General features: G+C 50.3%; 47 protein-coding genes (1 of these 47 running past the window's edge). 33 read left to right on the top strand and 14 right to left on the bottom strand.

The genetic code is table 11. The features are described 5' to 3' along the window. The 15 genes from rsmH to lpxC all read left to right on the top strand — a co-directional run. Window positions 1-853: the 3' portion of a 16S rRNA (cytosine(1402)-N(4))-methyltransferase RsmH gene (rsmH, locus tag CWI84_RS07235; protein WP_126841925.1), read on the top strand. It extends 98 nt beyond the left edge of the window; 853 of the gene's 951 nt are visible here — the last part of the coding sequence; its start codon lies beyond the left edge, outside the window; its stop codon occupies window positions 851-853. Continuing rightward, window positions 846-1,163, top strand: coding sequence for a cell division protein FtsL (ftsL, locus tag CWI84_RS07230; RefSeq protein ID WP_126841924.1), 318 nt, complete (start codon window positions 846-848; stop codon window positions 1,161-1,163). The genes rsmH and ftsL overlap by 8 nt, the downstream gene beginning before the upstream one ends. Continuing rightward, complete coding sequence (locus tag CWI84_RS07225; RefSeq protein WP_126841923.1) at window positions 1,154-2,890, top strand: peptidoglycan D,D-transpeptidase FtsI family protein; 1,737 nt, start codon at window positions 1,154-1,156, stop codon at window positions 2,888-2,890. Before ftsL ends, CWI84_RS07225 begins: the two co-directional genes overlap by 10 nt. A 2-nt stretch (window positions 2,891-2,892) precedes the next feature. Next, window positions 2,893-4,353 carry a UDP-N-acetylmuramoyl-L-alanyl-D-glutamate--2,6-diaminopimelate ligase gene (gene murE, locus CWI84_RS07220; protein ID WP_126841922.1) on the top strand — a complete coding sequence of 487 codons (1,461 nt, stop codon included), beginning with the start codon at window positions 2,893-2,895 and terminating at the stop codon, window positions 4,351-4,353. Further along, window positions 4,350-5,741: a UDP-N-acetylmuramoyl-tripeptide--D-alanyl-D-alanine ligase gene (locus CWI84_RS07215; RefSeq protein ID WP_126841921.1), complete on the top strand. Its 1,392-nt coding sequence runs from the start codon at window positions 4,350-4,352 to the stop codon at window positions 5,739-5,741. The genes murE and CWI84_RS07215 overlap by 4 nt, the downstream gene beginning before the upstream one ends. Beyond that, entirely contained in the window at window positions 5,735-6,817 is a 1,083-nt protein-coding gene (gene mraY / locus CWI84_RS07210) for a phospho-N-acetylmuramoyl-pentapeptide-transferase (protein ID WP_126841920.1), read from the top strand. The genes CWI84_RS07215 and mraY overlap by 7 nt, the downstream gene beginning before the upstream one ends. A 6-nt stretch (window positions 6,818-6,823) precedes the next feature. Then, complete coding sequence (gene murD, locus CWI84_RS07205; RefSeq protein WP_126841919.1) at window positions 6,824-8,176, top strand: UDP-N-acetylmuramoyl-L-alanine--D-glutamate ligase; 1,353 nt, start codon at window positions 6,824-6,826, stop codon at window positions 8,174-8,176. Next, window positions 8,163-9,389 (top strand): cell division protein FtsW, encoded by a 1,227-nt coding sequence (gene ftsW, locus CWI84_RS07200; protein ID WP_126841918.1) that lies wholly within the window; start codon window positions 8,163-8,165, stop codon window positions 9,387-9,389. Before murD ends, ftsW begins: the two co-directional genes overlap by 14 nt. Then, complete coding sequence (gene murG / locus CWI84_RS07195) at window positions 9,386-10,480, top strand: undecaprenyldiphospho-muramoylpentapeptide beta-N-acetylglucosaminyltransferase (RefSeq protein WP_126841917.1); 1,095 nt, start codon at window positions 9,386-9,388, stop codon at window positions 10,478-10,480. Before ftsW ends, murG begins: the two co-directional genes overlap by 4 nt. Continuing rightward, complete coding sequence (murC, locus tag CWI84_RS07190) at window positions 10,477-11,952, top strand: UDP-N-acetylmuramate--L-alanine ligase (protein ID WP_126841916.1); 1,476 nt, start codon at window positions 10,477-10,479, stop codon at window positions 11,950-11,952. Before murG ends, murC begins: the two co-directional genes overlap by 4 nt. After that, window positions 11,939-12,865 carry a D-alanine--D-alanine ligase gene (locus tag CWI84_RS07185; RefSeq protein WP_126841915.1) on the top strand — a complete coding sequence of 309 codons (927 nt, stop codon included), beginning with the start codon at window positions 11,939-11,941 and terminating at the stop codon, window positions 12,863-12,865. Before murC ends, CWI84_RS07185 begins: the two co-directional genes overlap by 14 nt. Window positions 12,866-12,871: 6 nt before the next feature. Further along, window positions 12,872-13,609: a cell division protein FtsQ/DivIB gene (locus CWI84_RS07180; protein ID WP_126841914.1), complete on the top strand. Its 738-nt coding sequence runs from the start codon at window positions 12,872-12,874 to the stop codon at window positions 13,607-13,609. 11 nt (window positions 13,610-13,620) lie between these two features. Then, a complete protein-coding gene (gene ftsA / locus CWI84_RS07175; RefSeq protein ID WP_126841913.1) occupies window positions 13,621-14,853 on the top strand; it encodes a cell division protein FtsA in 1,233 nt (410 codons plus the stop codon). A 48-nt stretch (window positions 14,854-14,901) separates the two neighbouring features. Next, window positions 14,902-16,095, top strand: a complete 1,194-nt coding sequence (gene ftsZ / locus CWI84_RS07170; RefSeq protein ID WP_126841912.1) for a cell division protein FtsZ — start codon at window positions 14,902-14,904, stop codon at window positions 16,093-16,095. A gap of 117 nt (window positions 16,096-16,212) precedes the next feature. Next, on the top strand, window positions 16,213-17,130 hold the full coding sequence (gene lpxC, locus CWI84_RS07165; protein WP_126841911.1) for a UDP-3-O-acyl-N-acetylglucosamine deacetylase: 918 nt from the start codon (window positions 16,213-16,215) through the stop codon (window positions 17,128-17,130). On the opposite strand, the gene CWI84_RS07160 is transcribed toward lpxC, so the two are convergent. Further along, entirely contained in the window at window positions 17,131-17,589 is a 459-nt protein-coding gene (locus CWI84_RS07160) for a DUF721 domain-containing protein (RefSeq protein WP_126841910.1), read from the bottom strand. A gap of 42 nt (window positions 17,590-17,631) precedes the next feature. Here CWI84_RS07160 and CWI84_RS07155 point away from each other — a divergent pair, with 42 nt between their 5' ends. The 3 genes from CWI84_RS07155 to mutT all read left to right on the top strand — a co-directional run bounded on the left by CWI84_RS07155 (window position 17,632) and on the right by mutT (window position 21,772). Next, complete coding sequence (locus CWI84_RS07155; RefSeq protein WP_126841909.1) at window positions 17,632-18,564, top strand: M23 family metallopeptidase; 933 nt, start codon at window positions 17,632-17,634, stop codon at window positions 18,562-18,564. 82 nt (window positions 18,565-18,646) lie between these two features. Continuing rightward, the gene (gene secA, locus CWI84_RS07150) at window positions 18,647-21,349 is read left to right on the top strand and encodes a preprotein translocase subunit SecA (protein WP_126841908.1); all 2,703 of its coding nucleotides are present in this window, start codon (window positions 18,647-18,649) and stop codon (window positions 21,347-21,349) included. A 15-nt stretch (window positions 21,350-21,364) separates the two neighbouring features. Continuing rightward, entirely contained in the window at window positions 21,365-21,772 is a 408-nt protein-coding gene (gene mutT, locus CWI84_RS07145) for an 8-oxo-dGTP diphosphatase MutT (protein ID WP_126841907.1), read from the top strand. Here mutT and yacG read toward each other — a convergent pair. The 8 genes from yacG to nadC all read right to left on the bottom strand — a co-directional run bounded on the left by yacG (window position 21,766) and on the right by nadC (window position 28,168). After that, window positions 21,766-21,951 carry a DNA gyrase inhibitor YacG gene (yacG, locus tag CWI84_RS07140; protein ID WP_126841906.1) on the bottom strand — a complete coding sequence of 62 codons (186 nt, stop codon included), beginning with the start codon at window positions 21,949-21,951 and terminating at the stop codon, window positions 21,766-21,768. The two genes, mutT and yacG, sit on opposite strands and share 7 nt — an antisense overlap. 16 nt (window positions 21,952-21,967) lie before the next feature. After that, window positions 21,968-22,744, bottom strand: a complete 777-nt coding sequence (locus CWI84_RS07135) for a cell division protein ZapD (protein ID WP_126841905.1) — start codon at window positions 22,742-22,744, stop codon at window positions 21,968-21,970. Continuing rightward, window positions 22,741-23,349 carry a dephospho-CoA kinase gene (gene coaE / locus CWI84_RS07130; RefSeq protein WP_126841904.1) on the bottom strand — a complete coding sequence of 203 codons (609 nt, stop codon included), beginning with the start codon at window positions 23,347-23,349 and terminating at the stop codon, window positions 22,741-22,743. Before coaE ends, CWI84_RS07135 begins: the two co-directional genes overlap by 4 nt. A gap of 1 nt (window position 23,350) precedes the next feature. Next, the gene (locus CWI84_RS07125) at window positions 23,351-24,211 is read right to left on the bottom strand and encodes a prepilin peptidase (protein WP_126841903.1); all 861 of its coding nucleotides are present in this window, start codon (window positions 24,209-24,211) and stop codon (window positions 23,351-23,353) included. Between the two features lie 10 nt (window positions 24,212-24,221). Then, window positions 24,222-25,400: a type II secretion system F family protein gene (locus tag CWI84_RS07120; RefSeq protein ID WP_126841902.1), complete on the bottom strand. Its 1,179-nt coding sequence runs from the start codon at window positions 25,398-25,400 to the stop codon at window positions 24,222-24,224. Further along, on the bottom strand, window positions 25,393-26,769 hold the full coding sequence (locus tag CWI84_RS07115) for a GspE/PulE family protein (protein ID WP_126841901.1): 1,377 nt from the start codon (window positions 26,767-26,769) through the stop codon (window positions 25,393-25,395). Before CWI84_RS07115 ends, CWI84_RS07120 begins: the two co-directional genes overlap by 8 nt. After that, complete coding sequence (locus CWI84_RS11845; RefSeq protein WP_126841900.1) at window positions 26,766-27,227, bottom strand: pilin; 462 nt, start codon at window positions 27,225-27,227, stop codon at window positions 26,766-26,768. Before CWI84_RS11845 ends, CWI84_RS07115 begins: the two co-directional genes overlap by 4 nt. 95 nt (window positions 27,228-27,322) lie before the next feature. Continuing rightward, window positions 27,323-28,168 (bottom strand): carboxylating nicotinate-nucleotide diphosphorylase, encoded by an 846-nt coding sequence (gene nadC / locus CWI84_RS07105; protein ID WP_126841899.1) that lies wholly within the window; start codon window positions 28,166-28,168, stop codon window positions 27,323-27,325. 65 nt (window positions 28,169-28,233) lie between these two features. On the opposite strand from nadC, the gene ampD reads away from it, so the two are divergent. The 11 genes from ampD (at window position 28,234) to CWI84_RS07050 (ending at window position 43,951) form a co-directional block, all read left to right on the top strand. Continuing rightward, a complete protein-coding gene (ampD, locus tag CWI84_RS07100) occupies window positions 28,234-28,782 on the top strand; it encodes a 1,6-anhydro-N-acetylmuramyl-L-alanine amidase AmpD (RefSeq protein ID WP_126841898.1) in 549 nt (182 codons plus the stop codon). Between the two features lie 13 nt (window positions 28,783-28,795). Next, entirely contained in the window at window positions 28,796-29,629 is an 834-nt protein-coding gene (gene ampE, locus CWI84_RS07095) for a regulatory signaling modulator protein AmpE (protein ID WP_126841897.1), read from the top strand. A gap of 120 nt (window positions 29,630-29,749) precedes the next feature. Beyond that, entirely contained in the window at window positions 29,750-30,496 is a 747-nt protein-coding gene (gene pdhR / locus CWI84_RS07090) for a pyruvate dehydrogenase complex transcriptional repressor PdhR (RefSeq protein WP_126841896.1), read from the top strand. Window positions 30,497-30,521: 25 nt separating this feature from the next. Further along, window positions 30,522-33,194 (top strand): pyruvate dehydrogenase (acetyl-transferring), homodimeric type, encoded by a 2,673-nt coding sequence (gene aceE, locus CWI84_RS07085; RefSeq protein ID WP_126841895.1) that lies wholly within the window; start codon window positions 30,522-30,524, stop codon window positions 33,192-33,194. Between the two features lie 12 nt (window positions 33,195-33,206). Continuing rightward, complete coding sequence (gene aceF, locus CWI84_RS07080; RefSeq protein ID WP_126841894.1) at window positions 33,207-34,955, top strand: dihydrolipoyllysine-residue acetyltransferase; 1,749 nt, start codon at window positions 33,207-33,209, stop codon at window positions 34,953-34,955. Window positions 34,956-35,070: 115 nt separating this feature from the next. Further along, a complete protein-coding gene (gene lpdA / locus CWI84_RS07075; protein ID WP_126841893.1) occupies window positions 35,071-36,498 on the top strand; it encodes a dihydrolipoyl dehydrogenase in 1,428 nt (475 codons plus the stop codon). A gap of 145 nt (window positions 36,499-36,643) precedes the next feature. After that, window positions 36,644-37,042, top strand: coding sequence for a hypothetical protein (locus CWI84_RS07070; protein ID WP_126841892.1), 399 nt, complete (start codon window positions 36,644-36,646; stop codon window positions 37,040-37,042). 91 nt (window positions 37,043-37,133) lie between these two features. Further along, complete coding sequence (locus tag CWI84_RS07065; protein WP_126841891.1) at window positions 37,134-39,206, top strand: M13 family metallopeptidase; 2,073 nt, start codon at window positions 37,134-37,136, stop codon at window positions 39,204-39,206. Window positions 39,207-39,216: 10 nt separating this feature from the next. Continuing rightward, window positions 39,217-39,570: a hypothetical protein gene (locus CWI84_RS07060; protein ID WP_198674492.1), complete on the top strand. Its 354-nt coding sequence runs from the start codon at window positions 39,217-39,219 to the stop codon at window positions 39,568-39,570. A 41-nt stretch (window positions 39,571-39,611) separates the two neighbouring features. Beyond that, the gene (locus CWI84_RS07055; protein WP_126841889.1) at window positions 39,612-40,841 is read left to right on the top strand and encodes an efflux RND transporter periplasmic adaptor subunit; all 1,230 of its coding nucleotides are present in this window, start codon (window positions 39,612-39,614) and stop codon (window positions 40,839-40,841) included. Next, the gene (locus CWI84_RS07050; protein ID WP_126841888.1) at window positions 40,841-43,951 is read left to right on the top strand and encodes an efflux RND transporter permease subunit; all 3,111 of its coding nucleotides are present in this window, start codon (window positions 40,841-40,843) and stop codon (window positions 43,949-43,951) included. The genes CWI84_RS07055 and CWI84_RS07050 overlap by 1 nt, the downstream gene beginning before the upstream one ends. 46 nt (window positions 43,952-43,997) lie before the next feature. Here CWI84_RS07050 and CWI84_RS07045 read toward each other — a convergent pair whose 3' ends face one another. After that, complete coding sequence (locus CWI84_RS07045) at window positions 43,998-47,054, bottom strand: efflux RND transporter permease subunit (protein ID WP_126841887.1); 3,057 nt, start codon at window positions 47,052-47,054, stop codon at window positions 43,998-44,000. Further along, window positions 47,054-48,142: an efflux RND transporter periplasmic adaptor subunit gene (locus tag CWI84_RS07040; protein WP_126841886.1), complete on the bottom strand. Its 1,089-nt coding sequence runs from the start codon at window positions 48,140-48,142 to the stop codon at window positions 47,054-47,056. The genes CWI84_RS07045 and CWI84_RS07040 overlap by 1 nt, the downstream gene beginning before the upstream one ends. 108 nt (window positions 48,143-48,250) lie before the next feature. Here CWI84_RS07040 and CWI84_RS07035 point away from each other — a divergent pair, with 108 nt between their 5' ends. After that, window positions 48,251-49,135, top strand: a complete 885-nt coding sequence (locus tag CWI84_RS07035) for a LysR family transcriptional regulator (protein ID WP_126841885.1) — start codon at window positions 48,251-48,253, stop codon at window positions 49,133-49,135. Between the two features lie 76 nt (window positions 49,136-49,211). Here CWI84_RS07035 and CWI84_RS07030 read toward each other — a convergent pair whose 3' ends face one another. After that, the gene (locus CWI84_RS07030; protein WP_126841884.1) at window positions 49,212-49,499 is read right to left on the bottom strand and encodes a hypothetical protein; all 288 of its coding nucleotides are present in this window, start codon (window positions 49,497-49,499) and stop codon (window positions 49,212-49,214) included. Between the two features lie 223 nt (window positions 49,500-49,722). On the opposite strand from CWI84_RS07030, the gene acnB reads away from it, so the two are divergent. After that, complete coding sequence (gene acnB, locus CWI84_RS07025) at window positions 49,723-52,311, top strand: bifunctional aconitate hydratase 2/2-methylisocitrate dehydratase (RefSeq protein WP_126842041.1); 2,589 nt, start codon at window positions 49,723-49,725, stop codon at window positions 52,309-52,311. Between the two features lie 819 nt (window positions 52,312-53,130). Here acnB and CWI84_RS07020 read toward each other — a convergent pair. Continuing rightward, entirely contained in the window at window positions 53,131-54,888 is a 1,758-nt protein-coding gene (locus tag CWI84_RS07020; protein WP_126841883.1) for a DUF885 domain-containing protein, read from the bottom strand. Window positions 54,889-54,970: 82 nt separating this feature from the next. Here CWI84_RS07020 and CWI84_RS07015 point away from each other — a divergent pair, with 82 nt between their 5' ends. Next, window positions 54,971-55,924, top strand: a complete 954-nt coding sequence (locus CWI84_RS07015; protein ID WP_126841882.1) for a Dyp-type peroxidase — start codon at window positions 54,971-54,973, stop codon at window positions 55,922-55,924. Here CWI84_RS07015 and argR read toward each other — a convergent pair. Then, on the bottom strand, window positions 55,921-56,397 hold the full coding sequence (argR, locus tag CWI84_RS07010; RefSeq protein ID WP_126841881.1) for a transcriptional regulator ArgR: 477 nt from the start codon (window positions 56,395-56,397) through the stop codon (window positions 55,921-55,923). The two genes, CWI84_RS07015 and argR, sit on opposite strands and share 4 nt — an antisense overlap. A 172-nt stretch (window positions 56,398-56,569) precedes the next feature. On the opposite strand from argR, the gene mdh reads away from it, so the two are divergent. Further along, complete coding sequence (mdh, locus tag CWI84_RS07005) at window positions 56,570-57,502, top strand: malate dehydrogenase (protein WP_126841880.1); 933 nt, start codon at window positions 56,570-56,572, stop codon at window positions 57,500-57,502. Window positions 57,503-57,671 lie beyond the last annotated feature (169 nt).

Genomic DNA, 57,671 nt, shown 5'->3' with positions numbered 1-57,671 from the left:
CTTTGGACGCGGCGGACACTCGCGTGCCATTCTTGCCAAACTCAATGAAAATGGACGGCTGATTGCGCTTGATCGTGATCCCCAAGCGATTGCAGCAGCCGAACTTTTACGTAGCGATCCGCGTTTCGAAATTTTCCACACCCCCTTTGCTGAACTTGGCTCGTTGATTGAGCAACAGCAATTAGAAAACGCCATCGACGGGGTCTTGTTCGACCTTGGTGTCTCCTCCCCACAATTGGATGACGCCGAGCGAGGCTTTAGCTTTATGCGCGATGGACCGCTCGATATGCGCATGGATACCAGTGCCGGCCCCACAGCCGCTGAATGGTTAGCCGAAGCGTCCGAGGACGATATCACTTGGGTATTAAAAACCTACGGTGAGGAACGTTTTGCGCGCAAAATTGCCCGTGCCATCGTGCATGATCGGCAGCAACAACCCTACACTCGCACCAAACCACTGGCCGACATGATCGCGCGGGTTGCGCCCAGTAAAGATCGGAAAAAGCACGCGGCCACACGCAGTTTCCAAGCGATTCGCATTCACATTAATGGTGAACTCGATCAAGTTGCGGCGGCATTAACGGCTTCACTTCAGGGCTTAAAGCATGATGCGCGATTGGCGGTGATAAGTTTCCACAGCTTAGAAGACCGCTTAGTGAAGCAATTTATTCGCGCCCAGAGTCAGGGTAAACCTATTCCTGCTGGATTGCCCATTACCGACGCAGAATGGAAAAAAGATATACAGCTCAATAGCATCGGTAAGGCCATTAAACCGTCTGCCAAAGAGCTGCAACAAAACCCGAGAGCTCGCAGCTCAGTGTTGCGAATAGCACGGAGGGTTAGACATGACTAAGCGTCGCACGCCGGCACTAATAAAGGTGGTTTATTACGACCTTAAACGGCAACTGCTGAACTTATTCTTGTTCTTGGCTGTGGTAACTACAGCCATGACGGTCATTTATATTGCTCACTTGAATCGTAACCTGACCAGTGAGCGTGACGAGTTGTTGTCGCACCGTGACCAACTTGATCGTGAATGGCGGCACCTGACCATTGAGCAAAATGTGCTAACTGAGCACAGCCGTGTGGAACGCTTGGCGCAAGAGCAACTAGACATGCGCAAACCGAAGCCTAGCGATGAAGTGGTGGTGCCATGGCCGTAAGAAAACGCAGACAAGGTGCGCAAAGAAAGCCGCAACCGGGGCTTCACATACGTTATTACGCGGCGTTGGTCATTCTTTTTACCGTATTTGCGGCACTGATTGGTCGTACTGCTTACTTGCAAGTATTCGACGCCAGTGCCTTGGTTCACCAAGGCGACATGCGCAGCTTGCGCTCTGAAGGCATGAATGTGCAGCGTGGTATGATCGTTGACCGTAACGGACGTGAACTCGCGGTGAGTGTACCAGTTGAGACCGTTTGGGCTGATCCGAAACGAATCAAAGAACAGCATGGCTTTGCCGATATGCGGCGTTGGCAAGCTCTGGCCGAGACATTCCGTATGAATAGCGAAGAATTACTCGCCAAAGTGGACGATCCAAGCCGTCGTTTTGTTTATCTTCAACGTAAGATTGCACCGAGCGAAGCAAACTATGTTCGCCAGTTGGACATTCCCGGTGTGTACCTGAAAACGGAATCACGCCGTTACTATCCGACGGGCGAGATTTCGGCTCATGTTGTCGGGTTGACCAATGTCGATGGTCAAGGTCAAGAGGGATTGGAATTACTCTATAACGATGTGCTAACCGGCACTCCAGGCGAGCGAGTTTACCGCAAGGACGCGCAAGGACGGGTTGTTGAAGAGGTGAGTCAACGTGCAGCGCAACAACCTAAACAGTTAACATTAAGTATTGATCAGCGCCTACAAGCAGTTGCTTATACCGAGCTGAAAAAGGCCGTGCGCTACAACCAAGCAACTTCGGGTTCAGTGGTCATTCTTGATGTGAAAACTGGCGAAGTTTTGGCGATGGTCAATAGCCCGTCCTACAACCCTAATAATCGCGCGGACTTACAGCCTTATAAAATGCGTAATCGAGCGATTACTGATGCTTATGAACCGGGTTCAACGATGAAACCCCTAGTGGTATTAACTGCGCTAGAGCAGGGCATTGTCAAAGTGAACGATACGGTAGACACCAACCCCGGTTGGTACCGTCTTGGTGGGCGCCGAATCAGTGACGCCCGGAATTATGGAAAGCTAACGATTTCGCAAATATTGGAACATTCGAGCAATGTCGGGGTCAGTAAGCTGGCGCTTCGGTTAGGTGCAGACAATGTCCTCCAAACCTTTTTTGATGTCGGTTTTGGTAGCGGTACTGGTGTCTCCTTACTAGGAGAAAGTTACGGTATTTTTGGCGGCCGCCGCAGTTGGTCTGATGCCGAACTCGCAACGCTTTCCTTTGGCTATGGCTTGTCAGTGACAACGCTGCAACTAGCCAAAGCTTACAGCATTATTGCCAGTGGTGGCATTAAGCGTCCGCTAACGATATTTCGCCAAGAGTCGCCGATGCCTGGCGAGCGAATTTTCTCAGAGAGCAATACTCGGGCTGTATTGAAGATGTTAGAAAACGTTGTACAAAAAGGCACGGCCAGCGAAGCCAAAGTACCAGGATATCGAATCGCGGGTAAAACCGGTACTTCACGTAAGTCAAAAGCGACCGGTGGTTACGGCGATGAATACGTGGCGTTATTCGCTGGTATCGCTCCCGTCAGCAATCCTCGTATTGTGACCGTGGTAACAATTAATGAACCCGGTGGTGATAACTATTACGGCGGCACGGCCGCAGCGCCGGTATTTGCCAATATTGTTTCAGAGTCGATGCGGATCCTTAATATCGCACCGGATAATTTAGATGATTCGCAGTTACGAATTGCGGGTACGGGGGGTTAGCTATGGCTAGTTTGAGCGAGTTACTTCCAAATTACCCGTTAATGCTGCCCGAGCAGACAATTACGGGGATTAAATTGGACAGCCGCCAAGTCGCTGGCGGCGATTTATTTGTTGCCGTATCCGGGTATCAAACCGATGGTCGCCATTTTATTGCACAGGCGATCAGTGCTGGCGCTGCAGCTATCTTAGCGGAAGCCGATGCTGTCGAGATTGAGTGGCAACAAGGCTGTCCGGTTGTCCATGTGCCGCAGTTGCGCCAACGGCTAAGCCAAGTTGCTGCGCGCTTTTACCAACAGCCGAGTGCAGGCATGCAGGTTATAGGCGTAACAGGAACCAACGGTAAGACCTCGGTTACTCACATCGCGGCCCAATTGAGCCAAATTATCGGCCACACCGCCGCGGTGGTAGGAACCACGGGTAGCGGACTGATCGGTCGCTTATTGCCAGAGCAGCACACCACGCCTGATGCGGTTACCGTACAGCAGCGTCTCGCCACGCTGAAGGCGGAGGGTGCCGAGCGAGTAGCAATGGAAGTCTCTTCTCATGCCTTGGTGCAGTGGCGCGTTGAAGCGTTGCAGTTTAGCTCCGTGGTGGCAACCAACATTTCCCGGGATCACCTTGATTACCATGGCACACTCGAGAATTACGCCAAAGCTAAAAAGCGGCTATTCGAAGACTTGCCGCATCAGCATAAAGTGTTGAATGCCGATGATCAACGGCTGGCAAATTGGCTTTTAGAGTGGCCAGAAAGCTGGAGTTTTGGGTTGTCTGGGCAACCACGCGAGCGCCACCTGTGGGCGACAGATATTGCCTACCATGATGGTCGCACAGAATTTACGCTGTGCTGTGGTGAACAACGCTTGACCGTTGTTTCGCCGTTACTGGGTGAGTTCAACATTTACAACTTATTGGCGGCAATGACCGCTTTGCATGCGCAAGGAGAGACGTTACAAGCGTTAGCTGCGAGCGCGAAGCAATTGTCACCGGTACCGGGGCGAATGGAAGCATTCCATGCCAGTGGTAAACCACTAGTGGTGGTGGACTACGCCCATACACCCGATGCGCTGCAGCAGGTATTGCAGGCAACTCGGCGCCACTGCCGTGGTCAGTTATGGTGTGTCTTTGGCTGCGGTGGCGACCGTGACCGTGGGAAGCGCCCTCAAATGGGACAAGTTGCAGCACAACTTGCGGATCAGATCGTCGTCACCGATGACAATCCGCGTACTGAGCCACCGGAACAAATCATCAAGGATATTTTGGCGGGAATCCCGCAGCAACAGCATGTCCGAGTGCAGTTGGGTCGCAAGGTAGCAGTGCTCGACGCAATTGCCAACGCTAGTGCCGACGATATTGTGGTGTTGGCTGGCAAAGGCCATGAAAATTACCAAGTTATTGGTCATCAACGCATCGATTATGACGAACGAGCGGTGGTGGCAGATATAATGCGGGGGGCGTGCGCATGATTTCAGTCACACTAGCGTGGATAGCGGAAGCAGTGGGCGGCCAATTGGTCAACCAATCAGTCACCGTTGACAAAGTATCAACCGACACCCGAGGCGACCTTGAAGGAGCACTCTTTATCGCCTTACGCGGGCAGCACTTTGATGCCCACCGATTTGTCAATCAAGCCGTTGAACGGGGCGCGAAAGCGTTGTTGGTAGAACAACAGCAACCGCTTTCTATACCACAAGTTGTGGTTGCTGATACTCGCCATGCCCTAGGTCTGCTGGGGGCTGCGGTAAAACGCGAAGTGCAACCGAAAACCGTGGCGATTACGGGGAGTAACGGTAAAACCACTGTAAAAGAAATGATTGCTACCATTATGCGCCAGAAATACTCCGTATTGGCGACCAAGGGTAACTTAAACAACGATATCGGTGTGCCATTAACCTTATTAGCATTGCAACCAGAGCACCAAATTGCAGTGATTGAAATGGGCGCTAATCATCCCGGTGAGATCGCTTATACCACGCAATTGGCGCAACCGGATGTGGCTATTTTGAATAACGTTAGCGCCGCACACATTGAAGGCTTTGGTAGCGTTTACGGAGTGGCGCGTGCAAAAACAGAAATTTTCAAAGGCTTACCTGAGCAAGGGATTGGTATCGTCAGCGCAGATTCCGAGTATCTGCCATGTTGGAAGAATGCATTAGCGAAACATCAGTTGCTCACCACCAGTGACCAGCAAGTCGCGGATGTCTATGGCTCGGAGATTGAACTCGGTGACGATGGCATGGTGCGCTTTACGCTCCACGCTAATCAGCAACATCAGGCTGTGGCGTTGCCGTTGCCCGGACGCCATAACGTGCGTAATGCTCTGAGCGCGGCAGCGGCGTGTTTAGCCTTAGGTTGTGATCTTGAAACCATTGCTACTGGGTTAGCAAGTATGAAGGCGGTACAGGGACGCTTGAATATCATCCAATTAATGCCTGGTGTGCGGTTAATTGATGATACCTACAACGCCAGCGTGGCATCGACCAAAGCCGCACTCGATTTGCTCGCTAATTATTCTGGCTACCGCATTTTGGTGTTGGGCGATATGGGCGAACTAGGTCCTGATGCGCGTGCGTACCACGAAGAAATTGGTGCTCATGGCATAGCCGTCGGCATCGATAATCTTTACACCCTAGGTGTTCTCAGCCAAAGCGCCTCGGAAGTGTTCAATGGTCATGGCGGCAAGCACTTCAGTACGTTATCGCAATTGATTGATGCGCTCAGTGAGCGTATCGCAGAGAAGCCAGAACAAGGTATTACGATATTGGTGAAAGGTTCGCGTGCCTCGCACATGGAACGTGTCGTCACCGTGTTGCAAGAACATTATCAAGAGAGTGAGGGGCAGCACGCATGTTAGTCTGGTTAGCTGACTATTTAACTCAATTCGAGTCGGCATTTAACGTCTTCTCCTATCTGACCTTGCGTGCCATCCTAAGTATTTTGACGGCGCTTTTGGTCGCACTGTTGTTGGGTCCGCGGTTGATTAAATCGTTACAGCGTCTGCAAATTGGCCAAACTGTGCGTGACGATGGTCCGCAATCGCACTTAAGTAAAAGTGGTACGCCGACAATGGGCGGGGTACTGATTTTGCTCGCAGTTCTGGGGTCGACGTTGCTTTGGGCCGATTTATCGAATCGTTACGTTTGGGTGGTGCTGAGTGTGATTACCGGATTCGGTATCATTGGTTTTGTCGATGACTACCGTAAAGTCGTGCGCAAAGACCCAAAAGGGCTAATCGCCAAATGGAAGTATATTTGGCAGTCTATTATTGCTAGCGCGGCAGCCATTTATTTGTTCTTGTCGAGCACGCATCCTGCGGAAACCTCACTATTGGTGCCATTCTTTAAAGACGTAATGCCGCAACTGGGTTTGCTTTATTTGTTGCTGACCTACTTTGTCATTGTTGGTACCAGCAACGCGGTGAATTTAACCGATGGTCTTGATGGTTTAGCGATCATGCCAACAGTGATGGTTGCTGCGGCATTGGGTATCTTCGCTTATGTCACCGGCAACGTAAATTTCTCCGAGTATTTGCAAATTCCGTACTTGCCATTAACCGCCGAGTTATTAGTGGTGTGTGCGGCACTGGTCGGTGCTGGCTTGGGATTCCTTTGGTTCAATACTTATCCGGCTTTGGTATTTATGGGAGACGTCGGCTCGTTATCGTTAGGCGCGGCGCTCGGCACCATTGCGGTCTTGGTGCGGCAAGAATTGGTACTGTTCATCATGGGCGGCGTGTTCGTAATGGAAACGTTGTCGGTGATGTTGCAAGTTGGCTCATATAAGTTGCGGGGTAAGCGCATTTTCCGAATGGCGCCGATCCATCACCATTACGAATTAAAAGGTTGGCCAGAACCCCGAGTTATCGTGCGGTTTTGGATTGTGTCGTTGATGCTGGTATTGGTGGGCTTAGCCACCTTGAAACTGCGGTAGGAAGCGATGAAAGCGGCAGAATTATTTGGCAAACAAGTGTTGGTACTGGGGCTCGGTAAAACCGGGCTTTCGGTGCTACGCTATTTGCACCGCAACAATGTTACCCCGCAAATTATTGACTCACGAGAACATCCGCCTGGACTCGCAGACGCCCAGGAATTATTCCCGCAGGCGCAAATAGATTGTCGCGAAGCGACCGTTGAGGATACATTAGCCGCCGACGTCATTATCCTTAGTCCAGGTATTGACCGCCGCACAACGGCGGTCGCACTGGCTATTGATGCAGGAGTACCGGTGCTTGGCGATATCGAATTGTTTGCCGCTGCAGTGACTTGTCCTGTGGTTGCGGTGACTGGCTCGAACGGTAAATCTACAGTCACGCGGCTAGTCGAACACATGGGCAAGAACAGCGGCAAACGGATTGTCGCTGCGGGAAATATTGGCGAACCTGCGCTAGATGTATTGGCTTTTGAACCACCAGCAGACGGGATTATTTTAGAACTTTCCAGTTTTCAATTGGAGTCTACTAGCCACCTGAAGCTCGCCTGTGCCGCGCTGTTGAATATTAGCGCAGACCATCTTGACCGGTATCAAGATGAACGAGAGTACGCCAGCGCTAAGCACCGTATTTTTGCCAATGCTAAACAATGGGTACTTAACCGCGAAGAGCAGCAAAGTTGGCCACAGCTACCAGTCAATGAGAAACGCGTTATTACCTTTGGTAAAGATGCTCACCCTCGGCATTATGGAGTTGCGGGATCGGGTAGCGAAAAGGCCATTACGCTGGCAGAACAGCCCCTGATCGATGTAAGAAAACTGCTGTTGCAGGGTGAACACAACTTACTCAACATTCAAGCCGCATTTGCGCTTGCCAACGGCCTCGGTATCGACAGTAAACACGCAGCGCGGCAGGCGTTAAGCTTTGTCGGATTGCCGCACCGCTGCCAACTTGTCGGCGAATACAAGGGAATACGTTTTATTAACGACTCTAAAGCCACCAATATTGGCGCAGCGGAAGCAGCGATTCGTGGTTTGCGACCGCTCACAGAAGGGCGTTTGATCGTTATCGCTGGGGGCGATGCCAAGGGAGCAGACTTCCGTTTAATGCAGTCAGCCCTTGAGTATGTTGATGTGTTGATCACCTTAGGCAAAGACGGCGAACGCTTGGCGGAACAGCACCATCACGCCACCTATGTGGAAAGTCTTGCGGTTGCAGTACAACAGGCAGCGGATATGGCCCATCAAGGTGATGTGGTGCTACTAGCGCCAGCCTGCGCAAGCTACGACATGTTCAACGGCTTTGAAGACCGTGGTGAGCAATTTAAAAAGTTGGTCGAGGCATATTATGGCAAAAACTGATACGCGCCAACTCGACTTGTCTATTGGTTCGCCAGTTAATCTCTGGCAGCGCCTCAGGGGCTGGTTCCGCAGCAGCGACGATGTGGTGCTGTACGACCGTGTGTTGCTATGGATAACTTTAGCGCTATTGGCGTTCGGCTTTATCATGGTGAGTTCAGCATCGTTACCGACGGCCGAACGGTTAACCGGAAATCCGTTCTATTTTATGACTCGCCACGGCCTGTACATCATTGTTGCAGTGATTGGTATGGCGATCGTATCGCAGGTGCCCCTGCGTTTTGTCGAGGAGCATAGCGGAAAACTACTGTTGGCGGGCTTGCTGCTGCTAGCCATGGTGTTGGTCATCGGCCACTCAGTGAATGGCTCAAAACGCTGGATCAAATTAGGCCCTCTGACCTTGCAGGCAGCAGAATTGGCGAAACTCTTCTTCTATGTTTACATGGCCAGTTACTTGGCTCGCCGCCAAGAAGAGGTGCGCGAAAACTTAAAAGGCTTTATTAAACCGTTGGTGCTGCTGTTTGTTGCTGCGGTGTTGCTATTGTTAGAGCCCGATTTAGGCACCGTCGTGGTGATGTCAGCTACAACCATTGCCATGCTGTTTCTCGCCGGCGCTAAATTATGGCAGTTCTTTGGCGTCGCCATGACCTGTATTCTTGCTATTATCTTGTTGATTGTGGTTGAACCGTATCGGATGCAGCGCCTGTTATCCTTTATGGAGCCGCAAAAAGATCCCTTCGGTGCTGGCTATCAATTAATGCAGTCGCTCATTGCCTTTGGTCAAGGTCAATTTGACGGTCTCGGCTTGGGCAATAGCATCCAAAAATTACAATATCTGCCGGAAGCACATACCGACTTCATCATGGCCGTGGTTGCTGAAGAATTAGGCTTTGTGGGTGTGGTAGCGGTCATCGCGCTGGTGTTGTTGTTAGTGTACCGGTTAATGCGTTTAGGCCGTGCCTGCATAATGAACGAACATTATTACGGCGGTTACCTTGCCTACGGTATTGGCGTATGGTTCGCAATCCAAGCGTTTGTAAATATTGGGGTCGCCTCGGGTTCGTTACCGACTAAAGGTTTGACGCTGCCGTTAGTCAGTTATGGCGGCACCAGTTTGATGGTCTCTTGCGCTGCCGTTGCGCTGGCACTGCGGATTGACTACGAATTACGCTTATCGCAACTAAAAGTCACTCCGCGCAGTGGAGGTGGCCGATGAATCGCGTGATGATTGTCGCAGCTGGAACCGGCGGCCATGTTTTCCCAGCTTTGGCAGTAGCTGAGCAATTGCTGGAACAAAACTGGCAGGTGGAATGGCTGGGTACCCATGAGCAACGCTTAGAGAGCAAAGTGGTACCTGCTGCTGGCATCAAACTGCATCAAATCACCATGTCTGGATTGCGCGGTCGCGGTGTAAAAGGCTTGTTAGCCATGCCGTTACGGCTGCTGCGCGCTGTCAGCGCCTGTCGCAAACTGTTCAAGCAATACCGTCCTTCTGTTGTCGCGACGTTTGGTGGCTACGTATGCGCACCTGCGGGAATTGCGGCAAAAATGCTGGGAATTCCTCTAGTGACTCATGAACAGAATGCAGTCCCTGGCACCACCACCCGATTATTGGCGAAATTCACTCCGCATGTGATGCTTGGCTTACCAGTGAATTTACCGCGGTGGGACAGGTTTGAAGTGTGCGGAAATCCGCTCCGTAAAGCTTTTGTAAAGGCAGCGAATAGCGTGACTAATACGCGGTCTGAACAATCAGCTAAGCCGTTAACCATTGCGGTTGTCGGGGGTAGCTTAGGGGCGCATAAATTGAATCAAGTGGTACCATTGGCATTACAACAATTGGCTCAGCCGCTAACGGTCGTGCACCAATGTGGCGAGCGCGACCAGCCAATGGTGCAACAGGCGTATCAAAACTGTGCACAGATAAAGGCCGACGTTGTACCTTTTATTGAAGACATGCTGGCGCTTTACCAACAAGCAGATTTGGTGATTAGCCGAGCTGGCGCGTTAACCGTGGCTGAAATTGCGGCTACCGGCGTTGCGTCGATTTTAGTGCCATTACCGCACGCGATCGATGACCACCAGAGAGCCAATGCGGAAGTGCTAGTCAATGCCGGTGCAGCAAAACTTATGCTGCAAGATCAGTTAACTGTCGAATCGTTAGCAGAGACTATCGATGCCCTATTGCAACCCTCCGGACAACTGTGGAAAATGGCGGCCGCCGCAAAGCAGGCCAGCTACCCCCACGCGACGCAAAGAGTCGCCACAAAGTGTCAGGAAATTCAACGCGAGTTCGGAGCATCATGAGTCACTATCAGCATCAACCTTTCACCATCGTCAATGTTCCCGAAATGCGTCGGGTACAACGTATTCATTTTGTCGGCATTGGCGGTGCTGGAATGGGTGGTATTGCTGAAGTTCTCTTGAACCAAGGTTACCAAGTGTCGGGTTCGGATATTGCTGAAAACGCCAACACCCAGCGTCTACGTGAACTCGGTGCGTGTATTAAAATTGGCCATCGAGCGGAACAGGTTGAAGGTGTCAGCGTGGTGGTGGTATCAAGTGCGATAAACCCAGAAAACGTAGAACTACAAGCGGCTAAAGCTCACCGTATTCCGATTGTTCGGCGTGCTGAAATGTTGGCTGAACTGATGCGCTTCCGCCATGGTATTGCTGTCGCAGGTACGCACGGTAAAACCACCACGACATCATTGGTGGCCAGCATTTTTGCGCAGGCAGAACGCGATCCAACGTTTGTTATTGGTGGCTTGTTAAATAGTGCTGGCAGCAATGCACGCTTAGGTAATAGTAAATATCTGATTGCAGAGGCAGACGAGAGCGATGCGTCGTTTCTGCATTTACAGCCGATGGTCGCGATTATTACGAACATTGAAGCTGACCACATGGATACCTACGAGGGCGATTTCCAACGCCTGCAAGATACCTATGTTGAATTCTTGCACAACTTGCCATTCTACGGCTTGGCAGTGATGTGTGTGGATGACGAGATCGTCCGTAATTTGATTCCTCGCATTGGTCGCCAAGCAGTGACTTATGGCTTTTCTGAGAGTGCCGACGTGCGTGCCGTTGAATTTAGCCAAAAAGCCGGTCAGAGCCACTTTACAGTATTACGCGATGGCCGTCCGCCGTTGCCTGTCGCGCTCAATATGCCGGGCCGCCATAATGTCTTGAACGCCTTAGCCGCAGTTGCTGTGGCAACCGACGAGGGCATTGAAGACCAGGCTATTGTACAAGCGCTTAACGAATTCCAAGGAATTGGCCGCCGCTTCCAACACTATGGCACTTTTGCTGCCGAGAATGGTGACGTGATGTTAGTCGATGACTATGGTCATCATCCGTCTGAGGTTGCGGCAACCATTAAAGCCGCCCGACAGGGCTGGCCAGATCGGCGTTTGGTGATGGTGTTTCAACCGCACCGTTATTCGCGTACGCGAGACTTGTATGAAGATTTTGCCGCCGTGTTGTCTGATGTCGACGTGCTGCTAATGCTGGATGTTTACAGTGCTGGAGAAGCACCGATAAGCGGCGCTGATGGGCGCTCGCTGTGTCGCACCATTCGTCTGCGTGGACAAATCGATCCCATTTTTGTCGCTACCCCTGATGAGTTACCAGCGGTGTTGGCCGATGTGATGCAAGGCAATGACTTGGTATTGACCCAAGGCGCAGGAAACGTGGGCGCGCTTGCGAAAGAATTGGCTGCGGCGGAATTGGATCCGGCGCGCTTATTGGCGCGGGGAGGTCAGCATGAAAGCCGCTGATTTCGGAAAAGTTGCGGTGCTAATGGGTGGCCGCTCAGCAGAACGGGAAATCTCGTTGAAGTCTGGCATGGCAGTGTTGAAGGCGTTGGTCAACGAAGGCGTTGATGCTCATGCCTTTGACCCCGCTGCACAGCCCATTACGGATCTGCTCGCACAGAATTTTGACAGAGTATTTATCGCGTTACACGGCCGGGGTGGCGAAGATGGCAGTATCCAGGGTGCACTGGACGCATTGGAATTGCCCTACACCGGAAGTGGCGTACTGGGTTGTGCCTTAGCCATGGATAAAGTGCGCACCAAGCAGATTTGGCAGGCAGCGGGGCTTCCTACGGCGCGCTCGATAGCGGTGGACAGCAGTCATATTGCTGAGCTTGATTGTGAGCAAGTACTCACTGAACTCGGTGGGCGAGTGATAGTGAAACCCGCGCAGGAAGGCTCATCGATTGGTATGGCTATCGCGGCGAACGCGGAAGAGCTGCGAAAGGCACTGCAGCAAGCAGCACATTATGACCAACGGTTATTAGTGGAGACCTGGTTGCAAGGACCTGAATACACCGTCGCGTTGTTGGACAATCGGGCGTTACCGGTTATCCGCTTGCAGACCTCACATGCGTTTTATGATTATGACGCTAAATATCAGGCCAATGATACTCAATACCACTGTCCTGCCGGATTAAGCGAAAGCGATGAGTTGGCCGTTCGTAGCCTCGCAAAGGCAGCCTTTTTAAGTGTTGCTGGCAGCGGCTGGGGACGTGTCGACTTAATGGCAGATAGCGAAGGCCGTTGGCAATTACTGGAAGTGAATACGGTACCGGGGATGACAGAAAAAAGCCTAGTCCCTATGGCAGCAAAAGCTGCAGGAATATCGTTCGGCGATTTAACGCTGAGAATTTTAGAACAGACAATGGAGTAGGCGCGGATGCGCGCGCAGTTACAGCATTGGCGAGAGTGGCGTTGGGGCTTTTGGCTCAGCTTTGCGTTCTTTGTCGCCATTATTCTAACTGCGTTGATTGGCGGTTGGCAGTTGTATCAGGCGTTATTAGACGAACGCCAGGCGCCACTTGACCAACTGAGCGTGCAAGGTGAGCTGCGCTATGTGCAACCAGAACAGGTTAGAGCAGCGCTGAATCGTGGTACAATTGGCAGCTTTTTTTCTGCCGACGTGAACGCGTTAAGACAGCGAGTAGAGCAACTGCCATGGGTGGCGACCGCATCGCTGCGGAAAGTATGGCCGGACCGCTTGAGTGTGTATGTGGTTGAACAACAGCCGGTCGCGCATTGGAACCACGACCGCTTGCTGAATGAGCAAGGACAAGTGTTCAAGGCGGCGGTGACCAAGGATCATGCGTTGCCATCGTTGTATGGGCCAGAAGATGCGGTAGCGGAAACCTTGCAACGTTATCGAGAGTTGCAGTCGTTGCTCAGTATTAATGGCTTTGCCATTGATGCGCTGCGGTTAAGTCCACGCTTTGCGGTGAACATAGTGCTCACCAATGGCATCGAATTAAGGCTGGGGCGAGAGGCTGCCGGCGAACGGGTAAAACGCTTTATTGATGTGTACGAAACAATAAAAAAGCAAAGTGACAAAGCCATCGATTATGTCGATTGCCGTTACGACACGGGCGTAGCGGTGAGCTGGCGAGATAAAGAGGAATAAAATTGAGCGCAATGTCTAAAACCACAGAACGCAACATGGTCGTCGGCCTTGATATCGGTACCAGTAAGGTCACGGCGTTGGTTGGCGAAGTGCTACCCGATGACGAGATCAGTGTTATTGGTGTTGGCGTTACCACCTCGCGCGGCATGGATAAGGGCGGCGTAAATGACTTGAACCTGGTGGTGCAAGCGGTACAACGTGCGGTCGACGAAGCTGAGTTAATGGCGGATTGTCGAGTGGCCTCAGTTTATTTGAATATCTCTGGTCGCCATATCGCCTGCCAAAACGAGAATGGCATGGTACCGATTAACGAGGCGGAAGTGACGCAAGACGACGTGGATAGTGTCATCCATGCCGCGAAATCGGTTCCGATTGCGCAAGAGCGCAGAATTTTACACGTATTGCCGCAGGAGTTCGTGATTGACTCGCAAGAGAGTATCAAGAGCCCGATTGGCATGTCAGGCGTGCGCATGGAAGCGAAAGTCCACATCATTACCTGTGCGAATGATATGGCGAAGAATATTGTAAAAGCCGTCGAGCGCTGCGGTTTAACCGTGGATAAGCTGATTTTCTCAGCGTTGGCTTCGAGCATCGCAGTGCTGACCGAAGACGAAAAAGATTTGGGTGTTGCTTTGGTCGATATGGGTGGTGGCACCATCGATATTTGCATTTACTCGGGTGGTGTGTTGCGCCACACCGCAGTGATTCCGGCGGCTGGCAACCAAGTGACCAGTGATATTGCGAAGATTTTCCGCACCCCAATTAATCATGCGGAACAGATTAAAACACAGCATGCATGCGCATTACGGCAAATGGTTAGCATGGAAGACAACATCGAAGTGCCGTCCGTTGGCGGTCGCCCTTCGCGGGTGATGTCACGCCATATATTGGCGGAAGTGGTCGAGCCGCGGTACCAAGAATTGTTTGAATTAGTGCGCGAAGAGATTAAGCAAAGTGGTTTAGATGAACAAATTGCAGCTGGTGTCGTGTTAACCGGTGGCTGCGCCAAAATGGAAGGCGCTGTTGAGTTTGCTGAAGAGATTTTTCAGATGCCAGTACGGGTAGGACAACCGATTGGTGTCAAAGGATTGAAAGATTATGTCGAGGACCCGGTTTATGCGACCGCAGTTGGCTTGTTACGGTATGGTCAGCAAGACACCGCACAGCAACAAAACGGTCGAGGGTCGACTGACGTTATCAGCCTCTGGCAACGCTTGCAGAGCTGGTTTAAAGGCGAATTTTAGTGCTGAGACAGCACCAAAGTAATAAAAAAGCAGGTAGGAGAGAACAACATGTTTGAACTAATGGATAATTACGAAAGCGAGGCGGTGATTAAAGTCATCGGAGTCGGTGGTGGCGGTGGTAACGCCGTCCAGCACATGGTTAAAGAGTCGATTGAGGGTGTGCAATTTATTGCGGCGAACACCGACGCGCAAGCACTGCGCAATCACTCGGCAGATGTCACTATCCAATTGGGTCACGATGTGACCAAAGGTTTGGGGGCAGGCGCTAACCCTGAAGTCGGCCGTCAGTCGGCGGAAGAAGACCGCGAAAATATCAAGAAGCACCTGCAAGGTGCGGACATGGTATTCATTGCTGCCGGCATGGGCGGCGGTACTGGTACAGGTGCTGCACCAGTGGTCGCCGAAGTCGCTAAAGAACTCGGCATTCTGACCGTTGCGGTCGTCACTAAACCGTTCCCCTTTGAAGGTAAAAAGCGGATGGCGGTCGCGGAAGATGGGATCAACGCGTTGGGTCAAAACGTCGATTCACTGATCACCATTCCAAACGAAAAACTATTGAAGGTAATGGGCAAAGGCACTAGCTTGCTGGATGCCTTCAGTGCCGCCAACAACGTGCTGTTAGGCGCGGTCCAAGGCATCGCCGAATTGATCACGCGCCCAGGCTTAATCAACGTCGACTTTGCCGACGTGCGCGCGGTAATGAAAGAAATGGGTACCGCAATGATGGGTACGGGTGTGGCTAGCGGTGAGGACCGTGCACAAGAAGCGGCAGAAATGGCTATCAATAGCCCGCTACTGGAAGACATCGACTTGTCCGGCGCGCGTGGCGTGCTAGTGAATGTTACTGCAGGTATGGACATGAGTATCGATGAGTTCGAAACCGTGGGTAATACCGTTAAGGCGTTTGCTTCTGATAACGCCACTGTAATTGTGGGAACTGTTATCGATACTGAGATGTCGAATGAATTACGCGTAACCGTTGTCGCAACAGGCATTGGCGCAGAACGTAAGCCCGACATTTCGTTGGTCAATAACAGCGCACCGAAGCGCGAATCAGCTCAGCAGTACAGCGCGAGCCTAGACCGCTCTGCAGCTGCACCGCGGTTAGACCAGCAGGAACAGGCGCAAACTGAGCGCAAGCCTGCAGAGCAAGCGCGTGCTAAGCCGGCGGCAAAAGAAAAAGAGTCGCCCGAGTTGGATTATTTAGATATTCCGGCATTTTTGCGCAAGCAAGTGGATTAACTGGCTGACTTAATAAGAAAATTTGCTTGCAAACTAGCAAATGTCGTATAATATTCCGCCGATTTTTGGGAACGGGTATTTCCGTTTGCCAACAGAAGAGTAGGTGAGCACTAAGTAATGATTAGACAACGTACACTGAAACAAGCGATAGCAACCACTGGGGTTGGCTTGCATAAGGGCAATAAGGTTAACCTGACCTTGCGTCCTGCGCCGGCTAATACTGGGGTTATCTTTCGCCGTACCGACCTTGAGCCAGCAGTGGATATACCTGCCCGGGCTGATTGGGTGCGCGATACGCAAATGTGTACCTGTTTAATCAACGACAACAATATTCGTGTGTCGACTGTTGAGCATTTACTAGCGGCCGTTGCTGGATTGGGAATTGATAACCTGATTGTGGAAGTTGATTCACATGAAATCCCGATCATGGACGGTAGTTCGCACCCGTTTGTTTACCTGCTACAAAGTGCGGGTATCGAACTACAGAATGCGGCGAAGAAATTCGTTCGCGTTAAGCGTCCAGTGCGTGTAGAAGAGGGTGACAAGTGGGCAGAGTTGTTGCCGCACAATGGTTTTAAAATCGATTTCGCCATCGATTTTAATCACCCCGCAATTGCTGACACCAACCAAGTGGTTAGTATGGATTTCAGCAGTAAGGGCTTTGTCAAAGATATTAGCCGCGCACGTACCTTCGGCTTTATGAAAGACATCGAGTATTTGCGTGCGAACAACTTGGCGTTAGGCGGCAGTTTCGATAACGCCGTGGTATTAGACGAGTTTCGGGTCATGAATACCGATGGACTGCGTTACGACGACGAGTTTGTTAAGCACAAAATCTTAGATGCGGTGGGCGACTTATATATGTGCGGGCATAGCCTATTGGGTCACTTACGCGCATTTAAATCAGGTCATGCATTGAATAACCAGTTATTACAAGCGGTATTCGCTGAGCAAGAAAACTGGGAATTTGTCACCTTTGAAAGTGAAGCTGACCGCTCTCCAATCGCCTATGCTGCGCCGGTATTAAGCCAGTAATCATTTTTTGTCGGCGCTGGCTGCTCTCTCCGCCAGCGCCAACAATTGTTCCCGCAACGCCCCAGTACTTCCCTCTGCCAATTTTCTCAGCCGTTTTGCAGTGTCACTTTCATCGTTTTTCTGTTGCTCTTGCCGGGCAAATGCTTCAGGATGAATTCTAATATCAACATGGCGAAGTGGCGCAATCGTCGCGTCTTTCGAAAAATGCGTTATAATGGCGCCTTGTTGAAACTTTAATCGGGTTGCCCAAGCGGCCGAAGAAACACTGACAATTAATGTGTCGCCCTTAATGCGTACAACCCGACAATGATTTGCAAGTTCGTTATCGAGGCAATCCACTAGCTGCTTTTGCCAGCGTTTAAATTGCTCGGCGAAGCTTTGGTATTGGCGTAACTGGCTACTGTTTTCGGTAAGTCCAGTAGCGACTAACGCACTTGTAGTTTTGGGACGATCGGCCATGGGTAAGTTTAGGTCGCTTAGAAGACAGTATAGAGAATTAGCATGAGTTTATCAGTCTTGTACAGAGGCTCCAAAATTCGTTTCAAAATATCGCTCAGTCGGCGACGCTTACTGTCATATGCCGGAATCGTTGCGGTAGGGCTCATGGTCTATTGGCAACCTTGGGCATACAAGGGGCTCGATAGCGACTATGCGCAGCAGCGCATCAGCAAGGAGCAGCAGCAACTGGTGTTGCAGCAACAAGCATTGAAGTCATTACGTGCCGAAACAGAAAAGAAGCTTGGCGCAATGACACTCTATTTGGGGGAATTGCGTGCCCAAATGCGTCGTCTTGACGCGCTTGGCCAGCGTTTGGCGTCGGTGGCTGAACTCGACAACGGCGAGTTTGACTTCAGCCAACCCGTTCCTGCTGGGGGGCCAGAACTGGCCGTTGCAGACTTACCGAAAGCCACTGGTGGCGAAGTGCTCAGCCAAATCGACCAAATGTTGGCAAGAATTTCTGACAAACAAAATCAGCTATCACTACTTGAGTCTGTGATGATGAATCACAATATCAATAGTGAAAGCTTCATTGCTGGGCGTCCCATCGACTCGGGTTGGTTGTCATCGCAGTTTGGCGTGCGTAAGGATCCCTTTACCGGGGTTCCAGCAATGCATGAAGGTTTAGACTTCGCCAGTTACGACGAAGACGTTAAAATTAAAGCCACCGGTGCGGGTGTAGTCACTTGGGCTGGTGAACGATATGGCTACGGCAATCTGGTAGAAATTGACCATGGCGGCGGTTTAAGAACCCGTTATGGTCACAATAAGAAAGTTTTAGTAAAAGTGGGTGACGTGGTTACCCGCGGCCAGCAAATTGCGGAAATGGGCAGTACCGGACGGTCTACTGGACCCCATGTGCACTACGAAGTGCTTCGCAACGGTCGTCAAATAGACCCTTATAAATTTGTCTATCGCAAAATAGACGACAAATAATTATCCGCAGTAGTGGCTGCAGCGGTACCTCCAGGTACCGTTTTTGTTTTATCACATTGACACGATAGGAAAGATCAGGCGCATGATTGGCAGTTTGTTTCGTAAAGTATTTGGTAGCCGCAACGATCGGATTCTGAAATCGCTACAAAAAAAAGTAGAACAAATCAACGCGTTAGAAAAAGACTTCGAAGCGCTGAGCGATGAACAGTTACGTGAAAAGACCGCAGAGTTTCGCAAGCGGTTGTTGCAGGACGAGAGCATTGAACAGCTTCAGGTAGAGGCTTACGCGACGGTACGTGAGGCTTCTAAACGCGTGTTTGGGATGCGCCATTTCGACGTTCAATTGGTCGGTGGTATGGTGCTTCACGACAATAAAATTGCTGAGATGCGTACCGGTGAAGGTAAAACCCTTACCGCAACCTTACCCGCTTATCTCAATGCATTAGCCGGCAAAGGCGTGCACGTGATTACCGTAAACGACTATTTGGCCAAACGTGATGCTGAATGGAATCGACCGTTGTTTGAGTTCCTTGGCATGACAGTCGCGTTTAACATTCCGGGGATGTCGCCGGAGGATAAAAAAGCCGCCTATCAAGCAGATATTACTTACGGTACTAACAACGAATTCGGCTTCGATTATTTGCGCGATAACATGGCGTTTTCACCAGAAGACCGAGTTCAGCGCGAATTGCATTATGCGTTAATCGATGAAGTCGATTCAATCTTAATCGACGAAGCGCGGACCCCACTGATTATCTCAGGTCCAGCGGAAGACAGTTCAGAGCTCTATCGGCAAATGAATGAGTTAGTGCCATCATTGGTTCGTCAAGAAAAGGAAGATACCGAAGAAGAACGCGGTGATGGCGACTTCACCATTGATGAAAAAGCCAAACAGTTGCATTTAACCGAAAATGGTCAGGAGCATGTAGAAGAGCTGCTCAAAGAAAAGGGCATGTTAGCCGCCGATGATTCGCTCTATTCAGCCGCCAACATTACTCTGTTGCACCACGTGAACGCGGCATTACGCGCACATCACCTGTTCCAAAAAGACGTCGATTATATTGTTAAAGACGACCAAATCATCATTGTTGATGAGCATACGGGTCGTACCATGGAAGGGCGCCGTTGGTCAGAAGGTTTACACCAAGCAATGGAAGCGAAAGAAGGCGTTACCATTCAAAATGAAAACCAGACTCTGGCGTCAATCACGTTCCAGAACTATTTCCGTTTATACAATAAACTGGCCGGTATGACCGGTACAGCAGATACTGAAGCGTTCGAATTCCAATCAATTTACGGCTTAGAAACCGTGGTTATTCCGACCAACCGTCCGATGGTGCGTGATGACCGAGCTGATCTGATTTATCTAACCACACGGGAGAAATACGAAGCCATTGCTGAGGACATTGAAGAATGCCGTAAGCAAGGGCGACCTGTGTTGGTGGGTACGGTCTCGATCGAAAACTCGGAGCTGCTTTCGCAACTGCTAAAGCAAAAGAAGATCAAGCACAGCGTACTTAACGCAAAATTCCACGCACAAGAAGCGGATATTATCGCGCAAGCGGGTCGCCCTGGTGCCGTCACCATTGCAACCAACATGGCTGGTCGCGGTACCGATATCGTCTTGGGTGGTAACTGGCAAGTTGAAGTCGAAAAACTGGAAGATCCGAGCCAAGCACAGATTGATAAAATCAAAGCCGATTGGCAAAAAGTACATGACGAAGTGATTGAAGCAGGCGGCTTGCATATCGTCGGTACCGAGCGTCATGAATCACGCCGTATTGATAACCAGTTGCGTGGTCGTGCGGGACGTCAAGGGGACCCAGGTTCATCGCGCTTCTACTTATCGTTAGAAGATCCACTGATGCGTATTTTTGCCTCAGAGCGGATGGCGTCGATGATGAAACGCCTAGGTATGAAAGAAGGCGAAGCGATTGAGCACCCGTGGGTTACACGCGCCATCGAAAACGCACAACGTAAAGTTGAGGGACGCAACTTCGATATCCGTAAGCAGTTGTTAGAGTACGATGACGTGGCAAACGACCAGCGCACAGTCGTGTACGAACAGCGCAACGAGCTGTTGGACGAAGGCGACATTTCTGAAACCATCGACGTGATCCGGGAAGATGTGGTCAATGCGGTAATTGATGAATACGTGCCACCACAATCGTTGGCAGAGTTGTGGGATTTACCCGCGTTAGAAGAGCGCTTAGTCAGCGACTTCCACATTCAGTTGCCGCTGCAAAAATGGTTGGACGAAGAAGACCATTTCCATGAGGAAGTATTGCGAGAGCGCGTTTTAGCGGCGTTGGTAGAAGCTTATAAAGAGAAAGAGCAGATGGTCGGCGACCAAGTAATGCGTCGATTCGAAAAATCTATCATGCTACAGAGCTTAGACCAACACTGGAAAGAACACCTAGCGGCAATGGATCACCTGCGCCAAGGTATTCATTTGCGTGGCTATGCACAGAAGAACCCAAAACAAGAATACAAACGTGAAGCGTTCGAGTTGTTCACCGAAATGCTGGAAAACTTGAAGCTAGACGTGGTGACGATTCTGAGTAAAGTAAAAGTTCGCGCGGAAGAAGACGTAGATGCGGTCGACCAGCAACGTCGTCAAGCCGATAGCGGGCCACGCGAATTCCGCCATGAGCAAAGCTCTGCCACAGCAGAACAAAACGATGATGCTGCACCGCAGCCGCGGCGAGTACAAAAAGTCGGGCGTAACGACCCTTGCCCTTGTGGCTCAGGCAAGAAGTTCAAGCATTGTCACGGCCAGCTATAGGCTGTCGAGATAATCATGTCTAAGACGATTCATGTTGCCGTGGGGGTTATCGAAGACGCCCACGGTCGTATTTTTATCAGTCGTCGTCATCAGCAACAACATCAAGGTGGCAAATGGGAGTTTCCCGGCGGTAAAGTAGAGCCAGGAGAGTCTGTGCATCAAGCCCTGTGCCGAGAATTGCAAGAAGAATGCAACATCACCGTGCAAGATTGCGCGCCATTGACCGTGATTGAACATCAGTATGACGATAAACGGGTACGTTTAGACGTTTGGTGGGTACAGCGCTTCACGGGCGAAGCAAAGCAGCTTGAAGGGCAAGAGTGGCGTTGGGTAGAAAAACACCAACTCGATGCCTTTCAGTTTCCCGATGCCAACAGAGCGATCATTGAACGTATTTTAATGACCGCGCAAAACTATCAATAACCTTCATCGTTCTCGGCGTCCGGCAAAATGACCTGTTCGCCGGGAATGGCTTTCTCTTCGTTGGCCCATTCACCGAGATCGATCATCCGGCAACGTTCGCTACAGAATGGTCGAAAAGATGATTCGGCTTGCCATTTAACAGGCTTGCCGCATTCTGGGCATTTAACGGTTAAACTCATGGATGATGTCCTTACACTATTTGTCTTGGCAAGTGGCAACGCGGCACTCAACCGTATGTGGGTAGGATGAGCTATTGGCGTTGCTGTCAGCATTGATAAAGCGAATGGTATAGCGTTGTTTGTGGCCACTCACTACCGGATAAGCCGAAACGGTGGCAGGCACCTCTATACGCAGCAAGATCAACCCCTCGCCGCTACCTTGAATGAGACCATTAACAGCGGTTAAGGGCGCCAACTCAGCATTTTCCCGCAAGAATTTCAACGCCATCATAACCGCTTGTTGTAATGGCTCAAAGGCTTGTGCCCATTGCTGCCGTTGCTTTACTTTCACTGTATGCGGCTGCGCACACCAATAGTTCAACTGCGGCAGATCAAAGTAGGCAGTGATTCCCGGCATGCTAAAACGTTGGCGTAGGCTTGCCAGGAATTTGTCAGATTTCAGCGCGAGCGTGGCTTTGACACTGTCTTGTAACGCTTGTAATAGCTGCTGTATATCTTTAACCGTGGCCGCCAAAGCAACTTTATCGACACCAGGATGTGACTGCCATTGCTCAGCAGCCGCTAGGCGTCGCTCTAAGTCTTTGATTAAGTCGTTACGGCAGTCGCTGCGCTCGACCAACTCAAGCAAATTAAACAGCACGGTAAAATAGTGAAAACTATCGCCGCCTTGAACATCACAACATTGCTTTAAGCGCGCACTGAGCTGTTCTAAACGCAGGTAGTTACGCACTTTTTCCTGCAACGGAAATTCATACAGAATTGGCTGTTCAAATAGTGATGCTTGGCTGCTCATTGCGATGTTTTCGTGGTTGCTAGCTCGAATAATTGCCGGTGAAGGCTTTCAACATGCCGTTTTAAGTCGGCAACAGTGCCTGAATTATCAATAATATAAGTTGCTGCTGCCTGTTTTTCCTGGCGCGACCATTGCGATGCCATTATCGCACGAACTTGCTCGGAACTCACCCCGTCACGCTTTTGCGTGCGGCTAATTTGCAGTGCTTCTGGCACGTCGATTAATACCGTTGCTTGGCATAGCGCATCCAATCCATTTTCGAATAGTAGTGGCGCGACAAGCACTACATAAGGACTTTTGGCTGCTTGTAATTGCTGAATGATCTGTGCCCGAATTAACGGGTGCAATAGGTTATTTAGCCACGCTTTCGCATCATGGTTGGCAAATATTTTTTCCCGTAACGCGGCGCGATCTAGGCTGCCGTTAGCGCGAATAATCGAGGCGCCGAAATGCGCGGAAATTTTTGCTAACGCCTCCGACCCAGGTTGAACCACTTGGCGCGCGACGACATCGGCATCAACAATATCAATGCCACATTCCGCAAATGCGGCACTGGCCGCAGATTTGCCACTGCCAATGCCACCTGTTAAACCAATAATCACCATCTTAACTCAATAACCATTGCCAATAGGCCGTTAGCATAGGTTGACCGTAAAAGTAGCTGATAATTCCCGCTACAATTAAGAAAGGTCCAAAAGGAATGGGTTGCGAACGTCCGTTCTTAATCAGTAGTAGGCCGCCAAACAATGCCCCGACCACTGAGCTAAGAATAATGGTCACGGGCAAAAGCGTAATACCGGTCATCGCGGTGATCAGCGCCAGCAATTTGAAATCGCCAAAGCCTAAGCCGTCTTTGCCTGTTAGCGCTTTAAATAACCAATACACCGACCATAACGACAAATAGCCAGCAACGGCACCAATGATGGCTTGTTCGGGAGCGATCGGGCCACCAATTGCCGACCACCACAGTACTAACCACAATAGCCCTAGGGTTAATACGTCGGGAAGCAGTTGGTGCTCGGCATCGATCATGAATAACAGCAGCAAGCCAAAGCCAACAATGGCGAAGCATATGCTGTCGAGGTTAACCCCTTGATACCAAGCAAGCGCACCGAACAATGCAGCGCTCAGCGCTTCGATAATGGCGTAACGGGCGGCAATCGGCGCTTTACAGTGGCGACAGCGACTACCGAGCAATAACTGGCTGACTAGTGGAATATTATCGTACCAACTGAGCGTTGTTTGGCAGTTGGGACAGTGAGAACGAGGAACGGCAATATTAAATGCTTGTTGCTCGGGTTCTGCTAATGGCTGTTCCAGTAGCAGCTTACAATCGCGCCGCCATTGTCGTTGTAGCTGTTGCGGCAAACGCACAATAACAACGTTGCCAAAACTGCCAATTACAGCACCAATAATGGTCGCCAAAATGGTACCGATGATGGATCCCTGAATTAACCACTCAGCCATTTTCCCTGCCTCAATAAAACGCCATTCCAAGTTGTAATAACGGAATGTACATTGCCAATAAAAAGCCGCCAATCAACGCACCAACAACCAGTAACAGCATGGGTTCAGCGAGCTTTTGTAAGGTTGCTAATTGCTGTTGTTGCCGCTGTAGGTAATCGTCAGCCAGCTGCTGCATTGCTCGGTCGATAGTTCCAGAATGCTCGGCCAACTGCAATAGTTGGCAATCCCAATGGCTACCCAGTTGACTCTCGCTAAAAGCCTCAGCCCAAGAGCTGCCCTCACTGAGGTGTTGGTGAGCGCGATCCATCATAGCACGCTCGGCTTTTTCCTGACTAATAGCGCCGACCATCGCTACAGCCTTCAAGGCAGGTATTCCAGTTTTTAGCAGCACCGCCAACAGGTAATAACGCCAATAGCGCTGGTCATTTACCAACCAGCGTCGCAGTAGTGGCTTTACTAGCCACCACAAGCTCTGACTGTGATAGTGCCACACCAGCCGTAATATTCCTGCAATCGCCGATAAAGCGGCCACTATTGTACCGTTATGGGAAACAAAGTACTCGGAGAGTCGAAAAATCCATCTCGTCAGGCCAGGTAAAGCGGCTGGATCGTGGTTGCCATTTAAGCTAAACAGTTGCTGGAATTGCGGTGTAATCCACTGCAACATAATGGCGAATACCAAGGCACTGACGGCGAGTAGAATTTTCGGGTAGAGTAATGCTTGGCGTCGCTGTAGGGTTCTTTTATCTGCGGCTTCTGCAAGCTCCACTAAGCGCTGTAACATCAGGGTTAGCTGCCCACTTTGCTCAGCAACAGCGAGTAGTTGTTGGCTAAAACTGGAAACAATGTCGGTATAAAAGCGTAGTGCTGAGGCTAGGCTCTCGCCTTGCTCTAGTTGCCGTTGTAAATCCATTAATAGCCAACTTGGCCGTTGCGCGCAGCGATGTGTAAGAAGTTGGAGCGCTTGCGCTATTCGCACGCCGCCAGCAAGCAGTTGCTGCAGGCCTGCCAATACCGCCGTCCATTGTTTCTGGCTACAGAGTTCACCATGGCGCCAGCGTCGATAGCGAGTTAATTTAGCGTTAGCGAGGTTGGCGCTAACTAACTTCTGCCGTGCTTTAAACGCTGTTGCCGCATGAACGATGCCGGATTGCTGTTGATATTGGTAACACCAACGCTGCTCAGTCATCAATACCTCGCCAGCGCTGCAAGTCGTCTACGGAAATTTCGCCGTTGCGAGCAGCCATTAATAGGCTGTTGGATAACGGCGCGAGCCCCCATGGAGCGAGCCATTGCTGAATGTCGGCATCGCTACTCAACTTGCTGGCCGCCCCGTGCGCTGAATGCGTCGGTACCACTTCAAAGAATGCCTTGCGCTGACGGTAGCCGTAACGACAGCGCGAACAACCAATAGCTTGCCAAAAGCCATCCTCACGTTGTTGCCGGCAGTGTTGGCAAAGCACGCGCACCAGCCGCTGACTGATAATTAACTGCAGGCTTGCGGCTAGGTCGGCTTCGGCAATACCGAGTTGTTGCAACCGTTGGAGAGTATCGATAGCGCTCTGCGTGTGCACAGATGCCAGTACCAAATGACCGGTTTGCGCCGCTTGTACAGCAATACACGCGGTTTCAGCGTCACGGATTTCGCCAACCAGAATAACATCCGGATCTTGCCGTAATAATGCCCGTAAAATGGTCGCGAAACGTAACCCAATGGCGTCATTGACCGTGACTTGCTGAACGCCAGCAAGTGCCATTTCTACTGGGTCCTCGACGCTACAAATGTTTAGCTGCTCGTGGCTAAGAGATTGCAACGCAGCATACAGTGACGTGGTTTTGCCACTGCCAGTAGGGCCGGTTACCAAAATTAACCCTTGGGCGCGCTGTAACTGCTTAACCCATAATTGATACTGCGGTTCAGTTAGGCCTAACGCGGCTAATTGCGGGAGTTCGCTGGCGTTGGCAAGCTTCCGGAGAACCAGTTTCTCTCCCCATAGGCTGGCTAAGCTGCTCACTCGAAACTGCCAACTCTGCTGGCCGACGGTGTGTTGTAAACGGCCATCTTGTGGGCGCCGCTGTTCACCGATGTCCAGTTCAGCGGCAACCTTAATACGGGTGATTAACTTGTGACCCTGTTGTAATGACAGTTGCGTCACGCGCTGCAACTTACCTTGTAGTCGCTGCCGAATATTGGTACCAAACTGCTGCGGTTCAATATGTATATCGGAAAGTTGTTGAAGCTCAGTTTGCTGCAGCAGTTGCAGTAGCGGGTCGTCAGCGGCTTCGCTTGCGCCGGGTGAGATCGCTTTTGGCTGGCTTAACATTTCCAAATATTGCTCTACGGCATGACTATCGCTACAGACCATCAGTAGCTGTTGGTAGCCGGCAAAGCGCAGTGTTTGGCGTAAACGTGGCAACATTTCAGCAGCAGCGGCAACCACGATGAGCTCGGGATAGTCTTGGAGCACCACACAGGGCGTTTGCTGCAAAAAATTATGGCTAAAGGGTTGTGGCGGAAGTGCTCTTGCATCCCATTTCTCGAGTAAGCAAGCACTCACTGAGAGCTACCGTCAAGGGGTCCTTGGCAGTTACTGACTACCGATTGTCCAGCACTATAATCAGAACAGTGTTTTTGCCATTGTAACCCTGCCGCGTTGAGCTGTGGTCGCCAGCGAATAGTGAGTGCTTGCTGGTCGCTGCCGAGTAGACTAAATTGCGCAGTAATGCTGGCATCGTTGGGATCGATCGTGAGTGTGGTTAAGGGCTCGGCAAACAACGTCGGAAGCGCTGGAACGTCATGCTGGCCCGGTTGACCGCACTGAGTGGCTTGCCCATACAATTGTAGACAAACGCCAATACCCAATTGCCAAGGTTTCACTAACTGTTCCGCATTCAAGGATCTGGCACGTGCGGTGTAGTGCTGATACGCGGGTACCGCGATGGCGCTCAAAATACCCATAATGGCCATGACGACCATCAACTCGAGTAAACTGAACGCTTGGCTTTTCCGGTACATGGTTCGGGCTCCTTAACCAATAAAGTGAGCCCGAAACTGTTGAACAGATTACTACCTGCGTAAAGTGGAAGCCACTGTAAGCGTTTAGCCCTTGGCTATTGAATCCGCAATGACAAATCTACTGCGGTAACGTGTTTGGTCAGTGCTCCAGAAGAGATAAAGTCAACGCCCGTTGCGGCAAGTTGGCTAAGCGCTTCGGCAGTGATATTACCGGAAACTTCTAATTTCGCGGTAGCGCCCTGAAGCCGGTTTTCCGCCACCGCCGTTTCGATATCAGCCAAGCTAAAGTTATCCAGCATGATAATATCGGCTTGCGCAGCGAGTGCTTGGCGAAATTCGTCTAACGACTCGACTTCCACTTCTACCACCACGCCCGGTTTATTGTTGCGGGCGGTGGCAACGGCTTCGGCGATACCGCCGCAGGCGTGGATGTGGTTTTCTTTGATCAAAAAGGCATCGTAAAGGCCGATGCGGTGATTGGTTCCGCCACCACAGCGAACCGCATACTTTTGTGCCAAACGCATACCAGGCAAGGTTTTACGGGTGTCGAGCAATTGCGTTTTAGTACCTTGCAAATAGCTCACATATTGTGCGGTTTGTGTCGCTGTACCAGACAGCGTTTGTAAAAAGTTTAGCGCCGTACGTTCGCCCGTGAGGATGATTCGGGCTGGGCCGCTTAGTTCGCACAGTACTTGGTTGGCGGAAACCTGCTCGCCATCTTGTACTAGCCAGTTAACCGTTACTTCGCCGCCCAATTGTCGAAATACTTCTTCAACCCATGCGCGACCGCAGATCACAGCGTTGTCTCGAGTGATAATGGTAGCCCGGCTATGGCGCTCTGCGGGAATCAGTTGCGCCGTCAGATCATGCTCTGCTACCAGACCGTCTAAGTCTTCTTCTAGCGCTATAGTGACAGCCTGAACGATGGCCTGTTGATTCATAGGGCTTTACCTTTAATGCTTCTGTACCGATACTAGGTGGCAAACTTTACCTGTTTGTCGCTGAAGTGAAAAGTTATTGTATCGAAAATCATTGTTTAACTGGCGTTGAGCAACGCCCGTCGCCACATTTTGATCAACGGCCCAATACCGATGACATTAGCTTGTTGGTGATTCATAGCATCAGTTTACCGGCCGGTGAGTTTGCCTTACCGCATATTGACGAGTTGTTTATGGGGCAGCTAGACACCGGTCCGGAGTCTGGGTTTGAAGCACTGGCGGGGTTGCGAGTGTCGGCACACCTAGTGATTCACCGTGATGGCCGGGTGGTGCAATATGTGCCCTTCAATCAACGCGCCTGGCATGCTGGCAAGTCGCGTTACTGCGGGCGCAAACGGTGTAATGATTATGCGATTGGAATTGAGTTGGAAGGGACCGACGACACACCATATACTGAACAGCAATACCAAAGCTTAATTGCGGTGAGTAAAGCGCTGCTGGCGCACTACCCGCAACTGACACGGCGCCGCATTGTTGGGCACCAGCATATTGCTCCAGGGCGGAAAACCGACCCCGGCCCGGCATTTAACTGGTCGCATTATTTAGCGGCATTATAAAGGAATAGACGCTATGCAATTATTGGTCATTTTATTCGCCCTTGCTATAGAGCGCCTGTATCGGGCAGGCCCGCGTTGGCATTGGCAGCACTACCAACGAATTTGGTTGCTGCGGGGTGAAGCGATGTGGCGTCGTCGACATGCCGAGCAATCGCCAGAGCCTTGGCAAGAAGCGCTGTGGATGCTGTTACCGGCGCTTGCCGTGTTAGTCATTATTGCACTGGCAAACCATGGATTGGTGGAGTTCGTGCTCAGTATCGTGCTGTTATTTATGGCGATAAACTGTCAACCGCAGCGCGCGCTGTACCGTCAGTACCTGCAAGCGGCAAATCGCGGCGAACAGGATTTATGCGACCAATACGCGCAACAGGCACAGCAACAGCTCGATGCAGTTCCTATTGAGGGAATGCGTAGCGTGTTGATTTGGCAGCATTATCAACATTATGCCGCCGTCGTGATCTTCTACTTGCTGTTCGGCATCGTCGGTGTAGTGTCATACGCGACCGTCAGAGAAACCGCGATTTTAGCCACACGCTATCCTAGCCAATTCCAACTCAATTGGAGCCGCGTGTTGTGGGTGTTAGATTGGGTGCCAGCGCGAGCAACGGCCGCTGGGCTCTTATTAGTCGGACACTTCAGCCAAGCGCTGGGTGTTTGGACGCGATTAATCACTCAGCCGCAACTCGGTGGACATGAGATATTGTTGCAAACTGCAGAAGCAGCGATGGACCCGCATGAAGATGATGATAATCACTCGGGGCGGCTAACCCATGCGATTGAATTGTTGAAGCGTAATTTACTGTTATTGGTGTGTCTGGTCGCTATCTTGACGCTGTTTGGCCACTAGTCGCAAGGTTTTCTTTACTGTCTGAACTGATCGTACCACCCAGAAAAAATTTGGGGGCGTTGGGTAAACTGATCTACAATAACCACTTCATTTGGTAAGACCAATTTACCGAGAGGGTGGATGGCCTACGAAAGGGTAAAGCAAACCAAGCTGTCAGATGTTATCGTCGAGCAACTCGAGGCGATGATTGTTGATGGCCGTTTGCAAGCTGGACAGCGGTTACCCTCAGAGCGCGATTTGGCGGCACAGTTTGATGTGTCGCGGCCATCTTTGCGTGAAGCCATCCAGAAATTGGAGGCGAAAGGGCTAGTTCAGCGTAAACAAGGTGGCGGAACCTACGTTACTGAGGGCTTCTCGCCAACGCTTTCTGACCCACTGTTCGAATTACTGGCGCAACATCCAGAATCGCAATTTGACTTGCTGGAGTTTCGCCATGCCCTTGAGGGTATCTCTTCGTTTTATGCGGCTTTACGCGGAACAGAAGCGGATATCGTTAGAATTCATGAAAGTGTAGAAAACATTATTGCCAGCCAGCAATACGACGCCAACAAGCAGGCGCAAGCGCTGGTCGACTTTTACATTCGCATCGCCGAAGCGTCACATAATGTGATCTTGTTGCACGTGGTGCGCGGTATGCAAGAGTTACTGGCAGAAAATATTTACCAAAATTTAGCGATGCTGGCGGGTCATGACGGCATCCTGACACAACTAAATGCCCATCGCCAACGTATAGTGAAAGCTATCGTCGACGGTGAACCGGAGCAGGCGCGCGAAGCCTGCCACCAACATTTAGCCTATATTGAACAGGCACTATTGCAATTGAGCCAAGAGCAATCTCGCATTCAACGCTCACTGCGACGTTCCTGAATTGAGCTGAAATAAAGGAATAGATATGAGTGATCAAGCAACGCACGATATCGATCAACAAGAAACGCAAGAGTGGCTAGATGCCCTCGAAGCGGTACTTGAGGCCGAAGGCCCAGACCGTGCCCATTATCTGTTAGAACAACTGATTGATACAGCGCGCCGCAACGGGGCTTATTTACCGTATAAGCCAACCACCGCCTATTTAAACACCATCCCAGCCAGTAAAGAACCGACCATGCCGGGCGACCAGAGCATGGAAGCACGGATTCGTTCAGCGATTCGCTGGAACGCATTAGTGATGGTGTTGCGGGCTTCGAAGAAAGGCTTAGAGCTTGGCGGCCATATCTCTAGCTTCGCCTCATCGGCAATGCTGTACGACGTGGGTTTTAACCACTTCTTCAAAGCACCAACCGAAAAAGACGGCGGCGATTACCTCTTTATTCAAGGCCACGCATCGCCAGGTATTTATGCGCGTGCCTTTATCGAAGGACGCTTGAGCCAAGAGCAGTTAGACAACTTCCGCCAAGAAACCCAAGGTGACGGCTTGTCATCATATCCGCACCCGAAATTGATGCCGGATTTCTGGCAATTCCCAACGGTGTCTATGGGTCTTGGCCCGATTCAAGCAATCTACCTTGCGCGCTTCCTGAAATACATGACTGACCGTGGCATTAAAGACTGCTCAAATCAGCGCGTGTACTGCTTTATGGGCGACGGTGAAACCGATGAGCCAGAAAGCTTGGGAGCGATCAACCTTGCGGCACGTGAAGGATTAGATAACTTAACCTTTGTTATCAACTGTAACTTGCAACGCTTGGATGGTCCGGTTCGCGGTAACGGCAAGATCATCCAAGAGCTCGAAGGCACCTTCCGCGGCGCGGGCTGGGAAGTGATTAAGGTGATTTGGGGCCGCTACTGGGATCCATTGCTTTACCGTGACACCGAAGGGAAGTTGGCGCAGTTGATGGAAGAAACCGTAGACGGTGACTATCAAAACTTTAAAGCCAAAGGTGGTAAATACACCCGCGAGCATTTCTTTGCCAAATACCCAGAAACCAAAGAAATGGTGGCAAACCTGTCAGACGAAGATATCTGGCGTTTAAACCGTGGTGGTCACGACCCGGTGAAAATGTATGCGGCTTACCACAAAGCAGTCAATACCGAAGGCCGGCCACAGGTTATCCTAGCGAAAACCGTTAAAGGTTACGGCATGGGCGCCGCAGGTGAGGGCAAAAACGTCGCTCACCAGGTGAAGAAAATGGATATGGAAGCCATTAAACACTTCCGTGACCGTTTTAACATTCCGTTTAAAGATGAAGAGCTGGAAGATTTGCCGTATTACCAGTTCGATAAAGACAGTGACGAGTTAAACTATCTTAACGAGCGTCGCGAGAAGTTAGGCGGCTATATGCCGGTGCGCCGAGCGAAAGCCGACGTTGAGCTCGAGCTACCCGCATTGAAAGCGTTCGATGCGGTACTAAAAGGCTCAGGCGACCGCGAAATTTCTAGCACCATGGCGTTTGTTCGAATCTTAACCGCATTGCTGAAGGATAAACAAATCGGTAAGCGGATTGTGCCGATTATTCCGGATGAGGCGCGTACATTTGGGATGGAGGGCTTGTTCCGACAGGTCGGTATTTACGCTCACCACGGACAAAAATATACCCCACAAGATGCGGACCAAGTGGCTTACTATCGCGAAGATAAAAAAGGCCAAGTGATTCAAGAAGGCATCAACGAATTGGGTGCGATGGCATCGTTCGTGGCAGCGGGTACCAGCTACTCACTCAACAACGAACCAATGATTCCTTTCTACATCTATTATTCGATGTTCGGTTTCCAACGGGTTGGTGATTTAGTCTGGGCCGCCGGTGATAGCCAGACCAAAGGCTTCTTGATTGGTGGTACTGCAGGGCGGACAACGCTAAATGGCGAAGGCCTGCAACACCAAGATGGCCACAGCCATATTTTGTTCGGTACTGTGCCTAACTGTATTACTTATGACCCAACCTACGGTTACGAAATTGCGGTCATTGTACAAGACGGCTTGAAGCGCATGTACGGCGATCAAGAGAACGTGTTCTATTACTTGACGGTGATGAACGAAAACTATCAGCAACCAGAACTACCTGAAGGCTGTGAAGAAGGCATTCTGAAAGGAATGTACTCATTGGACAAGGTGAAGGCGAAGAACAAAGCCAAAGCCGATGTGCAGTTAATGGGTAGCGGAACAATCTTGTTGCAAGTGCGTGAAGCGGCGAAGATTCTTGCTGAAGAGTACGACATCAATTCGACCGTATACAGCGTAACCTCGTTCAACGAACTGGCCCGTGATGGTCTGGAAGTCGAACGCTGGAACATGTTGCACCCAGAGAAGAAAGAGAAAACGGCGTACATCACCGAGTTAATGAGCAAGGCAAAAGGTCCTGCGGTTGCCGCAACCGATTACCAGAAACTTTACGCTGACCAAGTTCGAGCGTGGGTTCCAACCTCATATCGAGTGTTGGGTACTGATGGCTTCGGTCGCTCAGATAGCCGCGAGAACTTGCGTAAACACTTCGAGGTGGACGCCAATTACATTGTCGTCGCTGCGTTAAGTGAATTAGCTAAGGCCGGTGATATCGATAAGAAAGTGGTCGCCAAAGCGATTAAATCGTTTGGCATCGACGTTGACAAGATCAACCCATTGCACGCGTAAGGAGACCCTGACATGGCAGATTTAAAAGAAGTCAAAGTCCCCGACGTCGGTGGCGAATCGGTCGAAATAATCGAGGTGTTGGTCAGCGAAGGTGACAGCATAGAAGCAGAAGACTCGCTGATCACCGTCGAGAGTGACAAAGCCTCGATGGATATTCCAGCGCCGTTTGCTGGCACTATCGATAGCATCAAAGTAAAAGTCGGCGACAGCATCAGCGAAGGCGATTTATTAGCGATGGTGAAAGCAGCGGATGATTCCGCGGACAGTGCCGCTGATAAGGACGACGCAGAAGACAATTCATCTGAAGAGACGGAAGAAAAAGACGGCTCAGCCGAGCAGGAAGACAAGGCAAAAGCGGAAGAAGACGATAAACCGCAGCAATCGCAAAGTAAATCTGCGTCTGGTGGTAGCGAAAAAGTGATCGAAGTCTCGGTGCCTGACATTGGTGACGCCAGTGACGTGGAAATCATCGAAGTATTAGTTAGCAAGGGCGACAGCGTTGCCAAAGAAGATGGCCTGATCACCCTAGAAACTGATAAAGCGACCATGGATGTACCTTGCCCCGAAGACGGTGAGATTGTCGAAATGCTGGTCAGCACCGGTGACAAAGTTAGCGAAGGCTCGGTCATCGCGAAACTTAAAGTGGTCAGCAGCGAAGGTGAAGGCGACGCGGCCGACGACGATAGCACGCCATCTAGCGAAGCGAGTCAAAGTGAAGCTAGCCAGCAAGATGACAGTGACGATGAACATCCGAAGCGCGATTCACGACCCACTAGCGAACGTGAACCGCCAGTGCCTGACCATCCAAGCCAGCGCAACGACCGCAAACAAGGGCTTATTCACGCGTCGCCGGCGGTACGTCGTGTTGCTCGTGAATTTGGCGTCGACCTGTCGCAAGTGAAAGGTTCTGGTCCGAAGAACCGCATTCTCAAAGAAGACGTGCAGGAATATGTGAAGTATGAACTGTCACGGCCAAAAGCGGTTGCCGGCGCTGCCGGTCAAACCGGAGGCGGCGGTTTGCAGGTTATTGACCGTCCTGCTGTCGACTTCAGTAAGTTTGGTGAAGTGGAAGAAGTACCACTCACGCGAATTCAGAAAATTTCTGGACCTAACCTGCATCGTAACTGGGTCACCATTCCGCACGTCACACAGTTTGACGAGGCGGATATCACTGAGCTAGAAGCGTTCCGGAAAGCCGAAAACGAAGTGGCGAAGAAGAAAGAACTAGGCTTCAAGATCACCCCGTTGGTGTTCATTATGAAGGCATGTGCGAAAGCGCTGCAGGAATTCCCGGTTTTCAATTCTTCGCTTAGTGAAAGCGGCGAATCACTGATTATGAAAAAATACATTCATATCGGTATAGCCGTGGATACCCGGAATGGCTTGGTGGTTCCGGTTATTCGTGATGTCGACAAGAAAGGCATCTACGAACTGTCAGAAGAGTTGGTTGAGATCAGTGGCAAAGCGCGTGACGGCAAGTTAAAAGCGGCCGACATGCAAGGTGGCTGTTTCTCAATTTCAAGCTTAGGTGGTATTGGTGGTATCGCGTTTACGCCGATTGTCAACGCCCCAGATGTTGCCATTCTCGGCGTATCGAAGAGTGAAATGAAACCGAAGTGGAACGGCAAAGACTTTGAACCGAAGTTAATGTTGCCGTTATCACTGTCATACGACCACCGAGTTATTGACGGTGCCTTAGCCGCCCGCTTTACCAGTTACTTGAGCAGTGTAATGGGCGACATTCGGAAATTGATTCTGTAAACAGGACTTAGCGACAATTTCGCGCTACAATAGCGCGCAATTGTTACAAGCCGTTTTACGCATTGGATACATCCTGCTGTGAGCTCGCACAGCAGAGACTGAAACAGAGGTGATCATGAGCAAGACGATTAAAGCGCAAGTCGTAGTCTTAGGTGCAGGTCCTGGTGGTTATTCGGCGGCATTCCGTGCTGCTGACTTGGGCTTGGATACGGTATTGGTAGAACGTTACAGCACCCTTGGCGGTGTTTGTTTGAACGTTGGGTGTATCCCGTCGAAAGCGTTGTTGCACTTGGCCAAGCATATTGAAGATGCGAAAGTGCTAGGCGACGAAGGTATCGACTTCGGCGAACCTAAAATCGACCTCGACAAAATCCGTAAGCACAAAGAAAAAGTGGTTGGCCAACTGACAGGCGGTCTTGGACAAATGTCGAAGATGCGCAAAGTTAATGTAGTCAACGGCTATGGTAAATTCACTGGCGCTAACACCCTGAAAGTTGAAGGTGATGACGGTGAAACCACGATCGAATTTGAACATGCGATTATTGCCGCTGGTTCACAACCGGTGAAGTTGCCGTTTGTACCACACGACGATGAGCGCATTTGGGATTCAACTGACGCACTAGAGTTGAAAGAAATTCCAAAACGTATGCTGCTTTTAGGTGGCGGTATTATCGGCCTAGAAATGGGTACGGTATACAGTGCCCTAGGTTCGAAAGTAGATGTTGTCGAAATGACCGATCAGCTGGTTCCACCAGCGGATAAAGACATCATCAAAAACTTTATGAAGCAAATCAAAGGTAAATTCGACAATGTTATGTTGAACACCAAAGCGGCAAAAGTGGAAGCCAAGAAAGATGCTATCCATGTGACCTTTGAGGGTAAAGATGCGCCTGAGAAGCCGGTCAAATATGATGCAGTGTTGGTGGCTGTGGGTCGTACCCCGAACGGCGGCAAACTAGATGCTGATAAGGCTGGTGTCAATGTTGATGAACGTGGCTTCATCAAAGTCGATAGCCAAATGCGCACCAACGTGAACCACATCTTCGCTATTGGGGATTTAGTGGGTCAGCCGATGTTGGCACACAAAGCGGTTCACGAAGCACATGTTGCAGCAGAAGTTATTGCGGGTAAGAAACACTTCTTCGAGCCGAAGACGATTCCTTCAATCATGTACACCGACCCAGAAATGGCTTGGGCAGGTGTGACCGAGAAAGAAGCGAAAGAGCAAGGCATTGAATATGATGCCGTGACCTTCCCGTGGTCTGCTTCGGGTCGGGCAATTGCGTCAAATGCGCAACAAGGCATGACCAAGCTGATTTTCGACAAGAACAATCGCATTATTGGCGGTGCCATGGTCGGAACCAATGCCGGTGAATTACTGGGCGAAGTTTGCCTGGCCATCGAAATGGGCTGCGATGCGGAAGATATCGCCTTGACGGTACATGCGCACCCAACCTTGCATGAGTCAGTTGGTTTGGCGGCAGAAATCCATGAAGGTTCAATCACCGATATGCCAAATCCGAAAGCGAAGAAGAAAAAGTAAGCTTTCTCGCCATTTCATCGACAAAACTGCCGCATCGGTCGCCGATGCGGCAGTTTTTTTTGTCCGATAATTGCGGTTTATGCGGCTATACCGTATGGTAAATCTTGATTTTCTATATTCGTAAAGAGCAACACAGGGAGTCGTCATGGCGGCCACACGATCGGGGCGGTTTATTATGGGGTTAAGTGCCGTACTGATGGTGGCAGCAGGAGCAATATTGCTCTTTGTGCCCGAGCAAGTGGCGGCAGCATTTCACCGTGACGCTTACCCACGGGAATTAACCTCCGTATTGGCGGCAGTTTATGTGGGCATGGGGTATGGAAACTGGTTGGCCAAGGGGCAATTGATTGGTGGTATTTATGGTCGCCCACTATGCGTCGGAAACTTTTTCCATGCCATGGTGGGGGCGCTGGCACTCATCGGAGCGTTATGGAACGGCGTGCCATCGTTAGCATTGCTGATCACCTGTGCAGTTTACGCGTTGTTCGCGTTGCTGTTTGCTTGGCTATTACTGCGTATGCCTCCGGTGGTGAACCGTTTGTAACTAATGTTTACAAACTTGTTTTTGCCCTGCGGCTACAACAAAAATAATATATTGGGTCAAACCTACAAACTTGAACAACAAGGTATTAGTTATGAAAAAACTCACAGCAGTTGCGCTGGGTGTCTCTATGGCGCTAGCACTTGGCGCCTGTTCACCGCAGAACAATGCCGAGCAAAACAACACAAAAACCGCACAAGCTGAACAACAGCAAGCACTAGAGTCGGGGGTTATTTTAGAAAACTTCGACCACAGCGTTCGCCCTCAGGACGACTTCTATCAGTACGTTAACGGTACGTGGATGAAGAACACTGAAATTCCAGCGGACCGCTCAAGCATTGGCGCATTCTATGACTTGTATCAACAAAACCAAAAGCGCCTGCGCGACATCATTGAAAAGTCCGCCAACGGTTCGCCTGAAATGGGCACTAACGAGCAGAAAGTCGGCGACTTTTATAACGCGTACATGGATGTAGAAACCATAAATAAGAAAGGTTACGACCCGATCAAAGGCGACTTGTCAGATATCCAACAAGTGGATAGCTACGAGGGTATGGCGGCTGAAATGGCAAACCTATACCGTATTGGCGTAACCATCCCGTTTGGTTTTTACGTTTACCCAGATGCGAAAAACCCAGAAGTTAACACCATGTACGCCTCACAGTCTGGCCTTGGTATGCCCGATCGTGACTACTATTTGAGTGATGACGAGAAGTTCCAAAAGTTCCGTCAAGAGTATGTGAAGTATGTACAAGACATGCTGGCTAAAGTGGGTTACGAAGACCCTGAAGCGGCAGCAAAAAATGTCATGGACATTGAAAAGCAATTAGCAGAAATTCAATGGTCACGCGTCGAAAGTCGTGATGCGGAAAAGACCTACAACCGCAGAACGGCTGCAGAAGTTGCCGAAATGCTAGGTGATTTTGATTTCGGTGCATGGCAAGAAGCCGCCGCATTATCGAACGTTAACGAAATGGTTATTAGCCAGCCTTCATTCTTTGAAGACCTAGGCAAACTGTATAAAGACGTCGACTTGCAAGCATGGAAAGACTATATGACCTTCCGTGTGATCAACGAATACGCGAGCGTGCTGAGCGAAGATTTTGGTCAACGCCGTTTCGAATTCTATGGCAAAACCTTGCGTGGCGTTCCAAAACAAGAACCGCGTTGGAAGCGTGGCGTGAATGCGACCAACTCAGTGTTGGGCGAAGTGCTTGGCCAAGTCTACGTGAAGCAATACTTCCCACCAGAAGCTAAACAGAAAATGGAAGCATTGGTGGAGAACTTGCGTAAAGCTTATGCGGCATCGATCAAAAACTTGGATTGGATGAGCGAAGAGACGCAACAGGAAGCCTTAGAGAAACTGGAAAAATTCACGCCAAAAATCGGTTACCCGAACAAATGGCGTGATTACAGCGACTTAAGCATTTCTAAAGACGACTTGGTAGGTAACTACAAAGCCTACGCCGAGTTCAACTACCAAGAAGAAATCGGCAAAATTGGTGGGCCAGTTGATGAAGAAGAGTGGGGCATGACACCACAAACTATCAACGCTTACTACAGCCCAGTGCGTAACGAAATCGTATTCCCAGCGGGTATCTTGCAACCGCCATTCTTTGATATGAATGCGGAACCAGCAGTTAACTACGGTGGTATCGGCGCCGTTATCGGCCACGAAATGGGACACGGTTTTGATGACCAAGGCTCGAAATACGATGGTGATGGTAATCTGAAGAGCTGGTGGACAGAAGAAGATCGCAACGCTTTTGAAAAGCGTGCAAATGAACTGGCAGAGCAATACAGCAGCTATGAGCCGATTGAAGGACTAAACATCAACGGTAAGCTGACTCTAGGTGAGAACATCGGTGACTTGGCAGGCCTAACAATCGCCTATGAAGCCTACAAAATGTCGCTAGACGGTAAAGAAGCACCAGTCATGGATGGCTTTACCGGTGACCAACGTGTCTTCATTGGCTGGGCACAAGTTTGGCGCTCTAAATACCGCGAAGACGCAATTCGCGAGCAAGTCATGAGCGACCCACACTCTCCAGCAGAGTTCCGCGTAAACGGCACAGTAACTAACGTACCGGCGTTTTACGAAGCGTTTAACGTGAAACCAGGTGACGACATGTACGTACCAGAAGACCAACGCGTCTACATCTGGTAAACTGCACGCCATGCGAATTTCATTATTTGTAATGGCGTTAATTATGATGCTGGTGGGGAGTTTTTCTCCACCAGCGTTTTCTTCTATGGCTGCTGACAGTGGTGTAACCCAAGCGCAGCATAAGCCTTGCTGTGAAATGCAGGAGCAACTTGGTTCGCAGGAACAGCAAAACTGTAACCAAGAAAATGCTAAAGCTGAGCAATGCCAACATTGTCAGGGAAAGTGCTCAGCACAGGTGGCGTTGTTTCACTATCCTAAGGTGGCATGTATTGCAGCTTCGACCGAACGGGTTTTTGTTAACGAAGCCAATCCAATTACCTTCTCGGAAGTCCTTATTCGACCGCCCAAAAGTTTGACCGCTTAATCACGTTTTATTTTTAAGTTGTCATTATTGAGGCGTTTATCATGCGAGCAGTGTTTCTTGCCGTGCTAACCTTTGCACTGGCTACTCCTGCCTATTCGGCAGGCTTTACAGCGATCCAAATTACCTTTCATCCGCAACAGGCGGCTCAGGGCAAAGTGTATATGTGCCCTATGCACCATCACATCATTCGTGATGAACCAGGAACCTGTCCAATTTGTGGAATGGCTTTGGTCGTTAAACAGTCACCGGTAAACAAGCCAGCAGCGAAACGCTCATTTTCACTAAGCGAAGAGCAGCAACAGGCGATAAATATTGCTACTGCAACGGTTATAAGAATGGATTTGAAGCCGTTTCTGTCACTCTCTGCTCAGGTTAATTGGAATATGAGCGAAGTGGTGAGTGTTCATCCACGCGCGTCTGGATGGATTGAGAAGCTTTATACCAAAAACCCTGGGGACTGGGTGAATAAGGGCGATAAGCTATACCGAATTTATGCCCCCGACGTGGTCGTTGCCCAAGACGATTATCTCCAACTTTTGCAGAATCTCCAGAGTATCCAGGGCGCTGAAGAACAGCGAATGATGAAAATGCGTGGTAAACAACGGTTACGCTTATTAGGGATGACCGACGAACAAATTTCTAAGCTTCAACAGCGTGGAACATCCGAGTATCAGATAGATTATTTTGCGCCCCAAGCTGGTTATCTGACTGACTTAAACGTCCGTGAGGGAATGTATGTTAAACCGAGCACGCGGGTTCTGACGCTCAGCGGTTATGAGCGGCCTTGGGTCTTGTTGGATATTCCTACTCAGCACGCGAGCCAAGTAAAGGTTGGTCAATCCGTAACGCTTTACTCCGGCTCTTATGGTGAGCGGCTAGTTGGCAAAACGTCAATTAGTTATCTCTATCCACAACTTGATCAACGAACCCAAACGTTAGTGGCACGAGCCGTACTGAAGCGGCTCCCTGAGACGCTTAAAGTGGGAGACTGGCTGACTGCGAGAGTGGCACTGCCGGAGCAAAAGAATGTGCTGGTGATACCGGTGAGCAGTGTAATACGGGAAGCCAACATTGACCGAGTGGTGGTTCAAGATGCGAACGGGAAATTCACGGTAAGGGCGGTCATTCTCGGGGATAGATACGGTGATCGATTTATTGTTGACTCTGGGCTGACGCAGGGTGAACGCGTTGTTACTAATGGTCAATTCTTAATTGACTCAGAAGCGACACTTCGTGGGTTTACTCTTCCAGCGGCAATGGAGAGCAACTAATGATCCGTTGGCTGATTAATACGTCACTGCAAAATAAAACGGTCGTGTTGGTAGTGGTGGGACTTTTAACCGTTTTATCAGTCCAAGCCCTTCAGCAAACGAAGCTCGATGCGATTCCTGACCTCTCGGACGTTCAAGTCATCGTTAAAACAAGCTATCCAGGTCAAGCACCGAGTGTAGTCGAACAGCAGGTAACTTATCCATTATCAAGCGTAATGCTGTCGGTACCGCAGACTCAGTCGGTTAGAGGATATTCGTTCTTCGGCGACTCATATATCTACGTGATATTCGAAGAGGGTACCGATCCTTACTGGGCACGTAGCCGAGTGCTCGAATACTTGCAGCAAGCGCAACAGCAACTGCCGGAGTCTGTGCAGCCTAGTCTTGGACCCGATGCGACAGGTGTTGGTTGGATTTACCAGTACGCATTGGTTGACCGCACCGGTAATCACGATTTAGGTGAGCTAACGCGACTGCAAAATTGGTTTTTGCAGCAAGAGCTACAGACTGTAGAGGGAGTTTCCGAGGTCGCCAGAGTGGGCGGCATGGTTGAAACCTACCAAGTGGTTGTAGAACCGCAAAAATTGCGCGAGTTTGGGTTAACGCTTATTGACGTTAAACAAGCTATTCAAACCGCAAATGCCGAAGTTGGAGGCTCGGTGGTGCAGATGGCGGAAGCGGAATATATGGTTCGAGGAACAGGGTATCTGCAATCGATAGATGATCTCGAACAGCTTCCGTTACCCAAACGCTCGGCGCAAAACGGCATACTCCAGCTGAAAGACGTGGCAACGGTTCGTATCGGTCCGCAGGTAAGGCGTGGTGTCGCTGACTTAAATGGTGCGGGTGAAGTGGTGGGTGGCATTATTGTGATGCGTTACGGTGCAAATGCCTTGGACACCATTAATGCGGTGAAGGAAAAACTGCAACAGCTTAAGCAAGGACTACCTTCGGGTGTCGAAATAGTGCCAACCTATGATCGTTCTAACCTTATAAAAGCTTCGGTTAATAATCTCACCGAAAAGGTTATAGAAGAAGTCATTTTGGTAGCGTTGGTGTGTACGGTTTTTCTTTGGCACTTCCGCTCCGCTCTTGTGGCTGTGATTAGTCTGCCTCTCTCTGTGCTATTTGCTGTTGGTATCATGAATTTGTTTGGCGTCTCTGCAAATATCATGAGTCTCGGGGGAATCGCGATTGCGATAGGGGCTTTGGTCGATGCCGCCATTGTGATCATCGAAAACGTCCACAAACACTTGTTAGACTTTCAGCAAGCCAACGGTGAGCCGGCTCGCGGTAAAAACCGTTGGCAAATAACGGCTCAAGCAACGCTTGAAGTGGGACCCTCGTTATTCTTTTCGCTAATCGTGATTACGGTAAGCTTTTTACCCGTTTTCGCGTTGCAAGGGCAACAAGGCAGACTGTTTGAACCGCTGGCGTTAACCAAAACGTTGGCAATGGCCGCAGCAGCGCTACTCTCGATCACGCTCATTCCAGTGTTGTGTGGTTATTTTATTCGCGGAAACATCGTACGTGAAGACAAGAACCTGTTAACCCGCGGGTTAATTTGGCTGTATCGACCGCTACTGCGTTGGGTGTTGCGGTGGCCAAAGCTGACAATTGTCGCCGCGTTAGCCATTGCTGCTTCTGCGTGGATCCCATGGCAACAAACGCAATATGAGTTAATGCCCACGCTTGATGAGGGCGACCTAATGTATATGCCAACAACATTGCCGGGGATCAGCGTTGATGAAGCGGGTGAACTATTGCAGCAAGTCGATGCAATTATTAGTAAGCACCCGCAAGTAGAGCGAGTTTTTGGCAAGATCGGTCGAGCGGATACAGCAACGGATCCATCGCCCATGACCATGATTGAAACAACGATCTCGTTAGCACCAAAAGCGCGTTGGCCAGAGGGAAAAACACTTGATGATGTGATTGCCGAATTAGACAGCATGGTGACTGTTCCAGGAATTAGTAATGCCTGGGTAATGCCAATAAAGACGCGTATCGACATGCTCGCGACGGGCGTTAAAACACCGCTTGCAATTAAAGTCAGTGGTAGTGATTTTAACCAGCTACAAAACCTCAGTACCACTATCGAAGAAGCGCTGAATAATGCCGAAGTCAGTGCTGAGGTGATTGCTGAACGACCGGCGGCTGGACGTTACATTGAGATAACGCCTCGAGTTGTGGACGCCGCGCGATACGGACTGACGCAGCAGCAGGTACAAGATTATATTCGCTATGCTATTGGTGGCGAAAACGTTGCGATCTCGATTCAGGGAAATGAGCGGTTTCCCATTAATATCCGTTATCCGCGGGGACAAAGGGACTATCTCGACGCTATTGAAAATCTGAGCATTGTAAGTGCTTCGGGTCGTTGGTTGACGCTGGGAGATGTCGCCTCCGTGACGCTAACGAATGGTCCAGCGGTGATGAAAAGCGAAAATGCCCGGTTAAGTAATTGGATCTATATTGAGCCTCAAGATGGAGTGACCGTCAGTGAATATATCGACGCGGTCACGCCCACGGTTGAGAATATTCAGTTGCCACAAGGCTATAGTTGGAGTTGGACTGGCCAATACCGTAGTTTGCAGCAGACCAAACAACAGCTTACGGAAATTATCCCGTTAACTTTACTATTAGTATTGTTGCTACTGTATATGACCTTCCGTTCCATGGCGCAGGCTTTGTTAGTGCTGTTAACCTTGCCGCTAGCGGTGTCTGGGAGTTTGTGGCTAATTTACCTATTGCAGTATAAGTTATCGCTAGCGGTGATTATCGGCATGATAGCGCTCGCGGGCGTAGCGGCTGAATTTGGTGTAGTGATGTTGTTGTATCTAAACAAGGCATGGCAAAGCCATAACCAACAGTCAGAACAATTACTACAAGCCATTGAGTCTGGCGCGGTGTTACGGGTACGACCAAAGGCAATGACGGTACTCACCATTGTGATCGGGTTATTGCCCATTATGCTTGGCGGTGGTGTTGGCAATGAAGTCATGCAGCGTATAGCTGCCCCGATGCTGGGGGGAATGTTACTTGCGCCAATGATTTCGATGTTTTTAATACCTGCGGTCTTTTATCTTTGGCATAAAAGCCGTCGTTAACAGGGTGTTGTCACTCAAGCGCATTGAATGCGCTTGAGTGCAGCCGTTAAGCCTTGACGCGTTGAACGATGGCGTACATCACTGGCACGACGAACAGGGTTAGTATGGTGGCGAAGCCTAGGCCAAACATAATGACCACTGCCATGCTAGCGAAGAAGTCATCGAATAGCAGTGGTAGCATCCCTAAAATAGTGGTGATGGCTGCCATGCTGACGGGCCTTACCCGACTCACCGAGGCGTCGATCAGTGCTTGGTAAGCAGCTTTGCCTTGGCTGAGCTCAACGTTAACTTGTTCTAGCAGCACCACGCCATTCTTGATCAGCATGCCCGACAAACTCAGGAAGCCTAATAGTGCCATAAAGCCAAAAGGCTTATCGAGAACCAGCAGACCGAGCGTCACACCGATGATGGATAGCGGCACGGTGGTCCAAAGTACACCGGCGAGGCGCAAGCTATTAAACAGCAGCACAGTAATAATAAACATCGCTAAAAAGCCGAGCGGTAACGCGCCAAATAGGGCCTTTTTTGCTTTTGCTGACGCTTCGTGCTCGCCGCCCCAAGTTAATTGGTACCCTATTGGCAGTGGTATAGCCTCCAACTTTGGTCGGACTCGGTTGAATACTTGCGCGGCGGTTTCATCGGTCAATATATCGTGGTCTGCCATTACGGTAAGCGTACGTTTACGATCTCGGCGCATAATCAGCGGGTTTTCCCAATCCACTTCTATGCGTTTCACTACTTGCGATAGCGGCACGAAATCTTGCAGTACTGAACTGTAAACCTGTAAATCTTGCCAGTTATCTAAATCAGCGCGTTCTTGCGCGGGCGGCCGTATCAAAATCGGCAGCAAATCAGTGCCATCGCGGTAGATCCCCACGGTGCGACCAACAAAGTTGGTAAGTAGCAGGTTGTTAACATCTTCCTTGGTAATACCCAGCTTGCGAGCTGCCGCTTCGTGGAAAATGGGTCTTAGCACTTTTGTACGTTGGCGCCAGTCATCTCGAATATTTACCGCGCCGCCATCTGCACGCAGAATATCCTGCGCTTTGCCGCTAAGTTCTCGAAGTACTTTGGGGTCAGGACCACTAAAGCGAGCTTCAATCTTCGCCGGTGTGGCAGGACCTATCTCCAAGCGAATCAGTTTATCCTCAACATCTGGGTGCTCTTGCGCAATGTAACTGCGCACCCGGGGTAAAAGTTGTTCCAATTGTTCGGTCGACTGCGCTCGAACGATCAGCTGCGCATAACTCTCGTACTGCTTTTCCACTAAATAAGTGAGGGTAAAGCGAGGAGCCCCTTGGCCGATAGTGGTGGATACATTTTCCACTTCTGGTTGCGCCTTCATAAACTGCTCGGCGCGTTTAACATCCTCGCTGGTCGCTCGAATATCGGTACCTTGTGGGTACCACATATCGACATAAAATAGTGGCGTGGTCGACGGCGGAAAGAACGACTGTTTCACTTGGCTAAAGCCAAGCACTGCCACTACCAGTAGCCCCAGCATGCTGCCGATAGCGATGGCACGATGACTCACGCACCAGGTTAGCAGCTGCCGGTAACGCCGATAAATCGGGTGTGCGTACAAGCTTTCGCTGTCGTTATTCTGTTGTTCCGCAATATCTTTATTGGAGAACAGCCGGTCAGCCAAAAATGGCGTGAGTGTGAGTGCGGTGAACCAGCTCAATAATAACGAGATTAATAATACCCAAAACAGGCTTCCCGCAAATTCACCGGTGGCATCTTTAGAGAGGCCTATCGGAGCGAAGGCAATAATAGCGATGATTGTCGCACCCAGTAACGGCCACTGGTTTTGGCGGGTGACATTCACCGCAGCTTGTAGTTTAGACATGCCTTGGCGCATGCCCATAACAATACCTTCGGCGATAACAATGGCATTATCAACCAGCATCCCTAAGGCAATGATCAGCGCCCCGAGTGACACTCGCTGTAGGTTTATTCCTTGTAGCAGCATAAAAATAAAGGTGCCGAGTACGGTGAGCAACAGCACTACCCCAATCAGTACGCCGCTGCGAAAGCCCATAGTGAGTAGCAGCGCCAGAATGACGATGGCGACAGCTTCTAACAGGTTGAGCAAAAAGCCTTGTACAGAATTTGCGACTTCTTTGGGTTGGTCATAAATCGCATGCAGGGTCATACCGGCTGGACGTGCGTAATCTAGCTGTTGCAAACGTTGCTTGATACGTTCACCCACTTCCACCACATTCACATCGTTAGCAAAGGACAGCCCCAACCAAATAGATTGCTCGCCATCAAAGCGCACTAAATGTTGCGGAATTTCGCCGTAGTCACGATAGATATGCGCAACATCGCGCAAGTAAATACGCTCTTCGGCTCCAGGGTTACTGATAACGAGGTTAGCCAGCTCATCGACACTGGTAAATTCGCCACTGGTGGCGAAGCGCATGGCTTCTTTATCGACCATGACCCTGCCTGCATCGGCGACCGCATTTTGGGTAGTCAGTAGTTGGGCAATGCGCGCTGGTGGAATTCCTACGTTTGCCAACTGACTGCGGGACACTTCCACCATCACTTGCTCTTGCTGTTCGCCCGACAGGGTGACCTTGCCAACCCCATCGATCAACACTAATTCACGGCGTAAGTAATCGGCGTAGTCGGCAATATCTTGGTATTCGTAACCATCGCCGGTAATGGCCATTAGCACGCCATAAACATCGGCGAAATCGTCTTTGACGATAGGCGTGCCGACCCCGGGAGGTAACATGCCTTGCGCATCATGAATTTTACGTCGTAATTCGTCCCAAATTTGTGCCAGATCATCGGCGCGATAGATACTTTTCATCTCTACCGTAATCTGTGACAGACCCGGTTTAGAAATCGACGTAATATGGTCCACGTAGCTAAGACTTTGGATCGCGTTTTCCAAACGATAGGTCACTTCCTCTTCGACCTGTTGTGAGGAGGCGCCAGGGTACTGGGTGATGACCATTGCTTTTTTTAAGGTAAAGTGGGGGTCTTCCAAGCGACCCAGTTGCAGTAACGATACCACTCCGCCAATGAGTAAAATAAACAGTAGCAACCAGCTACTGGTTTTGCGCCGGATACTGTATTCAGCAATATTCATTACAGCCCCCGCTCACGGGTCCATTCACGAACCTGTTGTCCGTTTTGTAGTTGGTGTACCCCAGCAATCACCACCTTATCGCCGGGATTCAACCCAGCGCGAATCTCGATGCCTTCGTTGGTCATTGGACCCACTTCAACGGCCACTTTATCAACGGTATTGTTAGCAGTGACACGCCATACATAACGCTTGCCGCCATCGGTGGGCGAAAACACCGCTGATGCAGGAATGACGATCGCTTGATCACTGTGCTGAATGATTTCTCGAAGATCGACCACCACGGTCGCTGACATTCCCGGTAAAACATTGAGGTTCTCCGGTTTAGCCATGGTAAGTACAACCTTGTAGGTGTTCGTTGCCGGGTCGGCTTGGGTATCCCATTCTTTCAAGGACGCCGAAAAATGTTGGTCGGGAGCGGCATCGAAAATGACAACAGGTTGATAGTCAGGTTGACGACTGACTTTGGCGAACAAGTTTTCAGGCACTTGAATGCTCACGTCAATGGCGTCGCTAATTTGCAGCGTTGCGATAGGCTGCTTGGCCTGAATGTTCTCGTAATTCTCCACGTATAGGTGTGCAATAGTGCCGCTAAAAGGTGCTCGCAACTCGCTGTAGCGTAAATTCGCTTGGGCCGTTTCGTAGTTCGACTTGGCCACGGCTAATTGTGAAGACACCTCATCAAATTGCGCCTCAGACATAAGCCCTTGGGCGACCAAATTTTTGCTCCGCTGGTATTGCGATGAGGCGAGCTGATACCGCGCTTTTGCTTGGTCGACTACCAGTTGGTAATCGGTAGGGTCGAGCTTTGCCACCAGTTCGCCTTGCTTCACATGTGAACCCGCGTGAACCGGAAGCTGTTTAAGTTCGCCCGATACTCGGAAGGTTAGCTGCGCCACTTCTGACGCCTCAAGCACGGCCGGAAACTGGCGCAGTTTTTTACCCGCTGGGTCAGCGACAGTTATCCATTTTACCGGACGAGCGGGTACGGCGTTATCTTCGGCTACTGGCGCCGGTTCAGAGCAAGCCGTTAATAAAACGCTGAGCGCGATAACACTCAGCAGGGAAAGGGTACGAGTGGTAAGTGGCATAGTCGGCCTTTGGTTTAGCAACGAGTAGCAAATAATACGGTGTAGTGTAGACCACAATGATGTACAGTTATATTGAAAATAAATTTAACACTAGTTAAGAAAAGCTGAATGAATATCACCCATTTGAAAATGTTTGCGGCCGTTGCTGAACTCGGAAGTTTGCAGCGCGCTGCGGAATCATTGCATCGCACCCAATCTGCAACCAGCATGGCATTAAAGAAGCTTGAGCAAGAGGCGGGTTTTGCGTTGTTCGAACGTGGTGCCTACCGTTTAATGCTGACGGAACGGGGCAGCCATTATTTGCGCCAAGCTCAAGAAGTCATTCGTCAGCATCAACGCTTAGCCAGTTTAAGTGAACAGCTACGGTTTGGCGCGGAGCCGTCGATAACCCTGTGCTATGACCATACCTGTGACGCACAACTGTGGTTGCCGCATGTGCGCAAAATTCAGCAACAATTTCCGGCCACCGAAGTACGCATTGAAGGTGAGTCTCAGTTACGCGCATTACAGCGGATTGCTGAAGGGTCGGCAGATCTTGCTATTAGCCCATGGATGCCATTATTTCGCCAATATGGTGATTTTGAAACGCTGACGATATCGCCATTTTCTTTAGTGGTGGCACTGACGCCGCAATTGTACCGAGAATACGATAAACCGAGTACCCGCCAACAGTTACTGGAATTGCCGATGCTGGTACCGCAAAACTTAGCCATCGGGATTGATTTAGATACGATTCTTAAATTGCCAAATCAGCGGCGTATTCGCGTTAATGATATCGCGTCGCAAAAGGAATTATTGCTAGCCGGTATGGGTTGGGGGGTCATCCCAAGACCACTGATTGCCGATGCTCTGGATGAAGGAGTGCTAGAAGAAATTGTTATACCCGGATTTATTCAGCGAGTGGATTTAGCGGTGCACCTAATTCGCTCAGCCAACCAAACCCTAGGTCCTGCCGCCTCTATAATTTGGCAGGATTATTTACCCGGCAAATGAGGAGAAAAAATTGAATGCCTAACACGCAATGGTATTAGGCATTCAAACAGTCAGCCATAACCGCTTAGTTTTGCTTTTACGGCGCGTGGAAATGCGCAACAGCATTGGTTTCATACGCGTATCCTAATTGCGCGGCAACTGCGTTAGCAGTGGCTTCTAAATGTTGGCGATTCATTTGCTGGTTATTGACCAACAACTGTTGATAGGTTTGCCGTTGCATCAGCTTGATGGAACCGCGAATCGTATCTTGATAATGTGCGCTATTGGCGGTGACTAAATAGTGCGGCATGTTCTCTGCTGAAGGTACTTCAGCGAGAGCACTAAAGCTACACAACATGGCTACTGCAATAATTAGGCGTTTCATGATGAGGCCCTCCCTCGTTTGCCCGTTCATTAGTTTAGTCGTCAGCAAAATAGAAAAGGTTGTGTTGGCGAACATTCAGTTGTAACCAAGTATGTCGCTGCTACCATTCATCACACTTATGCCAGATATAGCCCTCTGAAGCCGTGACTGTCATAGGAATTTCACGGAAAACCCCCTATAATTGCGCGTAAATTTTTTCGTCCTTAACGAAGAGGTAGTGAGAGTGCTTAAAGAGTATCGCCAGCACGTAGAAGAGCGTGCCGCAGAAGGTATCCCACCAAAGCCACTAACAGCAGAACAAGTGGCCGATCTGGTTGAGCTTCTAAAAAATCCACCTGCGGGTGAAGAAGCGTTTTTGGTTGAGTTGTTAGCAGAGCGTGTACCGCCGGGTGTAGACGAAGCGGCCTATGTGAAAGCAGGCTTTTTAAGCGCTATTGTAAAAGGCGAAGTAAACTCCCCGGTTATCTCAAAAGAGCACGCCGTAAAATTGTTGGGCAATATGCACGGCGGCTATAATATCGAAACCCTAGTGGCGTTATTAGACGACGCAGAACTTAGCCGTTTGGCGGCTGAAGAATTAAAGCACACTATTTTGATGTTCGATGCTTTCCACGATGTGGAAGAGAAGATGAAAGCTGGCAATGAGCTGGCAAAAGAAGTCATCGAATCTTGGGCCGAAGGCGAGTGGTTCACTGGCCGTGACAAGATGCCAGAACAAATCAAAGCATCCGTGTTTAAAGTGACCGGTGAAACCAACACCGATGACCTGTCTCCAGCGCCTGACGCTTGGTCACGTCCAGACATTCCTTTGCACGCCAAAGCCATGTACAAAATGCCGCGTGAAGGCGTGACCGATGCGGCAAAACAGATCGACGAACTGAAGCAAAAAGGCCATCCTGTGGCGTTTGTTGGTGACGTTGTCGGTACTGGCTCGTCGCGTAAATCGGCGACTAACTCGGTACTATGGTACATCGGTGAAGATATGCCAGGTACACCAAACAAACGTGCAGGCGGTATCTGCATTGGCTCTAAAGTTGCGCCAATTTTCTTCAACACCATGAAAGACGCTGGTGCGTTGGTGTTCGAAGCCGACGTTGAAAAAATGAACATGGGTGATGTGATCACCATTTACCCGTATCAAGGTAAAATTGAAAACGAAGCAGGCGAAGTGATCGCAGAATACGACTACGCCTCTCGTGTGATCTTAGATGAAGTGCGCGCCGGTGGCCGTATCAATCTGATTATCGGCCGTGGGTTAACTGAAAAAGCACGTGAGTGCTTAGGTTTAGGAGCTTCTGAGCTGTTTTTGAAACCTGAGCAGCCCGCAGACTCAGGCGCAGGCTATTCTTTAGCGCAGAAATTGGTGGGTAAAGCCTGTGGTATGGAAGGCGTTCGTCCAGGCACATACTGTGAACCGAAAATGACGACCGTAGGCTCACAAGACACCACCGGGCCAATGACCCGTGACGAGTTGAAAGACTTGGCTTGCCTGGGCTTTAACTCAGACTTAGTGATGCAGTCATTCTGCCACACCGCGGCGTATCCAAAACCGGTAGACGTTGAAACCCAACACACCTTGCCAGACTTCATTATGAACCGTGGTGGTGTATCGTTGCGTCCAGGTGACGGTATCATCCACAGCTGGTTGAACCGTATGTTGTTGCCAGACACCGTCGGTACAGGTGGTGACTCACACACGCGTTTCCCATTAGGTATCTCATTCCCAGCCGGTTCGGGTTTAGTCGCGTTTGCGGCGGCAACAGGGGTGATGCCATTGGATATGCCAGAGTCTGTATTGGTACGCTTTAAAGGCGAAATGCAGCCAGGCATCACGCTGCGCGACTTGGTTCATGCAATCCCTGCATTTGCCATAAAAGAGGGCCTATTAACCGTTGAGAAACGCGGTAAGAAGAATATCTTCTCTGGCCGTATTCTTGAAATCGAAGGTTTGAACCACTTAACCGTAGAGCAAGCATTCGAACTGTCAGATGCATCAGCAGAACGTTCAGCAGCGGGCTGTACCATTGATTTGTCAGAACAATCAGTGGCCGAATACCTACGCTCTAACATCACCATGCTACGTTGGATGATCAACGAAGGTTATGGCGATGCGCGCACACTTGAGCGCCGTGCACGGAAGATGGAAGAGTGGTTAGAGAACCCGCAGTTAACCCGTGCCGATAAAGACGCGGAATACGCAGCGGTTATCGAGATCGACTTGAACGATATCAAAGAGCCAATCGTTTGTTGCCCGAACGATCCAGACGACGCCAAATTCTTGAGCGAAGTTGCTGGCGATAAAGTTGACGAAGTCTTCATCGGTTCGTGCATGACCAACATCGGTCACTTCCGTGCCGCAGGTAAGTTGCTGGAGAAGAACAGCGACCCATTGAATACCCGCTTGTGGATTGCGCCGCCGACCAAAATGGATAAAGCGCAATTAGAAAGCGAAGGCTATTACGATATCTACAGCCGCAATGGCGTGCGTACCGAAATGCCAGGTTGTTCATTGTGCATGGGTAACCAAGCACGAGTAGAAGCCGGCGCCACGGTATTGTCGACGTCTACCCGTAACTTCCCAAACCGTCTCGGTGACGGCGCGAATGTTTACTTAACCTCGGCTGAATTAGCCGCAGTAGGTGCAATTGTGGGTCGCTTGCCGACACCAGAAGAGTACTTACAATACGCAAGCGATATCAATGCAATGGCAGGCGAAGTTTACCAATACTTGAACTTTGACCGCATGGAAGAATTCCGCAACGCCGAAAAAGCGGCGAAGGAAAATATCATTCCTACCATTAACGTTGCTTAAGCGTAAGCACTAAGCAAAAAGCCCGCAGCCGCGGGCTTTTTTGTGCCTGCCAATTCTTTACTGCGGCGGTTAACTTGGGTTCGCGGCATCGTCAGGGTTGGGGGAAGGCTCGGGGTGTGGGCGCTAGGGTGGTGAGTGCTTAGCGTCCCGTCGGTTCACGGTGCCTCCGGTAAAAAGACGCTCGAGCCATCCATGGCCGCTCAGTCTCTGGCCCTCCCTGGCCAGAGATGCTTTTTACCGGAGCCCCCGCGCCCCAACGAGACGCCAATCAATATCGAGGTAAACGCGCCCACACCCCGAGTCAAATAGGTGCGGAGAAGCGATGCCGCCCACCATCGAGGAAAGCCGCAGTAAAGAAGTATCCGCCTTTATCTACTCGCTTCTATCTATTAGCTTCAGACAGCCTGTTTGGGGTTGGTTGTTCTCTGCCACGGCGCGCTCGGTGTTGTATCGGCATCGCTTCTCCGTAGCCCTAAGCTTGGGGTGTAGGCGCGACTTCTCCTACATTTAACGCACAACGTTGGGGCGCGAAGCTGGGGAAAAAGTATCTCCGGCCATGGACGGCCGGAGACTAAGCGCCTCATGGATGAGCTTGAGCGGCTTTTTCCCCAGCTTCGTGAACCGGCGGGGTGCCGTGCAATGACTCTACCAAGCGCCTACACATCAAGCGCCCTCCAGCCCCTCACGATGCCGACCCACCCAAGCTAATCGCCGTGGTAGAGAGCAACCAATCCCGAGCCTGCCGCGAGCCCAAGCCCCGGCCGCAGTAAAGAATTAGCGGCCTTGGCGGGACGAGTGCGCTACCGAGTTACGATGCCGCTACGCGGATTTTTGCTTTGCGATCCACTGGCGGATGTGTTGCTCGAGCATTTGCAGTGGAATACTGCCGTTTTCTAGCACTGCGTCGTGGAAATCACGCACATCAAAGTCTTCGCCGAGCGCTTCCTCGGCTTCGTTACGCAAGCGTTTAATGGTGAGTTCGCCGAGTTTGTAAGACAGTGCTTGCGCTGGCCAGGTGATATAGCGATCGATTTCTGTGGTGCAATTGTGCAGTGATAATGCGGTATTTTCTGCCATGTAATCGATGGCTTGTTGGCGGCTCCAGCCCATAGCATGCATACCGGTATCTACCACTAGCCTTGCGGCGCGCCACATTTCATAGCTTAACCGCCCGAAGTTGCTGTACGGGTCTTGGTAGAATCCGGCCTCTAAACCTAGGTACTCGGCATACAGACCCCAACCTTCACCGAAGGCCGAAATATAGGTGTTCTGCCGGTAAGCGGGTAGGTCATCCATTTCTAGCGCGAGTGATACTTGTATATGGTGCCCGGGCACTGCCTCGTGGAAGGTCAATGCTTCCATTTGGTATAGCGGCCGGCGATCTAACGCGTAGGTATTCACCCAATACATGCCGGGCTCATCAGCGCGGGTAGGATCTTTATAACGGCCAGTAGTGTATTTCGGTGCGATTTCTGCCGGAACCGGCTCCACACCATACGGTTTGCGCGGTAATTTATTGAACAGGGTCAATAGCTTACCGTCCATTTTTTTGGCAATGTAGGTTGCCGTGCGCATCAATTCATCAGCGCTTTGTGGGTAGAAACGTTTATCGGTTCGCAAGAAATTAACGAAATCAGCAAAGCTGCCTTTGAAATCCAGTTTTTCAATAATGGTATCCATTTCTGCACGGATGCGTGCCACTTCTTGCAGACCAATTTGGTGGATTTGTTCGGCGCTTAAATCCAATGTGGTGTAATGCATGATGCGGTTATTGTACCAAGCGCTTCCGTTAGGTAACTCACTGGCACCAATGCTGTCGCGGCAGTTTGGCAAATATTCGGTAACCATAAAGGTAAAATAGTCGTCATAAGCCGGCATCACTTGGTTATCAATGATATCGGCGGCCTGTTCTTGCAGTAAGGCCCAGTCTACTGGGTTAATGCTGTCAGGGCGTTTTTCGAAGGGGTCGTAAAACACGCTATCTTGTGGGCGTTGCACAATATAAGCGGCAATACTTTCTTCAAAGCCTTTCATTGCTGCCGCTGGCTGGGTAAAACCTTCTTCAATGCCCTTTTTTAACCACGCGGTTTGTTGTTCCATATAACGTGGAATGGTTTGTAGCTTAGCCAGGTAGTCCTCATAGTCTTGGCGCTTATGAAAGGCCGTTGAGCTTGGCATAAATGCCAACTCGGTATGAAAACCGCCCTCTGAAGTTAATGGCATGTAGTGGTCATGAAAACGATAACGGTCAACCGCATCGGCCAACGCGTAACGAATCATCGCGTAATTCATTTGGTTCTGTTGGCTCAGCTTGGTGGTATCGATACTGTCGAGTTTATTCAACCACGCCTGATTGCGCTGAAATGTCTGTTCCAACGTCGCCGCTGACATATCGGGAAGTGCACGCGGGTCGCTCTCGCTCAGTCCGTCCCAAATGCGGTCGGCAAGTTGGCTAAATTGGCTGTCTAGCGACTGCTGTGTGGTTGCTTTCGCAGATGAATCTTGGCTTGTTGTGCTGGCACAACCCACCATGCTGAGAGGTGCAGCAAGGCACAGTAAAACCATCAAATGGCGCATAGTATTTCCTTGAGGTTCCGTTAGTCATAACATCATTGTATGATGCATTGTTTGCTACGCAATGTACAAATGGAGATGCGATTTGCAAAAGGCGCAAACTGGCGTGTGTGCTGAGCCAAACCTACACGGGCTTACGTTGTTGTGCAATGTTATGACCGACGATGTCGATGGACTACGGCGAAAACTCGGTAGAATGCCGATCATCCTCGACGAACTGGACGAACGTTTTTCCGAGGCCATGCTTAATGGCTTTGTCGCGATCGGCAGTGACTATTGGGATATCGTCTACCCAGAGCAGCGCCCGCTGTACCTACAAGCATTTCCAGAACTGCGTGACGACGACCGCGAAGCGCCACGGCAACCCTTCGATATTCTGTTACACATTCGCTCAGACCGCTTTGATGCCAACTTTCTTGCGGCAAGAGCCCTCATAGAATGGTTTGGACACGATATCGAGATTGTTGAGCAAATCCGCACCTTCCGTTATTTAGACGGCCGTGATCTGTTAGGTTTTATCGATGCGCCAGACAATCCGCGTGGCCTGCGTAAACGCGAAGTTGCGTTAGTGAACGCCAGCGAAGAGCCAGCGTTTGCGGCTGGCAGTTATTTGTTGTTGCAGAAGTTCCGCCATGACCTGCGCCGGTGGGAACATATTGGTCCGCAACGTCAAGAACAGTTGATGGGGCGGGAGAAAGTCTCGGGTGAGCGTTTGTCTGAGGCGGAAATCGAGAGTGTGACCCATGCCTCGAAAACGCGCTTATTGGACCAAAATGAACAACCTATTCCGCTGTTGCGGCAAAACATGCCGTGGGGTGATCTGCGTGAACAGGGTCTGCTGGCAATGTATTGCAGCAACCAGCCGAAAAAAGTGGTGGAGTGGCTGAAGCGCCGTTACTACGCCGACAGCCAGGGCGATTACGATCCGCTACTGGATTTTACCCAAGCAGTCACCAACGCCAGCTTTTTTATCCCTTCGCCGACCTTTTTACTGAAACATGGTCAACCGGCGACAGACTCAGAAAGCCAGACGGCTTAGTGCGACACACCACGCTTTTTAAACAACTCGCGAACTTTTTGCAGGGTAAAATCAATGTCCGCGACCTTAAGCGGTGCGATAAAAATGGTGTCGTCACCGGCAATGGTTCCCAACACTCCCTCTTTTTTACCCACCGAATCTAGCAATCTAGCGATCAATTGCGCGGCTCCTGGGCTCGTGCGAATGATCACCATCACGTCGTTGTGTTGAATATCTAACACCAGTTGGCTCAGTGGTGCTTGAGTAGAAGGAATACCCAACTCGGGCGGCAAGCAGTACACCATTTCCTGCTTCGCGTTGCGTGTGCGTACCGCGCCAAACTTGCTCAGCATCCGCGATACTTTCGATTGGCTAATATTATCAAAGCCTTGTTGGTTTAAGGCATTCACGATAGCCGACTGCGAACCAAACCGTTCTTCTTTTAATAATGCTTTAAATGCGTCAACAAGCGCATCTTGCTTAGTTGTTGGCATGTGCCGAGCCGTCCCTACAGGTAATGGAGTGATTCACCGTCATATTCGATTCTGCGCTAGTCTAGCGCATTTTTGTTGCCAATTCGACGATTGGCTAATGCCCGTGCAAGTTGTATTTTTAGGGGGATTAGAGTAAAGTTTCGGCACATTTAGAAGCATAACGGAGTCTGAAATGAAAGTTGCCGTTCTAGGAGCTGCTGGCGGTATTGGCCAAGCATTATCATTGTTGTTGAAAACTCAATTACCGGCAGGTTCTGAGTTATCGTTGTACGACGTTGCCCCAGTTGTCCCGGGTGTTGCAGTCGATTTAAGCCACATCCCAACCGACGTTAAGGTACAGGGCTTCGGTAAAGACGATTTAGCTTCGGCATTGGTCGGTAGCGATATCGTTCTAATCCCTGCAGGTGTACCACGTAAACCGGGTATGGATCGTTCAGACTTGTTTAACATGAACGCAGGTATCGTGAAGAACCTGGTTGAAGGCATCGCCGATAACTGCCCAGACGCCTGCATCGGTATTATCACTAACCCAGTGAACACGACCGTGCCAATCGCGCGCGAAGTATTGAAGCAACGTGGTTGTTACAACAAAAACAAATTGTTCGGTGTGACGACGCTAGACGTTATCCGTTCAGAAGCGTTTGTTGCTGAATTGCGCGGTTTAAACCCAGCGAATGTCACCGTGCCAGTGATCGGTGGCCACAGTGGTACAACTATCTTGCCATTGTTGTCGCAAGTGGAAGGGGTAAGCTTCACTGATGAAGAAATCAAAGCATTAACACACCGCATTCAAAACGCCGGTACAGAAGTGGTTGAAGCAAAAGCCGGTGGCGGTTCTGCAACCTTGTCGATGGGGCAAGCAGCGGCACGCTTCTGCTTGTCGTTGGTTAAAGCCTTAGAAGGCCAATCAGTGGTTGAATGCACCTATGTCGACGGCGGTAGCGAACACGCAGAATTCTTCGCACAGCCGGTACGTTTAGGTAAAGGCGGTGTAGAAGAAGTCTTACCGTACGGCGAAATCAGCGCCTTCGAAAAACAATGCATGAACGACATGCTAGAAGGCCTGAAAGGCGATATCCAAAAAGGCATCGACTTCGTCAGCTAAACCCAAACAAGTTTTAGCCTTAAAAAAGCCCGCTATAGCAGCGCAATGCTGATCAGTTAAGAAATAATTTAGCGATCCATTGACCGATCAAGTGGAGCTGTCAAACTCCAGTGATAGTAACTGTCACTGGAGTTTTTTTATGTCTCTCAGCCGCGCGCTACGCGATTCA

Source organism: Idiomarina tyrosinivorans (assembly GCF_003987475.1).
Lineage (GTDB): Bacteria > Pseudomonadota > Gammaproteobacteria > Enterobacterales > Alteromonadaceae > Idiomarina > Idiomarina tyrosinivorans.
Note: the sequence above shows the minus strand (reverse complement) of the source record. Positions and strands in the feature narration are given on the sequence as shown.

Excerpts from the sequence above, each read along its gene's own strand:
- ftsZ (WP_126841912.1), top strand. The coding sequence starts at position 14,902 with ATGTTTGAACTAATGGATAATTACGAAAGCGAGGCGGTGATTAAAGTC.
- mraY (WP_126841920.1), top strand. The coding sequence starts at position 5,735 with ATGTTAGTCTGGTTAGCTGACTATTTAACTCAATTCGAGTCGGCATTT.
- CWI84_RS07030 (WP_126841884.1), bottom strand. The coding sequence starts at position 49,499 with ATGAAACGCCTAATTATTGCAGTAGCCATGTTGTGTAGCTTTAGTGCT.
- CWI84_RS07135 (WP_126841905.1), bottom strand. The coding sequence starts at position 22,744 with ATGAGCAGCCAAGCATCACTATTTGAACAGCCAATTCTGTATGAATTT.
- coaE (WP_126841904.1), bottom strand. The coding sequence starts at position 23,349 with ATGGTGATTATTGGTTTAACAGGTGGCATTGGCAGTGGCAAATCTGCG.
- CWI84_RS11845 (WP_126841900.1), bottom strand. The coding sequence starts at position 27,227 with ATGTACCGGAAAAGCCAAGCGTTCAGTTTACTCGAGTTGATGGTCGTC.
- CWI84_RS07045 (WP_126841887.1), bottom strand. The coding sequence starts at position 47,054 with ATGAATATTGCTGAATACAGTATCCGGCGCAAAACCAGTAGCTGGTTG.
- CWI84_RS07155 (WP_126841909.1), top strand. The coding sequence starts at position 17,632 with ATGAGTTTATCAGTCTTGTACAGAGGCTCCAAAATTCGTTTCAAAATA.
- pdhR (WP_126841896.1), top strand. The coding sequence starts at position 29,750 with ATGGCCTACGAAAGGGTAAAGCAAACCAAGCTGTCAGATGTTATCGTC.
- CWI84_RS07020 (WP_126841883.1), bottom strand. The coding sequence starts at position 54,888 with ATGCGCCATTTGATGGTTTTACTGTGCCTTGCTGCACCTCTCAGCATG.
- ftsW (WP_126841918.1), top strand. The coding sequence starts at position 8,163 with ATGGCAAAAACTGATACGCGCCAACTCGACTTGTCTATTGGTTCGCCA.
- ftsL (WP_126841924.1), top strand. The coding sequence starts at position 846 with ATGACTAAGCGTCGCACGCCGGCACTAATAAAGGTGGTTTATTACGAC.
- argR (WP_126841881.1), bottom strand. The coding sequence starts at position 56,397 with ATGCCAACAACTAAGCAAGATGCGCTTGTTGACGCATTTAAAGCATTA.
- aceF (WP_126841894.1), top strand. The coding sequence starts at position 33,207 with ATGGCAGATTTAAAAGAAGTCAAAGTCCCCGACGTCGGTGGCGAATCG.
- CWI84_RS07050 (WP_126841888.1), top strand. The coding sequence starts at position 40,841 with ATGATCCGTTGGCTGATTAATACGTCACTGCAAAATAAAACGGTCGTG.
- lpxC (WP_126841911.1), top strand. The coding sequence starts at position 16,213 with ATGATTAGACAACGTACACTGAAACAAGCGATAGCAACCACTGGGGTT.
- CWI84_RS07180 (WP_126841914.1), top strand. The coding sequence starts at position 12,872 with ATGCGCGCGCAGTTACAGCATTGGCGAGAGTGGCGTTGGGGCTTTTGG.
- CWI84_RS07185 (WP_126841915.1), top strand. The coding sequence starts at position 11,939 with ATGAAAGCCGCTGATTTCGGAAAAGTTGCGGTGCTAATGGGTGGCCGC.
- CWI84_RS07065 (WP_126841891.1), top strand. The coding sequence starts at position 37,134 with ATGAAAAAACTCACAGCAGTTGCGCTGGGTGTCTCTATGGCGCTAGCA.
- ftsA (WP_126841913.1), top strand. The coding sequence starts at position 13,621 with ATGTCTAAAACCACAGAACGCAACATGGTCGTCGGCCTTGATATCGGT.
- mutT (WP_126841907.1), top strand. The coding sequence starts at position 21,365 with ATGTCTAAGACGATTCATGTTGCCGTGGGGGTTATCGAAGACGCCCAC.
- CWI84_RS07070 (WP_126841892.1), top strand. The coding sequence starts at position 36,644 with ATGGCGGCCACACGATCGGGGCGGTTTATTATGGGGTTAAGTGCCGTA.
- ampE (WP_126841897.1), top strand. The coding sequence starts at position 28,796 with ATGCAATTATTGGTCATTTTATTCGCCCTTGCTATAGAGCGCCTGTAT.
- CWI84_RS07160 (WP_126841910.1), bottom strand. The coding sequence starts at position 17,589 with ATGGCCGATCGTCCCAAAACTACAAGTGCGTTAGTCGCTACTGGACTT.
- murC (WP_126841916.1), top strand. The coding sequence starts at position 10,477 with ATGAGTCACTATCAGCATCAACCTTTCACCATCGTCAATGTTCCCGAA.
- secA (WP_126841908.1), top strand. The coding sequence starts at position 18,647 with ATGATTGGCAGTTTGTTTCGTAAAGTATTTGGTAGCCGCAACGATCGG.
- lpdA (WP_126841893.1), top strand. The coding sequence starts at position 35,071 with ATGAGCAAGACGATTAAAGCGCAAGTCGTAGTCTTAGGTGCAGGTCCT.
- CWI84_RS07060 (WP_198674492.1), top strand. The coding sequence starts at position 39,217 with ATGCGAATTTCATTATTTGTAATGGCGTTAATTATGATGCTGGTGGGG.
- CWI84_RS07040 (WP_126841886.1), bottom strand. The coding sequence starts at position 48,142 with ATGCCACTTACCACTCGTACCCTTTCCCTGCTGAGTGTTATCGCGCTC.
- murG (WP_126841917.1), top strand. The coding sequence starts at position 9,386 with ATGAATCGCGTGATGATTGTCGCAGCTGGAACCGGCGGCCATGTTTTC.
- nadC (WP_126841899.1), bottom strand. The coding sequence starts at position 28,168 with ATGAATCAACAGGCCATCGTTCAGGCTGTCACTATAGCGCTAGAAGAA.
- yacG (WP_126841906.1), bottom strand. The coding sequence starts at position 21,951 with ATGAGTTTAACCGTTAAATGCCCAGAATGCGGCAAGCCTGTTAAATGG.
- murD (WP_126841919.1), top strand. The coding sequence starts at position 6,824 with ATGAAAGCGGCAGAATTATTTGGCAAACAAGTGTTGGTACTGGGGCTC.
- CWI84_RS07120 (WP_126841902.1), bottom strand. The coding sequence starts at position 25,400 with ATGACTGAGCAGCGTTGGTGTTACCAATATCAACAGCAATCCGGCATC.
- CWI84_RS07225 (WP_126841923.1), top strand. The coding sequence starts at position 1,154 with ATGGCCGTAAGAAAACGCAGACAAGGTGCGCAAAGAAAGCCGCAACCG.
- CWI84_RS07215 (WP_126841921.1), top strand. The coding sequence starts at position 4,350 with ATGATTTCAGTCACACTAGCGTGGATAGCGGAAGCAGTGGGCGGCCAA.
- aceE (WP_126841895.1), top strand. The coding sequence starts at position 30,522 with ATGAGTGATCAAGCAACGCACGATATCGATCAACAAGAAACGCAAGAG.
- CWI84_RS07125 (WP_126841903.1), bottom strand. The coding sequence starts at position 24,211 with ATGGCTGAGTGGTTAATTCAGGGATCCATCATCGGTACCATTTTGGCG.
- murE (WP_126841922.1), top strand. The coding sequence starts at position 2,893 with ATGGCTAGTTTGAGCGAGTTACTTCCAAATTACCCGTTAATGCTGCCC.
- CWI84_RS07035 (WP_126841885.1), top strand. The coding sequence starts at position 48,251 with ATGAATATCACCCATTTGAAAATGTTTGCGGCCGTTGCTGAACTCGGA.
- mdh (WP_126841880.1), top strand. The coding sequence starts at position 56,570 with ATGAAAGTTGCCGTTCTAGGAGCTGCTGGCGGTATTGGCCAAGCATTA.
- CWI84_RS07055 (WP_126841889.1), top strand. The coding sequence starts at position 39,612 with ATGCGAGCAGTGTTTCTTGCCGTGCTAACCTTTGCACTGGCTACTCCT.